The sequence below is a fragment of the Streptomyces similanensis genome, assembly GCF_039543625.1.
In the GTDB taxonomy this organism is placed as follows: Bacteria; Actinomycetota; Actinomycetes; order Streptomycetales; family Streptomycetaceae; genus Streptomyces; species Streptomyces similanensis.
On record NZ_BAABKC010000037.1, the window covers coordinates 55,719 to 111,140 of the forward strand.

Genomic DNA, 55,422 nt, shown 5'->3' on the forward strand with positions numbered 1-55,422 from the left:
GGCGCACCCTGGCCCAGGCCGACCGGGCGCTGAGCGTGGCCCGGCGGTCGGTCAGCGGCGAGATCGGCGCGGTGCGGATCGGCTTCACCGGCGTCGCCGTGCTGGAAGGCGTCCTCACCGCGGATCTGCGCCGCTTCCACCGGGCCCGCCCCGAGGTGGAACTGAGCCTGACCGAGCTGCCGCCCGCCGCGCAGGTCGAGGGCGTGCGCGAGGGCGCCCTCGACATCGGTTACAGCCCCGGCGTCGGTCTCGACGGCGTGCGCGACCTCACGGTGATCCGCCGCGCGCGGACCTCGCTGTCGGTCGCCGTCCGCCACGACCATCCGCTGGCCGCCCGCGCGGCGGTGACGGAGGACGATCTCGCGGACGAGGACCTCATCGTGTTCGCCGCCGACGAGGACGACGAGACTGTCCTCGCCCGGCTCCGGGCGGCCCCCGGCGTGCGCCGGGCGCGCCTTCGCCCGGTGGCCGGCACCCTCGGTGTCCTCGCCCTCGCCGCGGCCGGGGCGGGGGTGGCCGTCGTGCCCACCGCCACGGAACGCGTCACGCTGCCGGACCTCGCCTACCGGCCGCTGCGCGGCACGCTCGCCGGAGTCGACGTCGTGACCATCAGCAGACCCGACGAACTGTCCGGTCCGGTCCGCGCGTTCCTCGCCCGTCCCGCGTGAGCGACGCGGCCGGACAGCGACGCCGGGCGCGGCTGAACCGGTCGCCGCGTCTCCGGCCCCCCGTCAGGTGGCCTGCTGTTGCCCGCCGCCGTGGCCGCGCAGGCGCTCGTTGATGCGCTGCGCCTCTTCGAGCTGGTCCTCCAGGACCACGATGCGACAGGCCGCCTCGACGGAGGTGCCCCGGTCGACGAGCTCGCGGGCGCGGGCGGCGATGCGCAACTGGTAGCGGGAGTAGCGGCGGTGGCCGCCTTCGGAGCGCAAGGGGGTGATCAGGCGGTGCTCGCCGAGGGCGCGGAGGAAGGCCGGGGTGGTGCCGATCATCTCGGCGGCGCGGCCCATGGTGTAGGCGGGATAGTCGTCGTCATCGAGCGGGTCTACGGGGCGGGTACTGCGAGAGGGCATAGACCTCTTCTTCCGGGGCGGACGCGTCGGGGGGCCCGGGCGCCGTACCGGCACCCGGGCCCCGAGCCTGCAACACCATCTACCGGCCGATGCCGGTCTTCTTCGTCCGCGGACTCCGCCCGGACGGGCGGGGCTGCGGGGATCGCGGATGCGTGACCGGGGACCACCTTCCAATCCGGGGTCTGCGGTACCCGGGCGGACTCGTCCTCGCCCGGGCGATCCTGATGGCGTTCCGCTCCTTACCTCGTTCGCTTCGTCTTCCTGAGTACGAGAGAAAGGCTAACCCCAACTCGGGGAAATATCTACTCCTGGCGAGACAGTTTTTCTCCCGGGCGGGCGAGGGACTTCTGCCGTGGCGGCACGCGGGGGCCGCGGGGTGAGGGTGATCACGTGCACGTCTATGCCCGGAAGCGAGCCGGGCGCTGAATAGGATGACCCCATGACCACAGTGCTGCTGAACACCTCCGCCGGTGACATCACCCTCGAACTCGACGAGACCAAGGCCCCCAAGACGGTGGCCAACTTCGTGGACTACGTGAGGGCCGGCCACTACACCGACACCGTCTTCCACCGGGTGATCCCGAACTTCATGATCCAGGGGGGCGGTCTGACCGCGGACATGTCCCAGAAGCCGGCGCCGAACCGGGTGGAGAACGAGGCCAAGAACGGTCTGCGCAACGAGAAGTACACGGTGGCCATGGCGCGCACCAGCGACCCCCACTCGGCGAGCGCGCAGTTCTTCATCAACACGAGCGACAACGGTTTCCTGAACTACCCGGGCCAGGACGGCTGGGGTTACGCGGTGTTCGGGAAGGTCGTGGCGGGCGCCGACGTGGTGGACGCCATCGGGGCCGTGCCCACCACGTCCCGGGGCGGTCACCGCGACGTGCCGAAGGAGGCCGTGACGATCCTGTCCGCCCAGGTCGTCTGAGGCGGCTTCGCCCTCCACCCGGCGTCCGCGGAGGCGGCGGGGAGCCAGTGCTCCCCGCCGCCTCGGCCGTTCCGGGGCTGAGGACGGGTACTCCTGCGCGGCCGCGCCGACCGCGACACGCTGCCCCCATGACGGACACCCCCGCCGCCACCGAGACCCCGCCGTCCCTGGGCGCACCGCATCCCCCGCGGCGCCGATCTCGCCCCCGCGATCCCGCTGTTCCTGCGGACGGCCCTGCCGGCGGGCGCGGCGCTGGTGGCCGCGCAGCATGACTGGGACCAGGCCCACACCCCGCGGCCGGGATGCGTCCGCTACAGCGCGAACTGCTGAGACCGCCCGGCGAGGCGCGCAAGACCGCTCGGCGAGGTGCACAAGGCTGCCCGGCGAGGCGCGCAAGACCGCCCGGCGAGGCGCGCACGGCCTCGTGATCCGGTCTCCGAGGCGGTGCGGAGGCGTTCCATAGCTGGCGGAATGATCTGTTCCGGTGCCGATGTGATCATGAGTGCTCGTTTTCGGTCAGGATGGCTTCGGTCGCTCCGGGTGTGCGGTGGGCACTCCTCCCGGCCGCCCCCTCTCCCGTGCCCCCGCGCCCGCGCCCGTCCGGCGGCGCCCGGCGAGAGGCAGTCATTCATGCGGACGTACCGCAGATATGCCGGAGGTTTTCCTGACTTGGCCTCACTCGGGCGTAAGAATCGACCGAAAGTGACTGGAGTGCTTTGACTCCCGATCGGTCGGTCGGTGAGGGTCGTTCACATGTCCGTCACATCCCGAGCCGCCTCCGGTGGCCCGCTGCGCCTGCGCGACTTCCGGCTGCTGCTCGCGGGAGCCGCCGCCGGGCAGCTCGGCGCCCAGGTCACGCTGGTGGCCCTGCCCCTCGTGGCCGTCCTCGAACTCGACGCCTCCGCCTTCCAGGTGGGCCTGCTCACCGCCGCCGAGACCGCCGCCTTCCTGCTGGTCGGACTGCCCGCCGGCGCGCTCACCGACCGGATGCGCAAACGCCCCCTGATGATCCGCGCGGACCTGGTGCGCGCCGTCGCCATGGCGAGCATCCCCGCCGCCGCGCTCGCCGACGCCCTGACGATGACCCAGCTCTACGCCGTCGCGCTCGTCACCGGCGTGGCGACCGTGTTCTTCGACGTCGCCCACCAGAGCTACCTGCCGCAGATCCTGCCCCGCGACCAACTGGTGGCCGGCAACGGAGCGCTGGAGACGGTCCGTTCCACCGCCCAGGTGACCGGCCCCGGGCTCGGCGGCGGACTCGTCCAGCTCGTCGGCGCCCACCTCGCCGTCGTCACGGACGCGTTCGGCTACGCCCTCTCCGCGCTCTTCCTCCTGCGCGTCCGACAGCCCGAGCCGGTGCCCGAGCCCAGCGCGGGCGCCTCCCTGCGCAAGGAGATCGGCGAGGGCGTCCGCTTCGTCGTCGGCCACCCGCTGCTGCGCGTCATCGCCCTCACCACCGCCCTCGCCAACCTCTGCGCCGCCGTCCTCATGGCGACGCAGACCGTCCACCTCGTCCGCGTCGTCGGACTGAAGCCCGGCGCGCTCGGACTCGTGCTGTCGGCGTCGGCCGTCGGAGGACTCCTGGGCGCCCTGTGCGCCGGACGGCTCGCCGCCCGCCTGGGCCAGGCCCGCGTCATCCTCCTGTCCGTCCTGGTGACCGGCCCGTTCGCCGTACTGTGGCCGCTGTCCGGACACGGCGCCCTCGGCGCGGTCCTGTTCGCCACCGGCTCGGCGGTCCTCGCCTTCGGCGGCGTCGTCTACAACGTCGCCCAGGTCAGCTTCCGCCAGGGGCTGTGCCCGCCACGGCTGCTCGGCCGGATGAACGCCACCCTGCGCTTCCTCATGTGGGGCACCCTGCCGCTCGGCGCGCTCCTCGGCGGCGCCCTCGCCGAGACCTACGGGCCGCGCACCGCCCTCGCCTGGTGCGCCGCCGGCTTCCTCGCCGTACCCGTGCCCCTGCTGCTGTCGCCGCTGCGCCGGATGCGCGACCTGCCGCAGCCGCCGGAGCGCCCGGCGGACGCCGCCCACGACGCACCGCGGCCGGACGCCGCCGCCGACGACGGCGAACCCGCCGCGCCCGCGACCGCCGGCTGAACCCCCGCACGGCCGCGCCGGCCCGGACCCGGCGCGCGTCCCGCCCACCGCGGCCACGAACGACAGAGAGGCCCCCGTGCCCAGCATCACGAGCCAGTACCTGGACCGCTACCGGCGGCTGACCGCCGACGACGGCGCCGACGCCCTGCTGCCGGTCACCGGCGCACAGCGCCGCTTCGTACTGGTGCGGGCCCTGGACCCGTCCGGACGCCCCGACCTGGTGCCGATGTTCTTCGCCTTCCCGTACGGCACCGTCGACCTCGCCCGCCTGCGGGCGGCGGCCCGCCGGCTCGCCGCCCGGCACACCGCCCTGCGCTCCCGGCCCACCGTCGTCCGCGGCGCCCCCGTCCTGCGCGTCGGCGACCCGGACGTTCCCGTCACCCGCCCGGCCGCCGCACCGGGCGAGCGGCCCGCCGACACGCTCCGCCGCGCGCTGGCCTCCTGGGACCCGCAGGGCCCGCCGCTGCGGCTGTTCCTCGTCCGCGACGACGCCGCCCGGACGGAGGACGTCCTCGCCGTCGTCCTCGACCACGCCGTGTGCGACGGCCGCTCGCTGGCCCGGATCGTCGAGGAACTCGGCGCCGCCTACGCCGAGGACGTCACCGACGGCGCGGCCGACGCCGAGGAGACGGCGGCCGAACTCGCCGCCTACCGGCACGCTGTCCTCGGCCAACTCGCCGCCGAGGAACGGGCGGACACCTCCGACGCGGCCGCCTACTGGGCGCACCGGCTGCGCGCCGTACGGACGCGGGCCCCGTCGCCGCGTCCGGACCGCACCCCCGCCGGCGCCCTCCCGACCGGCGCGGCCGAGGCCCGGCTGCCCGCACACCAGGACGGCGTCCCCTTCCCCGCCCTGCTCGACGCCTGCCGCTCGGCGGCCCGCGCGCTGCACGGACCGGGCCACACCGTCCCGCTCGGCTACCCCTGGGGCGGCCGTCCCGCCGACGCCGAGCCGGTCGTCGGCTGCTTCCTCAACACCGTCGTCTTCCCGGCCGACACCGGCCGGGAGCAGCCGGACCCCGAGGCGACCGCCGACGCCTGGTGGGACGACCTCGACCGGGCCGACACCCCCTTCGACGCGGTCGTGACCGCCGTACGCGCCACCGGCTCCGGCTGGACCGGCGGCCTGGACGGACTGCTGACCGTGGACGACGACAGCCGCCGCCCGGTCCTCGGGCTGGCCGGCGTCGAGGGCCGGGAGGTCCACGTCGACGGCAGAGCGGTCCGCGCGCCCTTCGCCGTCTCCGTCACCCAGGGCGCGGACATCCGGCTGCGGATGGTGTGGGACCGCGCGGTCCACGACGACGACACCGCGCACCACGCCTTCGACGCGCTCACCCGCGCCCTGCACCCGCCCCGCCCGTAACCCGCAATCCGCGACCCGCACCGCCCGTGATCCACATCCGCGGGCCCGGACCACCGCACCCACCCGCCACCCGGACCACCGCACCGCGTCCCCGCGTGACCCGCGGCGCCGCACCGCAGACCACCGCCGGACACCACCGTGACCGGCGCCGGACCACCGACCCGACGACCTCAGGGATCGCCCATGCTTCCGCTCTCCTCCTCGCAGGAGATCGTCTGGCTGCACGAGCAGATGCAGCCCGGCAGCCGCGCCTACAACTTCACCGCCGCACTGGACCTCTGGGGCGACCTCGACCCCGAGGCGCTGCGCGCGGGACTCACCGCCACCCTGGCCCGCCACCCCGGCCTGCGGCTCGAACTCGTCGCCCGCGAGAGCTCGGTGCCGGGACAGCGGGTCGCGCCGCACTGCCTTCCCAGGCTGTGCACCGCCGACCTCAGCGGGGAGGAGGACCCCGAGGCGGCCTACGCCCGGCTGCTGCGCACCGAGGCCGAGACACCGCTCGACACCTTCGAGGCGCCGCTGATCCGCTGGACGCTCGTGCGGCTCGCCGAGCGCCACCACCGGCTGGTCCACGTGGAGCACCACCTCATCCACGACGGGCACTCCTTCGCGATCCTGCTCGACGACGTCTTCCGCGTCTACCGCGCCCACGTCCTCGGCGAAGACCTCCGGCTCCCGCCCGCCCCGTCCTACGCCGACCACGTGCGGGCCCGCGCCGAAGCCGCGTACACACCCGAGTCCCTCGACTTCTGGCACACCGAACTGCGCGACCAGCCCCACGACCTGCCGCTGCCCGGCCTCGCCCGGCCCGGCGCCCACCGCAGGCACCACGGCGGCCAGTTGCGGCAGACGATCGGCGCCGACCTCGCCGAACGGCTGCGCGCCCACACCCGCGCCCGCGGCCTCACCCCCTTCGCCACCCTCCTCGGCCTGTTCGCCGAACTGCTGCGCCGGCACAGCGGCCGCTCCCGGATGACCATCGGCACCGCCGTCGGCAACCGGCCCCGCGGCTACGAGGACGCCGTCGGCATGTTCGTCAACACGATCCCGCTGCCGCTCGCCCTGGACGCCGCCGCCCCCGCCCAGGACGCCATGGACGAGGTCACCGACACCCTCATCCGCGCCCTGCCGCACCAGGACGTGCCGGTCCAGGAGCTGACCCGGGCCCTGGGCGCGCACACCTCCGGCGCCGACAACCCGCTGTTCTCCGTCATGTTCAGCGCCCACGACGCACCGCTGCCCGAGATCGACGTACCCGGCCTCGACATCACCCTGTTCGAGGGGTTCAACACCGGCACCACCCGCTTCGACCTGGACGTGGTGCTGCTGCCGGACGACCGGCGCGGCGTCACCCCGCGCCACGGCGCGCCCGGCATGACCCTGGTCTGGGACTACGACGCCGACCTCTTCGGCGAGGACGTGGCCCGGCTGCTCGCCGGCCGCTTCCTCGACCTGCTGCGCGCCTACCTCGACGCCCCCGAGACCGCACTCGCCGACCTGGCGCCCGCCGCCGCGCAACCGGCCGCCGTCCAGCCCGCCGCCGAACCGGCGCCCCTCCCGGCCGACCGCGATCCGCTGGACCCGGTGGCCGCCCACCACCCGTCGCTGCCCGCCCTGCTGCACGGCGCGCGCCGCCTCACCTACGGCGAACTCGACCAGCGCGTCGGCGCGTTGGCGCAGCGGCTGCGCGCCGCGGGGGTGTCCGCCGGGCAGCCGGTGGCCGTCGTCCTGCCCCGGGGGACGGACTCGGTCGTCGCCCTGCTGGCCTGCCTGCGCACCGGCGCCGTCTACTGCCCGCTGTCCCCGTCCGACCCGCCCGCCCGGCTCGCCCTGCTGCTGGAACGGCTCGCCCCGGCCCTCGTCCTGACCGGCGACGGCGCCCCGGACCTGCCGGACACCCTGCCGACCGCCCGCGCCGACGCCCCCGAGCTGCCCCGCGCCCGCGCCGCCGCCGTACTGCCCGGCGCCACCTACGTCATCCACACCTCCGGCTCCACCGGCACACCCAAGCCGGTCGCCGTGGGCCGTGCGGCGCTGGAGCACCATCTGACCGCGACCGCCGACCGGTTCGGGCTCACCACCGCCGACCGGGTCCTGATGTTCGCCCAGCCGTCCTTCGACGTGGCCCTGGAGGAGGTGCTGCCCACCCTCCACTCCGGCGCGTGCCTCGTCCTGCCCGAGCACGAGGTGCCCACCGGCCGGGAACTGGCCGTTCTGCTCGCCGCCGCCCGGGTCACCGTCGCCAACCTGCCCACCAGTTACCTCCTCGCCACCCGCGAGGACCTGCGGCCCGCCCTGCGCGACGGGAGCTGGACGCCGAGACTGCTGGTCCTGGGCGGCGAACGCCTGCCCGCCGAGGCCCTGCGCGGCCTCCTCGCCGACACCGACGCCACCGTCCTCAACGTGTACGGCGTCACCGAGGCGGCCATCAGCTCCACCGTCCACGAGATCTCCCGCGCCGCCCTCGCCGACGGCGCCGAGATCCCGCTCGGCACCGAACTGCCCGGCGAGCGCGTCCACGTCTTGGACGACCACCGCCGGCCGCTGCCCGACGGCGCCGTGGGCGAACTCGCCCTCGCCGGGCCCGGACTCGCCGAGGGGTACGCGGGCAACGCGGGGGCGACGGCCGCCCGGTTCGTCACGGTGGACGCGCTCGGCGGCGAGCGCGTCTACCTCACCGGCGACCTCGGCTACCGCGGCCTGGACGGCCTGCTGTACTTCCTGGGGCGGCGTGACCACCAGATCAAGCTGCGCGGTCACCGCATCGAGCTGGAGGAGATCGAGGCGGCGGCGTCCGCGGCGCTCGGCGGCCGGTCCTGCGCCGTCGTACTGGACCGGGAGGGCCCCGGCGGGCCCCGGCTCGTCGGCTTCACCGAGGAGGACGGCGACCGGCCCGAGCGGCTCGACGAGCGGGCGCTGCACGCCGAGTTGAGCCGCCGTCTGCCCGGCCCGCTGGTGCCCGCCCGGTGGGCGCGGCTGGACGCCATGCCGACCCTGCCCGGCGGCAAACCCGACCGTGCGGCGCTGACCCGCCGCGCCGCCGCGCTCGACCCCGTGACCGACCCCGTGACCGACCCCGTGACCGACACGGTGAACGAGAGCACGGCCGCGTCCGAGGGCGAGCACGCCCCAGAGCCGCAGGCCGCGCCCGGCGCCGACGACCCGATGGCGGCGCTGCTCGCGGAGGGCTGGCGCACGGTCCTCGGCCACAGCCGCTTCGACGCCCGTTCGCACTTCTTCCGCAGCGGCGGCCACTCCCTGCTCGCCGCCGAGCTCGCGGCCTGGCTGGAACCCCGGCTGGGCGCCCGCCCGCCGCTGAAGGTCCTCTTCCGCAACCCCGTGCTCGCCGACCAGGCCGGCGCCCTCGCCGCCACCGCCACCCCGACGACGGAGTCGTGATGACCGCCCAGTCCCCGCCCCTGCCCGACACCGCCGCCGACACGCCGAGCGTCGCCCACGGCCCCGCCGCCGCGCCGACCGCCGTCCTCGCCCGCTTCGAGGAGTGGGTCCGGCGCACCCCCGACGCCCCCGCCGTGCTCGACGGAGCGCGGACCTGGACGTACCGGGACCTCGACACCGCCGCCACGGACCTGGCCGCCGCCCTCGGCGACCGGGTACGGCCCGGGGACCTGGTCGGCGTCTGCCTGGACCGCTCCGCCGCCCTCGTGGTCACCGCCGTCGCACTGGCCCGGACCGGCGCCGTCTACCTGCCGCTCGGCCCCCGCCCCGGCGAGCGCCGCACCCAGGCCGTCACCGAGGACCTCGACGTCGCCTGCCTGATCGGCGACCCCGCCGTCCTGCCCGCGAGCCACCGGACGGGGGAGCGGCTGCCGCTGCCCCTGCCCACCGAAGGGGTCAACGCCCCCGCCGCCGCGGTCGCGGCCTTCGCCGCCGGCCGCGGGACGCGCCGCGCGCCCGAGGGCGCCCTGTACGCCGTCCTCACCTCCGGGTCCACCGGACGGCCCAAGGCGGTCGCGGTGGCCGAGGCGTCGCTGTCCGTCGCCCTCGACTGGTACCGGGCGGCGACCGGCCTGGCGCCCGGCGACCGCCAGTCGCTGCTCATCGGGGTCGCCTTCGATCCGCACCTGCTGGAGCTGTGGGCCGGACTGACCTCCGGCGCCGCTCTCGTCCCGGCCCCCGACGACGTCCGCTGGGACGCGCACGTGCTCACCGACTGGTGGCGGGAGGCCGCGGTCACCGTGTCGGTGGCGGCCACCCCCACCGTGGAACCGCTCCTGGACCGGCCCTGGCCGCCCGGCCTGCGCCTGCGGCACCTCGTCGTCGGCGGCGACCGGATGCGCCGCCGCCCCGGGCCCGACGTCACCGCCACCGTCCACAACGCCTACGGCCCCGCCGAGGCCACCGTCCTCGCCACCGCGTACGCCATGCGCGGCGACGACGCGCGGGCGGGCGAGACGGCCCCGCCGCCCATCGGCGACCCGCTGCCCGGCGTCACCGTCGTCGTCACGGACGAGGACGGCCGGCCCGTCGCTCGCGGCCAGGACGGCGAACTGCGCGTCGGCGGCCACTGCCTGGCCCTCGGCTACCTCGACCCCGAGCTGACCGCGCGCCGGTTCACCGCTCCGCCCGAGGACGCGGCGCCGCCCGGCGTCGACCGCCTCTACCGCACCGGCGACCGGGTGCGGATGAACGCCGACGGCACCCTGGAGTTCCTGGGCCGGCTGGACGACCAGGTCAAGATCAGCGGGGTGCGGATCGAACCGGCCGAGGTGGAGGCCGCGTTCGAGCAGGACGACCGGGTGCGCAGCGCCGTCGTCACCGTGCTGCGCGACGCCTCCGGCCACGCCCGCCTCGTCGCCCACGTGCGGCCCGCCGACGGCGCCCGGCCCGAGACCGGTGACCTGCTGGCCGCGGTCCGCGCCTGGCTGCCCGAGCAGGCCGTCCCCGGCGCCGTACGGCTGGTCGACGGCTACCCCCTCGACGCCAACGGCAAGGTCGACCGCGCCGCCCTCGCGGACCAGGCCACCGCCTCCGTCGCCCCAGGAGACGCCACCGCCGCCACCGGGGACGACCTCGCCGACGCCACGCCCACCCAGCGGCTCGTCCTGACGGCCGCCCGCGACCTCCTCGGCCGGTCGGCCACCGCCCTCGGCGACAACTTCACCGACGCGGGCGGCACCTCCGTGGTCGCCGCCCGGCTGCTGGCGGCCGTCGAACGCGAGACGGGCGTACGCCCGCGCGCCCACCACCTCCTGCGCAGCACCGACCTGCGGGCCTTCGCCGCCCTCCTGGACACCCTCCTCGAACAGCGCCGGACCCCGCGACCGGAAGGAGCCTGACATGACACCGACGACCCCGCAGCCCGCCGGGACCGCCCCGGCGACGGCGCTGCCCGCCCTCGTCCTGCGGCACGCCGCACGCACCCCCGACGCCCTGGCCGTCGTGGACGGCGACACCGCCCTCACCTACGGCCGGCTCGCCCGGGAGAGCCGCGCCCTCGCCGCGCATCTGCGCGCGAACCACGCGTACCGGGTGGCCCCCGGCGACCGGGTGGCGCTGCTGACCAGCCGGTCGGCGCGTACGGTCGTCGCGCAGCTCGCCCTGTGGCTGGCCGGAGCCGTGTGCGTGCCGCTCGACCCCGCCCAGCCCCGGCCGCGCACCGAGGCGATGAGCGCCGACGCGGAGGTCTCGCTCACCGTCGGCGACGCGAAGCTGCTGGACGCCGCCGCGCTCACCGGCCCCGTCCTCGCCCTGCCCGAGGAACCGCTGACCGGCGGCGGACACCTGGCCGCCGCCGACGAGGCGGACACGGCCTGCGCGGCGGACGAGCCGGACACGGCGAACGAGGCGGACGCGGCGTACGCGAGGGACGAGGCGTACGCGATGGACGCGGCGTACGCGAGGGAGCCGGTGGACGCGTCCGACCCGGACCGGGCGGCGTTCATCATGTTCACCTCCGGCTCCACCGGCCGCCCCAAGGGCGTCGCCGTCCCGCACCGCGCCGTCGCCGAGCTGGTCACCGCACCCGACTACGTCACCGTCACCTCCCGCGACCGGGTCCTGTTCCACTCGCCCATGACGTTCGACGCCTCGACCTTCGAGGTGTGGGCGGCGCTCGCCAACGGCGCCGCGGTCGTCGTCTGCACCGAGCAGCGGCCCTCGCTCGAAGACCTGGCCCGGCACGTCGAACGCCACGGCGTGACGGTCGCGTTCTTCACCACGGCCCTCTTCCACCAGCTCGCCGCCCGCCGCTCCCGGATCTTCGCCCAGCTCCGTTCGGTCGTCGTGGGCGGTGAGGCCATGGCCGCCGCCCCGGCCCGCGCGGTGCTGACCGCCTTCCCCTGGCTTGAGCTGGTCAACGGCTACGGGCCGACCGAGGCGACCACCTTCGCCACCGCCCACCGCGTCACCGCGCGCGACGGCGACGCGCCGGTACCGATCGGCAGGCCCATCGCCGGGGCCACCGCACACGTCCTGGACGCCGGGGGCCGCCCGGTCCCGGACGGCGAGCGGGGCGAACTGTGGATCGGCGGCAGCCGGCTCGCCCACGGCTACACGGGCCTGCCCGACCTCACCGCCGAGCGCTTCGTCGACCACCCCGCCGCGGGCCGCCTCTACCGCACCGGCGACCTCGTCTCCGTCCGGCCCGACGGCGCCCTCGACTACCACGGCCGCAACGACGACCAGGTCAAGGTGCGCGGCTTCCGCATCGAGCCCGGCGAGGTCGAACACGCGCTGCGCGCGCGGCCGGACGTGGCCGACGCCGCCGTCACCGTCGACCGCCCGGGCACGCCCGAGGCGCGGCTGGTCGCCTTCGTCGTCCCCGCGCCGGGACCGGTGACCCCCGCCGCCGCGCTGCGCGAGCGGCTGACCGCCGTCCTGCCCGCCCACCTGGTGCCGGACGCGATCAGCACGGTGGAGCGCCTTCCCCTCACCCCGTCCGGCAAGGTCGACCGGCGCGCGCTCACCGACCGCGCCCCCACGGCGGGCGACGACCGCGCCGACCCGCCCCCGGCCGCGATGACACCGCTGGAACAGGCCGTGGCCGAGGTGTGGAGCCGGGCCCTGGGCAGCGAGGTCGCCCGCGCCGACGCCGACTTCCTCGCCCTCGGCGGCCACTCCCTGCTCGCCCTCGCCGTCACCGACGACCTGCGCGAGGAGCTCGGCGTCGAACTCGCCCTCGCCGACTTCTTCGCCGCCCCGACCGTCGCCGCCCAGGCCGCGCTGGTCGAACACGCCCTGCTCGCCGCCCACAGCGACCTGCACCCCGAGACCCCGGAGCACAGCGATGTCCACTGACGCCGACCCCACGGCGCCGGACCGACAGCGGCGGCTCCAGCGGGACCTGCTGCTCCGGGCCCGCTCCGCCGCCGCCCGGCGGACCCCGGCCGCTCCCGTCGGCGCCGCTTCGGCCGGCCCCGGCGCCGCCCCGCGCGGCGTCCGCCTCCCGCTCTCCCGCGCCCAGCGCCGCCTGTGGCTGCTGGAACGGCTCGGCGGCGCGGGCGACTCCTACCACGTGCCGTTCGCCACCCGGGTGCGCGGTCCGTTCGACCCGGCCGCGTTCACCACCGCCCTCACCGCGCTGGTGGCCCGGCACGGCATCCTGCGCACCCGCTACGCGGAGCACGACGGCGAGCCCTACCAGGAAGTCCTCCCCGCGCCCGACGCCGTCCCCGTGCCGGTGGTCGACACGCCGGCGGCGGCCGCCCCGGGACCGCTGCGCCGGGAGACGGCCCGGCCGTTCGACCTCGCGGCGGGCGAGGCGGTACGGGCCCTGGTGCTGCGCCACGGCCCGCAGGACCACACGGTGCTGCTGACGTTCCATCACATAGCCATTGACGGTGGCTCGTTGGAGACGGCGGCCGCCGAACTGGCCGCCCTGTACGCGGCGGCCGTGGACGGAACCGGCCGGCTCGCGCTTCCGGCCGCGCCGCAGTACGCCGACCACGCGTGCCGCGAACACGAGGGCGTCCCCGGACTCCGGCCGGCGCTGGAGCGCTGGAGCGCCCTCCTGGCCGACGCCGCCCCGCCCCGCCTGCCCCGGCCGTCGGCGGACCCGTCGCGCACCCCGGCCGGATCGCCGGACGGCGGCGCGCCGCACTCCGCCGCCGTGCGCGCCGTGCCCCTCGCGGCGACGCTGCCCGAGGCGCTGCGGGCGTCGGGGGCCGAGCGGCGCGCCACGCTCTTCGCGGTGTCGCTCACCGCGGCCTTCGCCGCGCTGCACCGCCTCACCGGCGACGACGACCTCGTGATCGGCGTGGCGGGCACCCACCGCGGCGGCACCGCCATGCGCGGCCTGGTCGGCCTGTGCGTCAACACGCTGCCCGTACGGGTCAGCGCCACCGGCGACCCGTCCTTCGCCGAGCTGCTGCGGCGGGTGCGCGACGCGCTCCTGGAGGCGCAGCGGCACCGGCACATCCCGTTCGACCTCGTCCTGGAACGCCTCGGCGAGCGGGCGCGGGGCGCCGACGGCACGGCACTGGTCCGGGTCACCGCCGACGTCCTCGGCGAGCCCACGGTGCTCCGGCTGCCCGGCGCCTCGGCCGCGTACGTCGACGTCCCTGCCGGCCACGCGAAGTTCGCCCTGTCCTACGGCCTCGACCTGGGCGATCCCGCGCGGCCCGCGGCGCTCGTCCAGTACGACCGCGACGCGCTGGACGAAGCCGTGGCAGAGGCGACCGCGCGGGACTACGCCGCCCTGCTCACCGCGGCGGCGACCGACCCGGATCGCCCGCTGAGCGACCTGCCCGTCGCCGAGGCCGCCTCGGGCCCCGAAGCCGCCTCCGGCTCCGACGCGGAGGCCGATCCGGACGGGCAGTCCGTGCCGGAGGTGAAGGAGACGCCCGATGCCCGCCATCCGGCGGAAGCGGCCCTGCGCGCCCACTCCCAGGTCGCCGACGCCGTGGTGGTGCGGCCCGCCGAGGGCCCGGCCGTGGCCTACGCCGTCCTGCGCGACAGCGTGGGTCCGTCCCGGCACGAACTGCTGGGCCTGCTGCGCCGTTCGCTCGCGCCCGAGGCCGTACCCGCCACGGTCACACCGCTCGACGCGCTGCCCCGCACGGCCGCGGGCACGCTCGACCGCTCCCGGCTGCCGGGAGCGCCCGCACCAAAGGACCCGGCCGGACCCCGGGCCGCGGCCGTCACCGGGGCCTTCACCGCGCTCCTCGGCGTCGCCGCCTCGCCCGACGACGACTTCTTCGCCCTCGGCGGTCACTCGCTGGTCGCCGTGCGCCTGGCCGAACGCCTGCGCACCGCACTGGGGTTGCCGCTCACCGGACTCGACGTCCTCCAGGCCCGTACGCCCCGGGCGCTCACCGCGCTGCTGGACGAACGCGCGGCGCGGCAGAGCGCCGCGCGGGCCGCGCGCGGGCCGGCCCGGTCCCGGACCGTCCGCCCGGGCACGGTGCTGGTCACCGGCGCGACCGGCGGCGTCGGCGCGTTCGTGCTGCGGGAGCTGGCCGCCCGCGGCCGACCCGTGCTGGCGCTGGCCCGGCCCGAGTCCGCGCACCTGATCGCGGCCGAGGGCGTGGACGTGGTCGAGGGCGACCTCTCCGACCCGGCCGGACTGCGGGCCGCCGTCGCGGACGCGGACGCGATCGTGCACGCCGCCTGCACCTTCACCCGGCACGAGGTGGACGTGGCGGCCACGGCGGCGATGGTCGACGCCTGGCGGCGGGGGCCGTTCGTCTTCGTCAGCAGCGTCGACGCCTACGGCCACCCCGAAGTGGACCGGGTCGGCGAGGAGTTGCCGCCGCACGAGCCCGTCAGCCCGTACGGGAGGGCCAAGCTCGACTGCGAGGAGCTGGTGCTGCGCGCCGCGGGCACCGAGGGGCGCGGGGGCGCGAGCGCCGTGCGCTCCCCGCTCGTCTGGGGCGCGCACGACCGGCTGCGCGAGCAGCTGCGCTGGGGCGCCGTCGGCGGCCTCTACCAGGCTGCCCGGCAGGGCGGACCGATCGAGCTGCCGCGTCCCGGCGCCGCCGGACACCCCTGGTACGGGGTCGCCTGGGTGCACGCGGCGGCCCTCGCCCGAGCGGTGGTGGAGTGCCTGGACCGGCCCGTGCACGGCGTCGCCAACGCCGTGAGCGGCCACGTGTCCTGGCACGACCTGGCCCAGGACCTGACCCGGCTGATGGGCACCGGGGCCGGCGTCCGCGAGAGCGACGACGTCCCCCGGGACCTCGACCACCGCTGGCACTACGACAGCGCACGTCTGGCCGGACCGCTGCGGCCGCTGCCGGGGGAGGACCGCGGGACCGTGCTGGCCGAGATGATCGACGGCAGGACGCACGGCGAGGGCTGACGCGCGGGCGGTGTTCTCGGACTGCCGCAGGGGCCGTGGACGGGTGATGCCGGGGACGGTCACCGTGGTCGTGAGGCAGCGGAACATCGGATGTCACGGTACGGCGCTCGGGCTGCTCCCCGTCCCCGTCCCCGGCCCGTCGCCGCCGTCTCCGGCGGTGGCCGCGGGAGAGGACGCGGTGGGCAGGGGGGACGGCACGGCGGGGGTCTGGGCGGGGACGGGTGTGGCGGTCGCCGTGGAGGCGGCGGTGGAAGCGGGGGCGGTGGCCGGGGGAGCGAGCGGGGGCAGGGGCGCCGGGCGGGTGGCCGCCGTGGTGGGCCACAGCAGGGCCGCGGCGGCGATCACCGCCGTGGTCGCGCCCCCCGCGGCCACCGCGCGCAGCCCGCGACGCCGGGCCGCTCGGCGGCGGATCCCCTCGAAGGCGCCGGGCGGCGGCGCCAGCACCGCCGGGTCCCGGCGCAGCAGCGTGGCCAGCTCCTCGTCGCCGCCTTCGTCCCAGGGCTCAATGGGTGTGATCAAGTCGTCCTCCGAGACGGGCGCGCAGGTACTCGCGGGCGGCGTGCAGGTCGGCCTTGACGGTGCCTTCTCTTCGCTCCGTCAGCCGGGCGATCTCCCGGACCGGCAGGTCGGCGTAGTAGTACAACAGGACGACGGTGCGCAGCCGTTCGGGAAGCGACTGCACCAACATCCGTACCGGCACCGACGTTTCCGCACCCTCTTGCGGGCGGGCGAGTGCGGCCTCGGTGCCGACGCGCCGCACCGCCCGGCGTTCGCGCTCCAGTTTGCGCCAGTGGTCGCGGACCAGGTTGGCCGCGGTGACGTAGAGGAAGCCGCGCGGTTCCTCGACGGCGGTCCAGCGCGTCCACAGGCGGGTGAACGCCTCGGAGGCGATCTCGTGGGCGGTGCCGTCGTCGTCCACCAGACGGCGGCACCAGCCGGCGAGACGGGGGTAGAGGTCGGCGAACAGCTCGGCGGCTGCCCTGTCCTTGGACCGGCTCAACTCTCTCCAAGGGGCGGATCGGCGGTGGGGCGGGGCGGGGGCGGGATCATGGCGTGTGCGTCACGGCGGTCAGGGTCGCGAACACGATCACGTTGTCCGCATAGCCGTCTCCTGCTCGCGGGCCGCCGCAGGTGATGAGGCGCAGTTCCGGGCGGTCGGTGTCGCCGTAGACCTCACGGGTGGGGAAGCGGTCCTTGGCGACGGTACGCACCGAGTCCACCGTGAAGGTCGCCGAGGTCCCGTCCGCGAGCCGGACGACGGCGTGCGCGCCCGGCCGCAGCCGCGACAGACGCAGGAACACGCCGTCCCCGTAGCGGCCGACGGTCACATGACCGAGGATCACCGAGGGCCCGAGCCGGCCGGGTACGGGCGAGCCTTGGTACCAGCCGGCCGGGGCATGCGCCGCGACCGGCGGCACCTGCACCGTCCGGTCGGGCGCCAGGCCGAGCCGCATGAGCGGGGTGTCGACCCCGATGTCCGGGATGCGCAGGCGTACCGGTGTCGACCGCGCGATCGGGGTGGACGCGGCCTCGGGTGAGGTCTCCGGAGGTTCGGCGGCGGTCGTGCTCCGCGCCGCGCTCCCCGTCGTGCTCGCCGCCGCGCTGCCCGCCGGGGGTGACGCCGCGGGGGAGGCCTGGCAGCCGGTGACCGCACAGGCCGTCAGGCAGAGCGTGGCGAGGATCGCCGGCAGCGTGGTCGTCCGGTACGCCCGCACGGGTCAGCCCCGGGCCTTGAGCCTGCGGCGCAGCACCAGCGTGCCGGCGCCGAGGACCAGGGCCGCCGCGCCTGCCGACGCCGTCACCGTCGCCCCCGTCGTCCCGGACGCCTCGGACGCCTCGGACGGCACCCCGGTGTCCGGGGCGCCCGAGGGCACCGCGCTGACCTGGCCCGCGCCGCTCGACGAGGCGGGAGCGGGGACCGGCGTGGCGGTGGCGGAACCCTTGCCGGCCGGCGACTGCGCGGCTGCGGGAGTGCTGCCGTTCCCGGGGACGGGACGGGCGGAACCGCCGCTGTCGGCCAGGGCCGTTCCGGCTCCGGCCGTGGCCAGCACCACGGCGCAGCCGAGGGCTGCCAAGTAGGACCGTACGCGCATGAGGAGTCTCCCTCGATCGGCCCGGCCGCCCCTTCACGGGGCGCCGGGCGGCTTTCCGGTGCGGAATCGGGGGGAGAGACGACGCAGCACCGGCCGGGGTTGTAAAGGGATGGCAAAGAGCGGAGGCCGTCGACGCGGGCGAGGATGAGGACGCCGGGAGTCGCCGTCCCGGGTGCGGAACGTTCCGCTTCGCAGGCGCCGCGGGCCGCGCCCTCACCGTCCGGGCCGCCGAGGGCCGCGAGGCGCCGAGCCTGCGCCGAGCCCCGGGCTCCGGGGGCGTCACGCGGGAGAGGCCGCCGCGCCCTTGAGGGCGGGGATCAGCTCCGCGATCCGTTCCAGCCGGTCGCGCTGGGAGCGCGGTCCCACGGCGCCGAGGCGGACGACGACGTGCCGGGCGCCGGCGGCGGCGTACCGGCCCGGGTGCGCGAGCACACGGTCCGGGCCGCCGGAGACGACGGCCCGGATCTGCTCCAGTTCCGCCAGCGGTATGCCGTACGTGACGCGCGCGTAGGAGTCTGGCGCCCGCCGGCCGCTCTCGGCGTCGTCGTCGATCCGCGCCGAGACGAACAGCGCGGGGGTGACGTCCCCGGCCGCGAGGTGGTGGCCGCCCTCGACGCCGTCGGCCCGCCCACCGTCTGGGACGGCACCCCGGAGCGGGCCGTCGGGCCGTCTGGCCGTCTGCGTCACTCCGCTGGACTGGCGCCGGCGGCTGGTCGGCTGACGGACCCGCCGGGCGCCGCCGCGCCCCGGGGAAGCCGGCGGGTCAGCCGGGTCAGCCGGGTCAGCCGACCTTCAGGCGGGCCGCCAGGCGCAGCGCGCCCGGTGCGAGGCGGCTGACCAGGCGGGCCGCCTTCGCCTCCACGGTGACCGGCACCACGGCCCGCCCGGTGCGCACCGCGTCGAGGATCTCGGCGGCGACCTTCTCCGGCGGGAAGCCGCGCCGGGCGTACAGACCGGAGAACTTCTTCTGCCGGCGCTCCTGTTCGGCCGCGTCCACCCCGGAGAAGGTGGTGGTGCGGGTGATGTTGGTGTTCACGATGCCGGGGCAGATCGTGCTCACGCCGATCCGGTCCCGGGCCAGTTCGGCGCGCAGGCAGTCGGAGAGCATGAACACCGCGGCCTTGCTGGTGGCGTACGCGGCGAGCATCTTGGAGGGCAGGTAGGCGGCGGCCGAGGAGAGGTTGACGATGTGCCCGCCCGCGCCCCGCTCCTTCATCAGCGCGCCGAAGGCGCGGCAGCCGTGGATGACGCCCCACAGGTTCACGTCGAGGACGCGCCGCCACTCCTCCTCGGTGGTCTCCAGGAACGTGCCGGAGTGGCCGATGCCCGCGTTGTTCACCACGACGTCGGGCACGCCCTGGGTGTCGGCGACTGCCGTAGCGAACGCCTGCACGGCGGCGGCGTCGGAGACGTCGACGCGGTGCGTCTCGGCCTTCGCGCCGAGCAGCCGGGCGAGTTCGGCGGTGCGGTCCAGGCCGTCCCGGTCCAGGTCGCACAGGGCGAGGTCGGCGCCCCGCTCGGCGAAGGCGAGCGCGGTGGCCCGGCCGATGCCGCTGCCGGCACCGGTGATCACCACCAGCTTGCCCGCGAACTCGGCGGCCTCCCCGGCCGGGCCCTGCGCCCGGCCGGTCCGCGCCTTGGCGAGGGCGTCAGCGGCGGGCGCGCCCTCCTGGTGTGCGGTGAACTCGCGGATCATCCGTGCCACGGTGGTTCCCTTCTCCAGCAGCGCCGACCAGTGGGTGGCGGGCAGCTCCCGCCGCCACAGGTGCGGCGCCCATTCCTCCAGGCCCTCGGAGAGCGCCGGGCTGACGTAGTGGTCGTCGGTGAGGGTGATGACCTGCACCGGTACGGCGGTGGGCCGGGGCGTGGGGTGCAGCAGCCGGGGCAGCATGTTGGCCCGGTAGAGCCGTACCCCGCGCGCGGCGTCCCCGGCGAGCGTGCGCTGCGGATGGTCCGCGCGGGGCGTGACGCGCTCCAGGTCGCGCAGCACCCGCGGCCACGCCCGGGCGAGCCCGAGCCGCCAGGCGGCCGGTGCGAGCACCGGCAGGTGGAAGAGGTAGATGTACCAGGAGTGCACGCTCTGCGCGGCGAGCTGCTTGAGGTGCCGGGGCGTGGGCCGCCGCACGCGCCGGCGCAGCCAGAACCCCATGTGGTCCAGGCACGGCCCGGACAAGGTGGTGTACGAGGCGACGCGCTCGGCGGAGCGGGGGTCCGTGACGGCCTCCCAGGCCTGGATGGAGCCCCAGTCGTGCGCCACGACGTGCACCGGCCGGTCCGGGGAGGTGGCGTCGGCCACCGCGAACAGGTCCCGCGCCAGCAGTTCGAGGCGGTACTCCTCGGTGGTCCGCGGTGAGTTGGAGGCGCCGGCGCCGCGTACGTCGTAGCGCACCACGTGGTGGTCCACGGCGAGGTCGGCGGCCACGTCGTCCCACACGGCGTGGGTGTCGGGATACCCGTGGACCAGCAGGACCGTCGGACGGGTCGGGTCGCCCTGCTCGTACACGGCCAGGGAGAGCGCGCCGGAGCGCACCCGGCGTCCGCGCACCGCGCCCGCTCCGGTGTCCGCCGGACCGTCCTGCCGCTCGTTCGCACCGCTCTCGCGCACGTCACTCCTCTTGTTCCGCTTGTTCCGCTCGGTCGCCATCCGGTCGCCGCCGTTCACCGGGCGGCCGCGAGCGCGCGGCCGCGGTGGACGTGCGGGAGGTCGTCGTCGAGCCAGTAGGCGTCGTCCTCGGTGACCACCAGCAGCTCCTCGAACTTCAGGCCCACGTCGCGGAAGCCGACGTGCGGCTCGACCGCCCACAGGCCCGGGGTCGGGGCGTGCCGGGAGGCGCGGCCGTCGGCCCACAGCGGGGAGCGGCCGTGCAGCCGCTCGCTGATCAGCTCCCGGCCCAGGGTCTGGAGGGTGCGCACGCCGAAGCCGAACAGGTTGACCCCGGCCGGCAGCCGCTGCTCGCGCATCCGGGTCACCTGGTGGCCGATGACCCGGCCCGGGTAGACCTGGTGCCGGTTGTCGTAGCCGTGCTGGGCGATCTTCGCGTCGACCGCCGCGTACACCTCGTTCAGGGTCCGCCGCTCGCGCACCAGCCGCACGATCAACTCCCGGTACTCCAGGAGGTCTTCGGCGATCCGGTCCCAGATGGGGTTGTCGCCGACCTTGCCCGCGTAGCCGATGTCGGCGGTGTAGCCGTCGACCACGGGCGCGCAGTCCAGGACGTACGACATGCCCTCGGTGAGCCGGCGGCCGGTGGCGAAGAACTGGAGCGGGGTGCGGAAGTGGCGGAAGGCGGTGCGGTCGCCGAACCAGGCGAACGGCACGTGGAAGAAGTCCTGCACGCCCTCGGCGACCAGTTCCCGGCGCAGCCGCCGGGCGGCCTCGCGCTCGGTGACGCCCGGCTCCAGCCAGGCGGCGGTCCGTTCGGCGCACCGGTAGGCGAGCTGCTGGAGTTCGCGGAAGCGGTCGAGGTCGTGGGCGTCGAAGGGGAAGGCGGGCGGCTTGCCCGCGCCGGCGCGGACGCCGGTGCGGTGGTGGGTGCGCGGGTCGCTCATGAGGGCTCGTCTCGCCTTCGTCTGCGGTGGTCGGGCGGCGGGGGCGGGTGGTGCGGCGGGTGCGGCGGTGACGTCAGGGGCGTCAGCTGTGCCACAAGGCCGGGTGCGCCGGGTGGGCCGGGCGCGCCGGGAAGCCGGGCGGGCGCCGGGGCGGCCGGGCGGGGCGGCGGCGCGGGGCGGGGGCGGGTCACACGTCCAGTTCGAGACACGTGCCTGCGGCGGCGCGCGAGACGCACACCAGCATCTCGCCGTCCGCCCGCTGGCGCGGGGTCAGCTTGCGGTCGCGGTGCTGCACGGCGCCGGAGCGCACCCGCAGCTTGCACACACCGCAGAAACCCTGCCGGCAGGAGTACGGGGTGGCCGGGTTGTCGGCCCGCAGCACGTCCAGCGCGCTCCGGTCCGCCGGTACGGCCAGCTCCCGGCCGTCGCGCAGCCGCAGCGTGAACGGCTCGCCGTCCACGATCGGCGGCGCGCCGAACCGTTCGAAGTGCAGCGCCCCCGACCCGTTGTCCTCGAAGGCGCCGCGCACCGCGTCCAGCATCGGCGCCGGACCGCAGCAGTAGACGGCGGCGCCCTCGGGAGCGCGGGCCAGCAGAGCGGCGGCGTCCGGGACGCCGTGCTCGTCGTCGGCCAGGATCTCCACCCGGCCCGGATGGCGCCGGGCGAGCCGGTCGAGTTCGTCGGCGAAGGGCAGCGAGGCGCGGGTGCGGCCGCTGTGCACCAGCCGCCAGTCCAGGCCGCGCCAGGCCGCCTCGCGCGCCATCGGCAGGATCGGCGTGATGCCGATGCCGCCCGCCAGCAGCAGCACCGCGCGGTCGCCCGCGAACGGGAACGCGTTGCGCGGACCGCGCACCGTCACCCGGTCGCCCTCGCCCAGCTCCCGGTGCACCTCGGCCGATCCGCCCGCGCCGTCCGGGATCAGCCGCACCGCGATCGTGTACGCGTACCGGTCGGCCGGGTCGCCCACCAGCGAGTACTGCCGCTGCCGTCCCGAGGGCAGGTGCAGGTCCAGGTGCGCCCCGGGCTGCCACGGCGGCAGCAGCCGCCCCTCCGGCGTCGTCAGCCGCAGCGAGACGACGTCCTCGGCCACCATCCGGCGCCGCGCCACGGTGAGCCGGTGCGGACGCTCCTCGGCGGCGGGACGCCGGCCGTAGCCGTCCCGGGCGGTGGTGAGCGGGAGGTACACCCCCATCATCCGCTCCATGAAGCGGAAGTAGCGGTCGGCGCGGGGACGGCCGTACAGGTCCGGCGGGGTCGGGGCGGGGTGCGGGCGGCTCATGACGCGGTCCTCGGTGTCGGCGGGCGGCGGAGGTCTCAGTGCGCGGCGGCGCGGGCCGCGGGGGAGGCGCCGAGATAGGCGATCGCCTGCCGCGTCGAACCCTCCTGGGTGGGGTGGTAGCGGCGGCTGAAGTAGCGGGAGGCGGACCGCAGCGCCTTGCCGGGGCTGGGCAGCAGACCGCGCCGCGAGGCCCGGTACGCCTCGCGCCAGCCGGGCCGGAGCGAGCCGCCGAGTTCGGGGTCGACGCTCAGCAGGAAGCGGGTGCCGCGGACCCACAGGTGGGTCAGGGCGGAGGCGGCCAGCACCATGGTGCGGGCCCGGCGCAGATAGCTCGGGTCGAGGTGGCACAGCAGGTCGTAGGCGACGCTGCGGTGCTCGACCTCCTCGGCGCCGTGCCAGCGCAGCAGGTCCAGCATGACCTCGTCGGCGCCGACCCGGTCGAGGGCCTCGGCGTTGAGGATCCAGTCGCCGAGGAACGCGGTGAAGTGCTCGATCCCGGCGATGATCGCGACCCGCTCGATCAGGTACTCGCGCTCCCGGCGCGGGGACAGACCGCTCTTGTCGCCCAGCAGTTCGTGGAAGAGGTACTCGACCTGGCTGACGTAGGGGGAGATGTCCAGGCCCTTGGCCTGGAAGTGGTCCAGCACGCCCTGGTGGGCCTCGGCGTGCATGGCCTCCTGGCCGGTGAAGCCGAGCACCCGCTCGCGCAGCTCCTCGTCGGTGATCAGCGGCATCGTCTGCTGGAACACCCGCACGAACCAGCGCTCGCCCTCGGGCAGCAGCAGGTGCAGCACGTTGATGACGTGGGTGGCGGTGGGCTCGTCCGGCACCCAGTGCATGGGCAGCCGGGCCCAGTCGAAGCGCACGTCGCGAGGGGTGAGGACCAGGTCGTCGTGCTCGTCCGGCTTCTTGCGCACGGCGGCTTTCTTGCTCACGGCGGCTCCTTCGGGGCGAAGGCTGAGGGGCGGGTCGAGCGGGCCGGGGGACCCGGGGGCGGGGTCACGGCCCGGAGGAGAGCGACCGGGCGGACGCGACCCCCCTTATTGAGGATTACTCAACAGTAGGACTTGTTGAGTTTCTGTCAATAGACTGGACCCCATGACCCGCGACTCCGCCGCCCGCTCCCGGATGCTGCCGACCGACCGCAGGACCCAGATCCTCGCGGCGGCCCGGCGCATGCTGGAGCACCGGAACATCGACGAGATCTCGGTCGAGGCGGTGGCCGGCGAGGCCGGGGTCTCGCCGGGTCTGCTCTTCCACTACTTCGGCTCCCAGCGCAAGTTCCGCTACGCCGTGCTCCAGATGGCCGCCGACGAACTGCTGTCCCACGTCCGCCCGGACCCGGCGCTCAGCATCGCCGAGCAACTGCGCGCCGGTGTGGAGACGTTCGTGGACTACGTCTCGCGCTTCCCGACCATCTACCTCGCCGTCACCCGCCTCAGCCGCGGCACCGACGTGCGCGAACTGCACAGCAGCGCCCGCGGCGCCATCGGCGGCTGGATCACCGACGGCATCGAGAGCGTCGGCGTGGACCTCACCCCGCCCCTGCGGCTGACGGTGAACGCCTGGCTCGCCTTCATGGAGGAGGCGGTGCTCGGCTGGCTGGCCCGCCCGGAACTCACCAAGGCGGAGCTGATCGACATGTGCGAGCGCAGCTTCTACCACCTGGCCAGGGGCGCGCTGGACGACGAGCGGCGCTGGCAGGAGATCCTGGTCCTGCTCAACCGGCGCTGACGGCGCGGCCGGCTCTCATCCGGCCAACGCCCGCCCGAACGCGCCCTGTTCCTGGGTCACCCCGCTGCACTCGGTCGCCGCGTCGTCCTGGGCCCGCTCGCCCTTGGCGCACCGCCGGTCCCGGAAGGCGGACCACATCGACACCCAGGCGATCTCCTTCTCCTCGGCGAAGGCGCGCACCCGCGTCGCGTCGGCGAGGGTGAAGGTCTCGCCCGCGATGTCGTTGACGCCGATCATCGAGGTGAGCGCCATGCCCCGCCAGGCCGCCGCGTCCGAGAGCCCGAAGACCTTCTTCAGCTGGCCGTGCGCGGAGGTGGCCGCGGTGACGGCGTAGCCGGCCATGTCGCCGGTGTACGACTCGCCGTAGTTCATGGTCATCAGGTTGACCGCGGCGACCTGGACGTCATACGTGTTCGCGGACTCCAGCAGCGCCAGCCCGTCGGCGTCCAGCCCGTCCGGCATGACCGGGAGCGTGTAGGTGACCTTCAACCGCGGGCGTTCCTTCTGCAACCGCTCGATCGCCCGCGAACGCCGGGTGACGGAGGCGGAGTCGCCGAGTGCGTCGCCCTCGATGTCGAAGTCGGCCTGGTCGGAGCCGGCCGCGTCCAGCGCCCGCCCGTACGCCTCGGCGAGCGCGGAGACGCCGGCGCAGACCGCGGCCAGCTCCTTGCCCGAGGCCCCGCCGAAGGAGACGCGCACCGTGGCCCCGGACTTCTTCAGCGCCGCGATCCGGGACGTCACCGCCGGGTCGCCGATGGCCAGGTCGCCGTTCCACCTGGGCGTGCAGCCGCTTCCGCCGGAAATGACGAAGGCGAGGTTGTACGTCGCCGGCGAGCCCGCGGAGTCGGTGGCGTACGCCGTCGTGGCGCTGACGTAGGGGGCGTACGACGTGCTCGACCCGGCCGCGGCGGCGGTGGGCGCCGGGGCGGCCGCCGCGGAGGTCGCGGGAGCGGCGGACGCCGCGTCCGGGGCCGTGCCGGAGCCCGGGGAGCAGCCCGTGACGGCCAGGGCGAGCAGGCAGGTCAACCCGGTCGCCGACTTCGGGAAACTCCTCATCGCGCACGCACCAGCTCTCGTGATCTCCGTCCTGGAATCGCAACGGAACGGGATTCCGGACTCGGAACCTCTCACACCCGCCCGGGCGTTCGGGACAAGTGAACGGCACGGATCACAGCTGGTCGAACATGCCCATTGCCTGTCAACTACTGTGCGGGCTGCGGAGCTTGTACAGGTCGAAGGGGTGGGTCAGAACCGCTGCCGGAGCCAGTCGAAGACGACCTCGCAGTGCGTCTGCGGGGCCATCGGAGAACAGTGCAGCTGCGCGCCCTCGGCGGCGGTGAGCTTCACGTAGTCCTTGGGGGAGCGCAGCGCGTCGTACAGCTCGCGCGGCTGGCCGGGATAGAACTGCTCGCCCTCGTAGTCCAGGACCAGCATCGGTGTGCTGATCCGGCTCACCACGTCGGTGACCGTGAGCGCCTGGACGGCCCTGGCCGGGGTGTAGAAGTCGGTGAACGTCTCGCCCCGGCGGGCGGCGAGCATCGCCGGGACGGAGAACGGCTCGAAGCGCTTCCGGAGGGTCGCCGCGTCGGCGGCGGGGAGGTGCGGGACGACGTCCTTGTTCCAGATCGCGTTCGTCTCCGCCCGGCTCGGCCGCAGGATCTCCCTGATCTCGGCCGGGAAGGCCCGCCACGGCTCCACACACCCGGGCATCGCGACCGCCGCCGCGAGACGGTGCTCGAACGCGGCCGCCCGCGGCACCAGGTCGCCCGCCATGCTCAGACCGGTGAGGGCGATCTTCCCGGCGTCCACGTCGGGCCGCCGCGACAGCCAGTCGATCAGCGGGCCGACCACCTTCTCCCAGGCAGGCGTGAAGGTCACCTGATCGACGAAGAGCAACTGCCCCTGCCCGGGGCCGTCGTACACGAGGGCGTTCCAGCCGCGGTCCAGCGCGGCGGGCACCCCGTACGTCCACATGTCGACGTTCTGTCCGTCGCTGCCGTTGGTGAGGATCACGGTGGGGCGGCGCCGGTCCGAGCGGTCGGGCCGGAAGAACCAGACCGGCAGGGGCGTGGTCCCGTACGGGACGCGCGCGGTCACCGGCGGCGGGTCGCACAGCCCGCAGAACGTGTCCCAGGCGTCGCGCCCCGCCTGGTACAGGCGCTTCTCGTCGCCCGGCCGGTCGGAGCCCAGGACGAAGAAGAGCGCCTGGCCGTAGTACTGCGCCGCCCGCAGGGCCCGCCACCGCCGGGTCTCGTCGTCGGCCGCGCTGTCCCGGGGCGCCGCCATGAGCTGGTCGCCCAGCCGCCGGAAGGTCCGCACGTAGCTCTGCGAGGAGAGGCCGGCCGCGTTGACGGCGTTGACCGCGGTGAGCACCTCGCCGACCTCGGCCGCGCCCCGGCCGCAGGCGCCGAGCGCGAGCAGCCCGTTGAAGTTGAACGCGGAGTCCTTGAACAGCGTCATCGCCCCGGGCGTCTGCCCCGCGTCCGGCGCGGCCGGCCCGGAGGCCGAGGGCCGGTCCGGGTCGGCCGGCCCGGGCGCCGCGCGACTGCACCCCGCCGCCGCCAGAACCGTGCCGGCGGCGAGCAGGGCGCGGCGCGCGGGGCCGGCGGACGGGCTGATCGAACCGTGGGTCACAGCAGCCGACGGTAGGGCCACCGGCGCGGCCGCCCCGCCCGCGACACCCGCCGGACCCCCGGACGGACCCCCGCGCCGGTCGCCGGGAAGCCGGTCACCGGGGACGGGAGGTTCATCCGGCCGCCTTCGTGCAGAGGCCCCCCGGTAGAGGGAATCGGCCGCGGGCGCCTTCTCCGGGCCGTGTCCGCCGGCCGGGTGGCCGTGTCCGTCCGGCCGGCGGAACCGTGGTGCGGGGCCCGTGGGCCGGGGGACCGGTGAGGGTGTGACGAATGACCACGACGGCCCGGACAGCGCGCACCGGCGGCCTCCGGGCGTCTCGGACACCACCGTCCGGGCACTGGGGGCGCTGTCGAAGGCACTGGAGACGACCGAGCGCGCCCGCGGTCACCTCTACGCCTTCCACCAGCTCACCGGCGGCGCGGACTTCGAACTGGACCGGGCCGTGGAACTGCTGCGGGAGGCCGGGCATCGGGAGTGGGCCGACCGGGTGCGGCGGGAGATCCTGGGCCGCAACGTGATCCCCGGCCACTGGACGTTCCAGATCGTCGAGGCCTACAACGCCACCTACTACGAGCCGTTCAAGGACGTCGAGGAAGGGGCCCGCCGGGAGCTGGCCGACGGCAAGGACCACCTGTTCGAGGCGGAGCTGAAGGAACAGCGCCGCACCGCGGGGCACCCCGATCACACCGCCCGCCCGCACACCGCCCCCTCGGCACCCGCAGAGGGCGAGCCGGCGGACGAGAGAGATCCCCGCTGAGCACCGCGGATTCATCGGGGCCGTGACCGCGAGCCCTTCGCCCGACCGCCCCTGCGCAGGGCCTTGCGGCTGCCGCTGTGGCCGCGCTACGCGGCCCTACCCGTCGCCCTGCCCGCGCTCACCGACGCCCTGCGAGCACTGGCCCAAGTGCGCTGCGCCGCCGCCCCGTTGAGCGCCCCCTACGGCCGTATCCTGCTCGTCGAACCCGAGTACCGCCGTCATCTCCTCGGTCGACGTCCCCGCCACCGGCCCGGGACGGCGACACTGACCCTCGTCGCCGGCGAGACCGGGCAGTGCGGCGACCCGTTCACCCACCGGGTCCTGCGCGCCGCGCCCCGCCGGCCGGCCCGACCAAGAGAGGAGACCCCATGGCCAGCTACGAGTCCGTGCTCGACTCCATCGGAGCGACCCCCCTGCTGCGGCTGACCCGGGCGGCGCAGGGCCTGCGCCCGCGCGTCTACGTCAAACCGGAGTGGCAGAACCCGGGCGGCAGCGTCAAGGACCGGGCCGCCCTGGCGATGCTGCGCCGGGCCGAGGCGGAGGGAGCGCTCCGTCCGGGCGGCACCGTCGTGGAGGTGACCAGCGGCAACACCGGGATCGGCCTGGCGCTGGCGGCGGCCCACCTCGGCTACCGGGCGGTGATCTTCACCAGCTCCACGATCGCGCGGGAGAAGCGGGCCCAGCTCACGGCCTACGGCGCCGAACTGCGCCTGGTCGACGCGTTCGTCCCCAAGGACCACCCCGACAGTGTGCACGCGCAGGGGCAGCGGTTCGCCGAGGAGACCCCCGGGGCCTGGCTCGCCCACCAGTACGACAACCCGGCCAACCCGGCGGCGCACTACGCCACCACCGGCCCCGAGATCTGGGCCGACACCGACGGCGCGGTCACCCACTTCGTCGCCACCGTCGGCACCGGCGGGACGATCTCCGGCACCGGCCGCTACCTCAAGGAGGTCAGCGGCGGCCGGGTCCGGGTGACCGGCGCGGACCCGCTCACCTCCGCCTACTCCGGCGGCGACGGCAGCCAGAAGTACATCGAGGGCGCCGGTCACTTCGTCCACCCCGAGGCCGCCCGGGACCTGTGGCCGCGGTCGCTCGACACCGGCGTGATCGACGACTACGCCCCCGTCGACGACCAGAGCGCGATCGACGCCATACGGCGGCTGGCCCGCACCGAGGGCATCCTCGCGGGCGGTTCCTCGGGGGTCGCGCTGGCGGCGGCCCTGCGGCTCGCCGAGCACCTCACCGAGGAGGACACCGTCGTCGTCCTGCTGCCGGACTCCGGCCGGGCCTACCTCTCGACGTACTTCGACGACGACTGGCTGGCGGCCAACGGGTTCACCGCGCCGACCGCCGAAGGCGGGCCCGGGGAGCCGACCGTCGGCGCGCACGCGACCGCGACCCCCGACGTCGAGGCGGACGAGAGCGCCGCCGACGCCGTACGACGGCTGACGGCCGCCGGCGTCGCGGACGACGACGTGGTGCTCGTGGTGCACCGGCGGGCCGGACGCGTGCTGGCCCCGCACCCCTCCGACGTCATCGGCTGGACCACACCCGCCCGGCTGCGCGGCGCCGCGACCGTCGCCGGGGCCGCCCGGCGCCTCGGACCGCGCCTGGGCGGCCGGCTCGCCCTCACCGCGCCCGCCGTGACCGCCTGGGCCGCCACCGACGGCGAGGTGGCGCTGGTGCTCGACCGGGGCCGGGTCGCCGGAACGGTGACCCGGCGGCGACTGCGCCGCGACCCCGCGCACCGGACCGCCGGGCACGCCGGATGACCACCGCCCCGCTCGGACACCGCGGCCCGGCGCCACGGGCGCGGCCGGCGCGGGGACCTCCGGAACCCGCACCGGGGCCGTTCGGCCTCAGCGCGACGGGAGTGCGTGCGCTGGACTGGGGGCGTCGGCGGAGCGCGCACGGCCCGTGGGGAGCCGTACGGTGACATCAGCGGGCGCGCCGGGACACCGGGTCCCGGCGCGCCCGCGAGCCGATGCCGGGCCGAGCGGAGAGTTGAGCGATGAGGCAACGCTGTGTGGGCGATCTGATGACGCCCACCGCCGTGAGCGTGCGACCGGGCACGCCGTTCAAGGAGATCGCACGCGTCCTGGACGAGTACGACATCACCGCCGTGGTCGTCGCCGACGACCAGGACCGGCCGCTCGGCGTGGTCTCCGAGGCCGACCTGCTGCGCCGCCACACGTCCGGCGGCGGCGGGAACACCGCGCGGGAGCTGATGACGAGCCCCGCCGTGGTCGCCGAACCCGGCTGGCAGGCGGTGCGGGCCGCGCGGACGATGGAGGAGCACCGGGTCAAACGCCTGCCCGTGGTGGACGGCGAGGGCCGGCTGGTCGGCGTGATCAGCCGCAGCGACCTGGTGCGGCTGTTCCTGCGCCGGGACCGCGCCATTCAGGAGGAGATCCTGGAGGACGTCATCGTCCGCACGCTGGGGCTGCCGCCCTCGGCGCTGACGGTCGAGGTCGCCGAGGGGCGGGTGACGCTCAGCGGCACGGTGGCGGCCAAGAGCCTGATCCCGGTCGCCGTGCGCTGGTGCGGCCGCGTCGACGGCGTGGTGGACGTGGTGAACCGGCTCGCCTTCGAGCGGGACGACCCCGACGACCCCGACGACCCCGACGACCCTGACGACCCCGACGGCCCCGACGGCCCCGACGGCCCTGACGACCCCGGCGCACCGCCCGGCGGCCACCGGGCGTGACCCGGCCGGGGAGTGAACGGCGCCGGGCCACGGGCCGGTCCCCCCGCCCGGCGGTCCGGCCCCGGGGTGCCGGCGCCCCGGGGTGTCGGCAGGGACACCTCCCCTTCGGTGTCCAGGCCCAGCGACGGGGAGCGCGGTGCGCGGCAGGGTGGACGTCACCGCACCGACGCGGAACCCAGCAGCCGGAACTCCGGGGCGGCGCACGCGACTCCGGGCCGGCACCCGCACCTTCGGGGGAGAGCCATGAACGAAACCGCCGCCCGGCGCCTGACGGGCCTCGCCGGCATCGCCGCCGCGGTCGCCCTCATCGTCGAAGTACCCCTGTACTTCCTGTACTCCGGGCCGCCGCCGGACGCGAACGTCCTCGCCAGACTGCTGATCGGCATCCTCGGCCTTGCGCTGCTGCTCGTCTTCGTGACGGCCTTCCGCGAACTGCTCAAGGCGGCGGCCCCCGCCTGCGAGTGGATCGGCACGACGGCCTTCGCGACCGGACTCGTCTACGTGACGGTCACCCTGGTCTCCAGCGGGCTGGAAGCGGGCGCGGTCATCGCCGCCGACGACCCGATCGACCCGACCATCGCGGTCAGCGGCACCTACATCCTCTACGGGTCGATCGGCCGCCTCCTGCTCGCGATGTTCCTGACCGCCGTGGGCCACGGCATCACCCGCGCCCGCCTGCTGCCGCGCTGGACCGGCCGCTCCGCCTACGTCCTGGCGGCGGCCAACCTGCTCTTCGTGCCGTCCCTGTTCTTCGGCAACACCCCCGCGCACTTCTACGCGGCCAACGGCTGGGCCACCACCGCGCTGATGGGCGCGATCCTCAGCTACTGGCTGCTCGCCCTCGGCGTCTCCACCTATCGCAGCGCGACGCGCCACACGCCGTCCGGCTCACCGGCGCCGCGCCACTGACACGGCCCCGGCCCCGGACCCGATCCCGGCGGACCGTACGCCGCCGTCCGCGCCGTCGCCGACCGGCGCGGGCGGCGCACTGAGGGGGTGCGCACGGCACGGCGCCCGCCCGCCGGGAGCCCGCGCGCTCTACCGACGGCCGAGAGCCCTGGTGATGATGAGCTGACCGCGAGCGATCGCGGCGGGCGTGCATCCCCGTCTCCCGGCGGACGGACACGCGGCGGAAGGAGTCCACGTTGTTGCTTCTCATCTCCCCGGACAGCGTCGAAGAGGCCCTCGAATGCGCGAAGGCGGCGCAGCACCTGGACATCGTCGACGTCAAGAAGCCCGACGAGGGATCGCTGGGTGCGAACTACCCGTGGGTCATCAGGGCGATCCGGGACGCGGTCCCGGCGGACAAACCGGTGTCCGCCACCGTAGGAGACGTGCCCTACAAGCCCGGCACGGTCGCCCAGGCGGCGCTCGGCGCGGCGGTGTCCGGAGCCACGTACATCAAGGTCGGCCTCTACGGCTGCACGACGCCCGATCAGGCCGTCGAGGTCATGCGGGGCGTGGTCCGGGCGGTGAAGGACTTCCGGCCGGACGCGCTGGTCGTCGCCTCCGGGTACGCGGACGCCCACCGGATCGGCTGCGTCAACCCGCTCGCCCTGCCCGACATCGCCCGCCGCTCCGGCTCCGACGGGGCGATGCTCGACACCGCGATCAAGGACGGAAGCCGGCTGTTCGACCACACCCCGCCGGACGTCTGCGCCCAGTTTGTGCGGCTCGCCCACGAGGGCGGTCTGCTCGCCGCGCTCGCGGGCAGCGTCAAGGCCGGCGACCTGGACGAGCTGGCCCGGATCGGCACGGACATCGTGGGCGTGCGCGGCGCGGTCTGCGAGGGCGGCGACCGCAACGCCGGCCGGATCCAGCCGGAGCTGGTGGCCGCCTTCCGGGCGGAGATGGACCGCCGCGTCCGGCAGCACGCCGGGCAGGCCGCCGCCGTCGCCACCGCGAGCTGACCGCCGGCATGCCGACGACGCACCCGCTTCCCGCCCCCGTGGCCCGCCGCGGGCACTTCGCCGTCGTCGATCCGGCGACCGGCGAGGCATTCGACGAGGCTCCCGACCGCAGGCCGGACGAGCTGGACGCCGTCGTCGGCCGCGCCCACGCCGCCTGGCGCGGCTGGCGGTCCGACCCGGCCGCCCGTACGGCGGCGCTGCGCGCCGCGGCCGACGCCGTGGAGGCGGCCGGGGGCGACCTCGCCCCGCTGCTCACCCGCGAGCAGGGCAAACCCCTGGCCGAGTCGCACGCGGAGGTCGCCCGCACGGCCGCCCGGCTGCGCTACTTCGCCGAGCTGGAGCCCGGCTCCCAGCCGATCGCGGACGGCCGGCCGGTGCGCGGCGAGATCCGCTGGCGGCCGATCGGACCCGTCGCCGCGATCGTCCCGTGGAACTTCCCGCTCCAGCTGGCGTCGGCCAAGTTCGCGCCCGCGCTCGCCGCGGGCAACACGGTGGTGCTCAAACCCTCTCCGCACACGCCCTTGGCCACCCGGTTGCTGGGTTCCGTCGTCGCCGCGGCCCTCCCCGAGGACGTACTGACCGTCGTCACCGGCCGCGAACCCCTCGGCGCCCGTCTCGCCGCCCACCCGGGGATCCGCCACGTCACCTTCACCGGCTCCGTCCCCACCGGGCGCGCCGTCGCCGAGCGGGCGGCGGCCTCGCTGGCCCGGATCACCCTGGAACTGGGCGGCAACGACGCCGCGATCCTCCTGGACGACGTGGACGTGGAGGCCGTCGCGGACCGGCTGTTCTGGGCGGCCTTCCGCAACTGCGGCCAGGTCTGCATGGCGGTCAAACGCGTCTACGTACCGGCCCGGCTGCACCCGGCCGTGGTCGAGGCGCTGGCCGAGCGCGCGCGCAGCGCCGTCGTCGGCCCCGGCCTGGAACCCGGCACCCGGATCGGGCCGGTCAACAACGCCGAACAGCTGGCCCGCGTCCGGCGCTACACCGACCGGGCCCTGGCGGACGGCGCCCGGGCCGCGGCCGGCGGCCACCGGCTGGACGGGCCGGGCTACTTCTTCGCCCCGACGATCCTCACCGACGTGCCCGCCGACAGCCCGGTGGTGACCGAGGAGCAGTTCGGCCCGGTCCTGCCCGTCCTGCCGTACGGGAGCGTCGACGAAGCCGTGGAAGCCGCCAACGGCACCGGGTTCGGGCTCGGCGGCTCGGTCTGGGGCACCGATCTCGACCGGGCCGAGGCGGTGGCGGACCGGCTGGAGTGCGGGACGGCGTGGCTGAACCACCACGCCGAACTCTCCCTCGCCCAGCCCTTCGCCGGCGTCAAGGACAGCGGCGTCGGCGTCGCGGGCGGGCCGTGGGGCCTGTACGGCAATCTCCAGCCGTTCGTCGTGCACCGGCCGCGGGAGGCGTGACCATGAAGTTCGGCGCGGCGGTACTGCGCTCCTACGACGGTCCCTTCGCCGTCGAGGAGGTCGCCCTGACGTCGGGGCCGGACGACGGCGAGGTCCTGGTCCGCGTCGCGGGCTGCGGCATGTGCCGGACCGATCTCGCGGTCCGGCGCTCGCGGGGCCGCTCACCGCTGCCCGCGGTGCTCGGCCACGAGGGGGCCGGCGTCGTGGCGGAGACCGGCGGCCCCGGCACGGGCCTGGCGGTCGGCGACCACGTCGTGCTGAGCTTCGACTCCTGCGGCCGCTGCCCCAACTGCCTGGCCGCGGCCCCCGCCTACTGCGACTCCTTCGCCTCGCTCAACCTGTTCGGCGGACGGGAGGAGAACGCGGCCCGGTTCACCGACACGGCCGGGCACGCGCTGGCGCCCCGGTGGTTCGGCCAGTCCTCGTTCGCCGAGTACGCGCTGGTCCCGGCCCGCAACACGGTCCGGGTCGCTCCGTCGCTGCCCCTGGAACTGCTCGGACCGCTCGGCTGCGGCTTCCTGACCGGCGCCGGGGCGGTGCTGAACTCCTTCGGCGCCGGCCCCGGGGACACCGTCGTGGTCCTCGGCGCGGGAGCGGTGGGCCTGGCCGCCGTGATGGCCGCGGCGGCCGCCGGGGCGACGGCCGTCGCCGTGGACCGCTTCCCGGAGCGGCTGGCCCTCGCCGAGCGCTTCGGCGCGCTCCCGCTGTACGCCTCCTCGCCCGACCTCCCCGGCCGGATTCGGCGGCTGACCGACGGCGGCGCCCGGTACGCGCTGGACACCACGGCCTCCGCCCGGCTGATCAACGACGCGCTGCACGCCCTGCGTCCCACCGGCCGGCTCGGCCTGGTGGCACGGCTGCCCACCACGCTGCCGCTGGAGGTCGGCGCACTGGACCGGGGCCGGACGATCTCCCACATCTGTGAGGGAGACGCCGTCCCCGGTCTGCTGATCCCGCGGCTGACCGCGCTGTGGCAGGCCGGACGGTTCCCCTTCGACCAGCTGATCCGCACCTACCCGCTCACCGACGTCAACGAGGCCGAACGCGACTGCGAGGCGGGCCGGGTGGTCAAGCCCGTCCTGATCCCGGAGGGCCGGGCCTGACACCGGACGTGACGGGCCCGACCAGGGGACGCGCCGCGCGTCGCCGCGTCAGAGCGCGGGTTTGTCGGCGAACACCCACCGGTTGCCCGCCAGCGCGTCGTTCTGCTCGGGCAGCGGCCCGCGCCCGTGGCTGCGGGAGAAGTCGAAGGGGGTGCGGACCGAGGTCGACCAGCCCCGGCCGGCCAGGTTCCCCGCGGAGTCGGGCCGCTCCCGCCGGTCGAACAGGTCGAGCAGGTCGATGCCGATCTGCTCCCGCGTCGCGACGTACAGTGGGCTGTCGCGGTACTCCAGCAGGTCCGGCTCCAACTTGACCTCGAAGGCCAGGGCGCTGCCGCCCGTGCTCAACCGGTCCACCGTACCGATCAGCGCGGTCTCGGCGGCGGGCGGCAGATAGAACAGCAGCCCCTCGGCCAGCCACGCCGTCGGCGCGGTCGCGTCGAAACCGGCCTCGGTCAGCGCTCCCGCCCAGTCGCCGCCGAGATCGACCGGCACCGGCACGCGCCGCGCCCTCGGCAGGGCGGACAGGCCGCCGAGCACCTCGTGCTTGAACCCCAGCACGCCTTCCCTGTCGAGCTCGAAGAGCACGCAGCCCTCCGGCCAGTCGAGCCGGTACGCCCGGGAGTCGAGACCGGCGCCGAAGAGCACCACCTGCCGTGCGCCCGCCCGCACCGACCGCAGCAGGAAGTCGTCGAGGACCCGGGTGCGCAGACCGAAGTAGCGCGCGAAGCGCCCCCACAGGGGGTTGGCATCCCCGTCCGGGACCTGCTGCATCCGCACCGGCCAGCCCGCGGACGCGGACGCGGCGCGGACGAAGTGCTCCGCGTACTCGTCCCGGGCCAGGCTGTCGTCGCGATGCGTCTCCAGGGCCCGCGCCGCGGCGACCAGCAGCGCCGTCACGCCGACCCCGCCGTCCACGCCTCCCGTACCGGGGTCCTGCCGCACCGTACCGACCATGTGTCCTCCCCAGGGAGCGTGATCCGACCACAGCCTCCCCACTGTCCGGCCGCCACCGGCCCGCCGTCCGGCGAGCCGGCACAGTCCACCCGAGCGAGTGAAGGAACGCGCACGCGTTCCCAGCGGCTGTGTTCCGAGGGGCGACGCCCGTGTCCTGCCCGGCGGGAGGGCGGGCTCAGGCGCGTCGGCGGGCGCGGAACACGAGGTCGTCGGTGTGGTGCGCGCCGGCGCCGCCTTCGGGCGCCACGCGCGGGCGCACCTCGTCCACCTCCACCTCCCAGTCGTCGGTGAGCAGCGAGGCGACCATGGCGGGCCAGACGTAGTCGGCCGGGTCGAAGCCGCTGTCGTGCGCGTGCCGGGTGTCCATCCCCGCGTGGTGCACGAGCAGCAGCACGCCGCCGGGCGCGACGGCCGTGAGCAGTGCCCGCTCGGCCGCGGCGTCGGGGGTGCGCGGCAGGGCCGGGTACTGCGCGGAGACCAGGTCGAAGGAGCCGGCCGGGAGCGCGGCCTCCACCAGTCCGGCGTGGACCCAGCGCACGGTGACGCCGGCGTCGCGGGCGTGTCCGGCCGCGCGGTCGAGCGCCACGCCCGACACGTCGAGCGCGGTCACGTCCCAGCCGCCGCGCGCGAGCCAGACGGCGTCCGCGCCCTCGCCGCAGCCGACGTCGAGCACCCGTCCGGGCGCGAGTGCGGCGACCTCGGTGACGAGGGCGCCGTTGGGCCGGCCGCTCCACAGTTGCCGCCGGTCGTTGTAGCGGTCGTCCCATTCCGCGCGGGCCCCGGGGTCCCCCAGGTAGCCGGCGGAGGCGTGTGCGTGTGCTGTCTTGTCGTCGGTCACGGACCCACGGTGGGCCGTGGCGCCCCGCTCGGGCCAGTTCTGTTGCCGGTTCGGCAAAGCGGGCGGAGTCCGGCCCGGGGGAGGGCGGGCGTACGGGCGTCAGACGGTGCCGTCCTGCCACCACCAGGCCCGGCCGAGGTCGGCGCGGCTGTCGACGTGCTGGTGATCGGCGGTGTAGGTCTCCAGTCCGGAGAAGCCGCAGGTCTCGGCCTTCTGGTAGACGGTCCGGTTGGACACGCCGGGTACGTCGAGGTCGGCCGCGGTGCCGTACAGGTGCATGCTGTCGCTCGCGCCGCCGACCTCGGCGTTGTGGGCGATGCTGCGGAAGCCGGAGTTCACGGTGATGGGCGCGTCGCCCAGCTTCTTGCGCAGGGCTTCGAGTCTGTACATCGCCCGCCGGACGTTCTCCTTGGTGGCGGCGCTGCTCAGCTTGCCGCCGGCGAAGGTGCCGCTGACCCGGTCGGTGAACTCGCCGAAGTCGAAGTGCGCGGTCGAGCCGTCGGCCTGTTCGAGGGCGTTGAGCTTCGCCTGGGTCGCGGGGCCCACGACCGCGTCGGCGCCGAGCCCGTAGGCCGTCTGGAACCGGCGCACCGCGGCGGCGGTGGCCGGGCCGAAGCTCCCGTCGACGCCGACGAGGCTGTGGCTCGGGCTGTCCGCGGCCCAGCCCGCGACCCTGATCTGGAGTTCGGTCACGTCCGCGCCGGTGGCTCCCTGGCTGAGCGTGCGCGACCAGCTGTACGCCCGGGCGGAGCCCGACAGCAGCGTCGGGACGAGCACGGCGCCGGCGCCGGCGGCCAGCGCGCCGCGCAGGAGGGTACGGCGGTGGAAGGGGCGGGAGGGGTCCATCTTCGTCCTCTCGGGGCATGCCGTCACGCCGGTGAACGGAGCGTGGTCCGGCGGTACTTGAGGACACGACAGTGTCATGGACACGGCGTATGGGGAAAGAGGGGGCGGAGCGCCCGGGCGCGCGGGGCGTATGACGGGCGGGAGCGGACCGGGAGTTGTCCCGTCATGGCTCCCGCGGTCACCTCTCGTGCGTCATTGACCCGCGCCCGGGCGGCCGGTTCGCCCGGCGCGGCGCCCGCCGCATCCGGCCTTTGACGGCTCGGTGACGGAGCCGCTACGTTCGGGTGATGGACATCCTGCGCTACGTGGCCTTCAGCACCGATCCCCTGGGCGGCAACCCGGCGGGCGTCGTGCTGGACGCCGCGGGCCTCGACGAGGCCACCATGGGCGCCGTCGCGGCGGAGGTCGGTTACTCGGAGACGGCCTTCGCCGTGGCCCGCCCGGACGGGGCGCTCGACATCCGCTACTTCAGCCCGAAGGCCGAAGTGCCCTTCTGCGGCCACGCCACCATCGCCACCGCCGTCGCCCACGCCCACCGGCACGGCGTCGGCGAGCTGCTGCTGCACACCCGGGCCGGCCAGGTCCCGGTGACCACCTCGACGCGCCCGGACGGGTCGATCGCCGCCACCCTGGTGAGCGTCGAGCCGCGCACGGCGGAGATCGACGACGCCGATCTCGCCGAACTCCTCGCCGCTCTGCGCTGGTCCGCCGCCGACCTCGACCCCGCCCTGCCGCCCCGGCTCGCCTACGCCGGCGCCTGGCACCCGGTCGTCGCCGCCGGCAGCCGCGCGCGCCTGGCCGGCCTCGACTACGACATGGCCGCGCTGGACGCCCTGATGGCGCGCCGCGAGTGGACCACCATCGCCCTGGTGCAGCGCGAGAAGGACACCGTCTTCCACGTCCGCAACCCCTTCCCGCCCGGCGGCGTGGTCGAGGACCCGGCCACCGGCGCGGCGGCGGCCGCCTTCGGCGGCTACCTCCGCACCCTCGGCCTCGTCGACACCCCCGCGGTGCTGACGATCCACCAGGGAGTGGACATGGGCCGCCCGAGTCTCCTGACCGTGGGCGTCCCGGCCGACCCGTCCAGCGGCATCGAGGTGACCGGCACGGCGGTCTCCATCGACTGAGCGGGACCGGCGGCTACCGGCCGCCGCCCCCGGACACCTCCAGGACGACCCCGATCTCCACCGGCGCGTCGAGCGGCAGGATGTTCATGCCGACCGCGCCGCACGCGGGGCGGACCGCCGCCCCGAAGAGACCGGCGAGCAGCTCGCCGGCGCCGGCCACCACCCCCGTCCGTCCGGCGCAACCGGGCGCGGAGGGCACGTAGCCCACCACCTTCACCGCCCGCGACGTAGACATGTGCGCCGCTGCGCACGGCGGGCGCGTAGGCGCCCTTGGGGGCGCTCACCTCCGGCAGCCGCAGACCGAGCGCGGCGAGCCGCCGGCGGACGTCAGTGGCCATGGCCCCTCCTGATGACCCGGACGACGAGGCCCATCGTCCGCCGGGCACCGCGCAGGCGCCGAGCGCGCCGCACCCCGATCAGTCGTCAAGAGCGCGCGGATCGATCAGGAATCGAGAAGCGCCGTCGCCGGAGCCGCCCCTAACCTGCTGTTATGGACATCACCATTCGCACGACCGCCCTCCCGCACGACGACCCGGACGCCTCCCTCGCCTTCTACCGCGACGTGCTCGGCTTCGAGGTCCGCAGCGACGTCGGACAGGGCAGGATGCGCTGGATCACGGTCGGACCGGCCGGTCAGCCCGACATGTCGATCCTCCTCGCACCGCCGGCCGCCGACCCGGGCATCACCGAGGACGAGCGCCGCACCATCACCGAGATGATGGCCAAGGGCACCTACGGCTGGATCCTGCTGGCCACCCCGGACCTCGACGCCACGTTCGAGAAGGTGCAGGCCGGGGACACCGAGGTCGTACAGGAACCGACCGAGCAGCCCTACGGCATCCGCGACTGCGCCCTGCGCGACCCCGCGGGCAACCTGATCCGCATCCAGGAACTCCGCTGAGCCGGGCGACGGAGCCGTCCGCAAAAACCGCGCGAAAGAGCCGTGCGTGATGGGGGAGGGTGCTCTCATGTGCCAGTCCGAGTGGCGGCGGGCCCGCGTCGAGGCCCAGCGCCTGGCCGATCTCGCGCGGCTGCGCCGTGTCCGCGACCGCATCGACCGGGAGTACGCGCGGCCGCTGAACGTGGAGGCGCTGGCCCGCGACGTGAACATGTCCGCCGGGCACCTGAGCCGGCAGTTCCGGGCGGCCTACGGGGAATCGCCGTACTCGTACCTGATGACCCGGCGCATCGAGCGCGCGACGGCGCTGCTGCGGCGCGGCGACCTCAGCGTCACCGAGGTCTGCTTCGCGGTGGGCTGCGCGTCGCTGGGCACCTTCACCACCCGCTTCACCGAGCTGGTCGGCATGCCGCCCGGAGCGTTCCGGCGCCAGGCGGCGGCGACGGCGGCGGCAGAGCCCGCCGGTGCCGCGGGCCCGGCCCCGCAGCGCGAGGCGGGCGCCGCGATCACGGTGGACACGGTGGAGGGCATGCCGGCGTGTGTGGCGAAGCAGGTGACGAGACCGGTCAGGAATCGAGAAGCCCCGGCCGCGGGGCAGCCCCTAGCGTGAGAACCATGACAGCCACCACTCCCAGCCCGGCAGCGACCTCCCTCACCACCGTCACCCTGGAGGCGGCGGACCCGGAGGCGGCCCACCGCTTCCACACCGCCTTCGGCGTGGCCGAGCACGTACGGGTGCGCCCGTCCACCGCCGACTCCACCGGTTTCCGCGGCTTCACCCTGGCCCTCACGGTGTCCGGGCCGGCCACCGTCGACGGCTTCCTGGACGCCGCGGTCAGCGCCGGCGCCACGGTGCTGAAGCCCGCCGCGAAGTCGCTCTGGGGCTACGGCGGCGTCGTCCAGGCCCCGGACGGGACGATCTGGAAGGTCGCGACCTCGGCGAAGAAGGACACCGGGCCGGCCACCGGACGGATCGACGAGCTCGTCGTCCTGCTCGGCGTCGAGGACGTCAAGGCGGTCCGGCGCTGCTACGTCGAGCGGGGCCTGACCGTGGCCAAGAGCTTCGGCGGCACGTACGCCGAGTTCGCCTCCGCCGGATCCGGCCCGCTCAGGCTGGCGCTGTACAAGCGCCGCGCCCTGGCCAAGGACCTCGGTGTCCCCGCCGAGGGCGCCGGCTCGCACCGCGTCGTCCTCGGCGGCGCCGCCGGCCCCTTCACCGACCCCGACGGCTTCGTCTGGGAGACCGCGCCCCCGCTCACCGCCACGCCGTCCTGACGTCCCGCCCCGCCCCTCCCCGCCCCCTCACCCCAGCACCGTACGAGAGGAAAGCCGCCATGCCCACGAAGCCCTCCGCCCAGACCCCCGACACCGCCGCCGAGCGGCACGAGGCGTTCACCGCCGAGGAACGGGCCGCGATGAAGGCCCACGCGCAGGAGCAGCGCAAGACGGCCGCGCGGCGCGGTCTGTCCCGGGCGGAGAAGGAGGCGGCGGCGGAGCGCGACGTGCTCGCCAAGATCGCCGAGTTGCCGGAGGCGGACCGGGTCCTCGCCGAGCGGGTCCACGACATCGTCAGGGCCGCCGCCCCGGACCTCAGGGCCAAGCTCTGGTACGGGATGCCCGCGTACGCCCGGGACGGCAAGGTCGTCTGCCACTTCCAGAGCGCCGAGAAGTTCGGGACGCGGTACGCCACGCTCGGCTTCAGCGACCAGGCGGCGCTCGACGACGGCGCCGTGTGGCCGACCGCGTACGCCCTGAAGGAGCTGACGGAGGCCGGGGAGCAGCGCATCGGCGCGCTCGTCAGGAAGGCCGCCGGCTGAGGCCGCCGGGGCGGACCGGCGGCGGAGGCGGCCGGGCCGTCAGCGCCACAGGTCCCGGCTCGCGCAGACGTGCGCGCCCATGTTCCGCTCCATCATGAGCAGGGCCGCCTCAGCGAGGTCCTGGTGGATGTGCGCCACGGCGTCCCTGGGGACGATCACCTCGAAGTGGCGGATGTGGGCGTCGAGGGCCGAGTAGAGCACGCACTGCTCGGTCACCTGGCCGCACAGGACGAGCCGCCGGATCCCCTGCTCGTGGAGCAGATACGTCAACGGCGTCTCGAAGAAGATCGAGTGGCGTGCCTTGAGCACGAAGAGCGAGCGCGCGTCGGGCCGCACCGGGTCGACCAGGTCCGCGTGCGGCCCCGCCAATGCCCGGTCCAGCAGTTCGCCGTGGTGCGAGCGCCACTCGCCGAAGTTGTCGTTGACGTAGACGACCGGCGCCCCGCGCTCCCGCGCACGCCCCAGCAGGGTGGTCAGCACCGGCACGACCGCTGTCGCCGAGGGGAGCAGCAGCTCCGCGTCCTTGTGGTCGTACGTGTTGATCATGTCGATGACGATCAGCGCGGTCTTGTCCATACCACCACCGTGCCACCTCCAGCCCCCCGCTCACCGGTCGTGCCGTTGGCGGCGCAGGCCCGTCTCGATCGCGTGCGTCAGCACGCGCGCGGCCACGCCCACGAGCAGCAGACCGCCCGCCATCTGGAGCATGGTCAGGATCCGCCCCGCCTGCGAGCGGGGGACGATGTCGCCGAAGCCGACGGTGGCGAACGTGGTGAGGGCGAAGTACAGGGCGTCCGTCCTGGTCAGCGGCTCGTTGAACGAACCGGGCACGGAGCGGTCCAGGAGGAAGTAGGCGACGGCGAAGAGCAGCAGGAAGAGCGGCAGCGTGACCGCCAGCGCCTCGACCGCCCTGAGCCGGGGGTAGGGGGAGCGCGCGATGACCGCCACCTCCCACCCGAACAGCGTCACCGCGGCCAGCAGGCCGAGCACGAGCGCGACCGACGTCAGGTCCGTGCCGCGGTCCTCCAGGGGCAGCAGGTAGTACGCGGCGACGAGCCCGGACGCGACGAACACGGCACGGGAGACGACCGTGACGGCCACCCGCCGGGACCGCCGCCGGTGCCAGTCCTCCCGCGGCGGACGCCCCGGCCCGGCCGGGTCCGGGGCGTCGGGAGGCACTGAGCCGCTCATCGGTCTTCCTTTCGCTCCGGCGGGCGACGTGCCCCGGTCCGAGGCCGCGCGCAGGCCCGGCGCCGTCCGTGACGCCGGGTAGGGACGCCGGGTACGCGTGGTTCGGCAGTGTACGAGCGACCCGGGGCGGATTCCGGCAGGCGGGCGTGGAGCCGGGCGCCGTCCCGCGTGCCGCGCGTGCGAGCCCCCGGCCGGGTGCTGCAATGGCCGAGGTGGTCGGCCACCGATTCCCCCGGCCGCCCGACGGCTGCTCGCCGACGAGGAGTCCCACGTCCCCGGGCCGTGCGCGGCCGCCATCTGGCCGACAGTGAGGAAGGACGCCGTGACGGAGCCGGGCCCGTCCGCCGCACCCGCCCCGGCCGCGCGGCCGGAGGAGGCGGACCGGCTGCGGGAGCTGTTGCGCACCCCCGCGTACCGGCGGACCCTCGCGCTCTGCGCGGTCATCGGCGTCCCGGTGTCCCTGGCGGCCTTCTGGTTCCTCGCCGGACTCCATGAGCTGGAGCACGCGCTGTGGTCCGCGCTGCCGGGCGCACTGGGGTGGCGCCCGCCCCCGTGGTGGTGGCCGCTGCCGCTGCTGGCGGTGGCGGGCGTCGCCGTGGGCCTCGTCGTGCGGCGCCTGCCGGGGGCGGGCGGACACGTTCCCGCCGCCGGGCTCCAGGCGTCCGGGTCCGCCGCCGACCGGGCGGGAAGGCTTACGCATCCGTGACGTCGTGGCGTCGCGGAGCCCGCGGACGGGGTCGCGGCCGTACGGTCGGGGCATGCAGATCCTGGTCACCGGAGGCGCGGGCTTCATCGGCTCGCACGTCGTGAACACCTTCACCGCCGCCGGGCACGGAGTGCGCGTGCTCGACTCGCTGGCGCCCGCCGCGCACGGCACGGCTCCGCCGGTCCCCGCCGGGACGGACTTCCGGCGCGGGGACGTCCGTGACGCGGCGGCCGTGCGCGAGGCGCTGCGCGGCGTGGACGCGGTCTGCCACCAGGCGGCGATGGTGGGCCTTGGCAAGGAGTTCGGCGACGCCCCCGGCTACGTGGGCTGCAACGATCTCGGGACCGCGGTGCTGCTGGCCGGCATGGCCGAGGCCCGGGTGCGGCGGCTGTTGCTGGCGAGCTCCATGGTCGTCTACGGGGAGGGGCGCTACGCGTGCCCGTCCCACGGCGTCGTACGGCCGGGGCCGCGCCGGGTGGCCGACCTGGAGGCGGGGCGCTTCGAGCCGCCCTGCCCGCACTGCGGCGAGCCGCTCGCGGCCGGTCCGGTGACCGAGGACGCGCCGCTCGATCCGCGCAACGTCTACGCCGCCACCAAGGTCGCGCAGGAGCACCTCGCCGCCGCGTGGGCGCGTGCGGCGGGCGGGCGGGCGGCCGCGCTGCGCTACCACAACGTGTACGGGCCCGGCATGCCGCGCGACACCCCCTACGCGGGCGTCGCCTCGCTGTTCCGGTCGGCGCTGGAGCGCGGTGAGGCGCCGTCGGTGTTCGAGGACGGGGGTCAGCGGCGGGACTTCGTGCACGTGGGGGACGTGGCCGAGGCCAACCTCGCGGCCCTGCACGGGCTGGGCGAGGCGAGGGAGGGAAGCGCGCGGGCGTACAACGTCGGCAGCGGCGAGCCCCACACCGTGGGCGAGATGGCCGCCGCCCTGGCCCGGGCGCACGGCGGGCGGGCGCCCGTCGTCACGGGGCGCTACCGGCTCGGCGACGTCCGCCACATCACCGCCTCCTCGCGCAGACTGCGCGAGGAACTGGGCTGGGAGCCGCGGGTCAGCTTCGCCGAGGGGATGGCGGGGTTCGCGACGGCCGCGCTGCGAGCCGGCTGAGCCGGCTGAGCCGGGTCGGTGCGGGTCGCCCGCCGACGCTGCTCCCGGCCGGCGGGTCGCCCGGACGGCGGCGGGGAGCCGGACCCTCGATATCAGGCGGCGGCCGGCAGGCGGATCCGCGGTGTCAGGCGGCGGCGGGCGGCCGGATCCGCGGTGTCAGGCGGCGGCGGGCGGACCCTCGGTATCAGGCTGCGGCGGGCAGGCGGACCTCGAAGCGGCAGCCGCCGGGGACGTTGGAGACGGCGGCGCGGCCCTGATGGGCCTCGACGATCCCCCGGACGATCGCCAGGCCCAGACCCGCGCCGGCCGGCGGTGTCCGCGCGTCGGTGCCGCGCCAGCCGGTGTCGAAGACGCGGGGCAGGTCCTCCGGGGGGATGCCGCCGCAGCCGTCGGTCACCGACACGACGACGCTGTCCGCCTCCCGGCGTGCGGAGACGGCGACCGTGCCGTCGGACGGCGTCCGGCGGATGGCGTTGACGAGCAGATTGGCCAGGACCCGGGACATCTCGCGGCCGTCCACCTCGACGGGCACCGGCTCGACCCGGTCGCCGACGATCGACACGCCGTGCTCCCTGGCGAGGGCGTCGGCGCCGGCGAGCGCGTCGCCGACGAGGTCGTAGACCGAGACCCGGGTGATGTTCAGGGCGAGGACGCCGGCCTGGATGCGGGAGAGCTCGAAGAGGTCGCCGACCATGCCGCTCATGCGTTCCACCTCCGCGCGGATGCGGGCGTGGTACACGCGCGGATCGCCGGCCACCCCGTCCTCCAGGGCCTCCGCCATGGCCTGGAGCCCGGCGAGCGGGGTGCGCAGGTCGTGCGAGATCCAGGCGACCAGTTCGCGCCGGGAGGTCTCCAGGGCCCGCTCCCGTTCACGGGACGCGGCGAGCTTCGCGCCGGTGGCGGCGAGTTCGCGGCTCAGCTCGGCGAGTTCGGCGGTGGGCGCCGCGGCGGGCGGGGTGAACAACCCGTCGTCCCCCAGGGAGCGGGTGGCCTCGGCCAGCGCCCGGCTGCCGCTCACGACCCGCCGGCCGAGCGTGAGCGCCACCGCGAGGGAGACGACCGCCGCCATCAGGCAGACCATCGTCACGACCCACAGATCGTGGTCGGACAGCAGCATCGCCCAGGACACCAGCAGGGTTCCGGCGAGCATGGCCGCGACCGTGACGGCGGCCACCGCGGCTAGGGACAACGCGACGGAGCGGTCGCGCAGCAGCCGCAGCAGGCCCAGGCCGAGGAGGCCGGCTCCGGCCGCGCCGGCGGCCGCGTAGAGCGCGATGAGGAGGGTGTCACGGACCATCGACGGCCTCCGTCGGTCGCGGCGGCGGGTCGAAGCGGTAGCCCACGCCCCATACGGTGCTGATCAGACGGGGGTGCGCCGGGTCGTCCTCGACCTTCTCGCGCAGGCGGCGGACGTGGACGGTGACGGTCGACAGGTCGCCGAACTCCCAGCCCCACACCTCGTGCATCAGCTCCTCCCGGCTCGTCGCCCGGCCCGGATGCCGCAGGAAGTATTCCAGCAGGTCGAACTCCCGCGTGGTCAGGCGGAGTTCCGCTCCGTGGCGGGCGGCGCGGCGCGCCTGGGGGTCCAGGGTGAGCGGGCCGGCGCCGAGCGGGGCCGCGGCCGGTCCCGGGCGGCCGGAGCCGGCCGCCCCGGTGCGGCGGAGCACCGACCGCACCCTGAGCACCAGTTCACGGGGGCTGAAAGGTTTGGTGATGTAGTCGTCGGCGCCGACCTCCAGGCCGAGGATGCGGTCCTCCTCGTCGCCCCGCGCCGTCAGCATGATCACGGGGAGCGGACCGTGCTCGCGCAGGAGCCGGCAGACCTCAAGGCCGTCCATGCCGGGCAGCATCAGGTCCAGCACCACCAGATCGGGCGGCCGGGCGGCCGCCCGGGCCACGGCGGAGGGCCCGTCGGCGGCCACGTCGACGGCGAATCCCGCCCGGTCCAGATAGCCGGTGACCACCTCGGAGACGGTGGGGTCGTCGTCCACGACGAGTACGCGTTCCACACCGCCGAGTCTCGCACCGGCGTCCGGCCGCCGGCCCGGGCGGCGCGTGACGTCAGCACTCCGTAAGATCGCCGAATCCCTTATGTCGCTCTTGTCCCCGTAGGGTGACTGGAGTGATCGAGACCTCCCCCTGTGCACCCGCCCCCGTGGACGTGGTGCTGCCCTGCCTCGACGAGGCCGAGGCCCTGCCGTGGGTGCTTGACCGCATCCCCGCCGGATGGCGCGCGATCGTCGTCGACAACGGTTCGACCGACGGCTCGGCGGACATCGCCCGCGCCCGCGGAGCGCACGTGGTGCACGAACCGCGCCGCGGCTTCGGCGCCGCCTGCCACGCGGGCCTGACCGCCGCCACCGCGGACGTCGTCTGCTTCTGCGACTGCGACGCCAGCCTCGACCCGGCGCTCCTGCCGGCCGTGGCCGGGCCCGTCCTCGACGGCTCGGCCGATCTCGTCCTGGGCCGTCGCAGGCCCGTCACGCGCCGCGCCTGGCCCCCGCACGCCCGCCTGGCCAACCTGGAGCTGGCCCGGCTGATCCGCCGGCGCACCGGACTGCGCCTGCACGACCTCGGCCCGATGCGCGCCGCCCGCCGCGAGCCGCTGCTCGCCCTCGACCTGACCGACCGCCGTTCCGGCTACCCGCTGCAGACCGTCGTGCGGGCGGCCGACGCCGGCTGGCGGGTGACGGAGACCGACGTGCCCTACCGCCCGCGGGCGGGCCGCTCGAAGGTCACCGGAACCTGGCGCGGCACCTGGCAGGCGGTACGCGACATGCGCGCCGTCCTCGCCGAGCGGCCCCCCGCCCCCGCGGTCCCCGGGACCGCCGCCGGAGCCCGCCGATGAGCGTCCCGCTGCTGGCCACCGTGCTGGTCATCGCCAAGGAACCCGTGCCCGGCCGGGCCAAGACCCGCCTCACCCCGCCCTACACGGCCCGGGAAGCGGCCGCACTGGCCGAGGCGGCCCTCGCCGACACCCTGCACATGGTGCGCCACGTGCCGGCCCGACGCCGCCTCCTGGTGCTCGACGGCGCTCCCGGCCCCTGGCTGCCGCCCGGCTTCGACGTCGCCGCCCAGTCGGCCGGCGGCCTGGACGAGCGGATCGCGGCCGCGTTCGGTCTCTGCGGCCCCGGACCGGCGCTCCTCGTCGGCATGGACACCCCCCAGCTCACCACGGACCTCTTCGAGGGCGTCGGCCGCGCGGACCACGACGCCTGGTTCGGGCCGGCCGCCGACGGCGGGTTCTGGGCCCTGGGCGCCGCCGAGCCGGAGCGCGCCGCGACCCTCGTGCGAGGCGTGCCGATGTCCACCGGCCGCACCGGCGCCGTCCAGCGCCGCCGGCTCACCGAGGCGGGGCTCAGGGTGAGCGACCTGCCGGTGCTGCGCGACGTGGACACCGCAGCCGACGCCGCCGAGGTCGCCGCCCGCTGCCCGGCCGGCTCGCGGTTCGCCGCCGCCCTGGCCGCGCTGACGGAGACCGGCCGGTGAGCGGGATGCCGTACGACACGGACCCCGCCCCCGCCCGCCGCCCCACGGACCCCGCCCCCGCCCGCCGCCCCACGGACCCCGCCCCCGCCCGCCGGAGCACGAGCGCCGCCGTCCGGCGCCGTCCGCGCACCGCGGCCGCGGGGCCCGCGGGGCGGCAGGAGCCGGACGGGCCCGTCGCCGGGCCGTGGATCGACGACCCCTACGCCCACGCCCTGGGCACCGGGCGCGGCCCGCTCTATCTGCGCCGCCTGTTCCCGCCGGCCCCTCCGCACGCGGCGGCGGGGGAGGGGAGACTCCTGCCGCTGGACGTCGAACGCTGGTGCGCCGCCCCCGACGCCGTCGACACCGGCGTCCTGGACCGCTGCACCGGGCCGGTCCTCGACGTCGGCTGCGGACCGGGACGCCTGGTCGCGGCACTGGCCGCCCGGGGCGTACGGGCGCTCGGCGTCGACGTCAGCCCGGCCGCGGTGGCCCGCACCCGGCGCCGCGGCGGCACGGCACTGCGCCGGTCGGTCTTCGACCGCCTGCCCGGCGAAGGCCGTTGGGGCACCGTCCTGCTGATGGACGGAAACGTCGGGATCGGCGGCGACCCGGTCGCCCTCCTCGCCCGGCTGCGCACCGTGGCCGCGCCCGGCAGCCGGCTGCTGGCGGAGGCCGCCCGGGGCGACGTGGACGAACACCTCACCGTCCGCGTCGAGGACGCCCACGGCCGGCACGGCCGTCCCTTCCCCTGGGCCCGCCTCGGCGCCACCGCACTGCGCCGGGCCGCCGAGACCGCCGGCTGGAGCGTCACCGACCGGTGGACCGCACAGGAGCGCCCGTTCCTCGAACTGCGCCGTCCTCCGCCTCCAGGCCGCCCCACGGCCGCCGGGAGGCACGGACACCCATGAGCGCCACCGCCTCCCAAGAGCCCCGCCGCCCGGCCCCCGTACGGCGCACGGCCCGCGTCCCCACCGCCGTCACCGCGCTGCTCCTCGCCGCGCTCACCGCCGTCGTCGCCGACACCGTCCGGGCGGGCGACAACGAGAGTGACCCCGGCCGCCTGCTGGCCGGATACGCCGTCGCCTGGGCGCTGTTCGCCGCCGCGGCGTGGACCGTGCGCAAGGTGCCGGAGCGCGCCGCGGCCGTCCTCGTCCTCGCCGGCGCCGCCGCCGTCGCGGTGGCCGCGCTCGCCGCGCCGCCCCGCACCAGCACCGACATGTACCGCTACGCCTGGGACGGCCGGGTCCAGGCCGCCGGCCTCTCCCCCTACGCCCACCCGCCCGCCGCACCCGAACTCGCCCCACTGCGCGACGACTGGCTCTTCCCCACCGGCGCCTCGTGCCGGGGCTGGGGACTGACCCGCACGCGCGAGGGCCTGTGCACCCGCATCAACCGTCCCACCGTCCCCACGATCTACCCGCCCGTCGCCGAGGGCTGGTTCTTCGCCGTCCACCTCCTGTCACCGCCGGGAAGCCGTCACAAGCCGCTCCAGGCCGGCGGCGCCGTCCTGGCGTTCGGCACCACCGCCGCACTGCTGGCCGTGGGACGCCGCCGTGGCGACCCGCACCGGGCCCCGGCCCGCGCCGCCCTGTGGGGATGGTGTCCGGCCGTCCCGTTCGAAGCGGTCGACAACGCCCACGTCGACACCCTCGGCGTCCTGCTCACCGTGCTGGCCCTCGGCACGGCCACCGCCGGCGCCCGGCGCGGCGCCCTCCTCGGCGCCGCCGTCGCCGTGAAACTGCTCCCCGTGCTGGCACTGCCCGGCGCCCTGTCCGGGCAGCGCGGCCCGGCGCGGACGGCGCGCACGGTGGCGGCCCTGCTCGCCGTGGTCGCCCTCGCCTACCTGCCCTACGTCATCGCCTCCGGCGCCGGCGTGCTGGGCTACCTGCCCGGCTATCTGGCGGAGGAGGGCTACCAACCCGGTGACGTGCACCGCTTCGCCCTGCTCCGGCTGCTGCTGCCGGACGCCGCGGCCGAGGCGACCGCGGTGGTGCTGATCGTCCTGACGGCCTTGTACGTGTGGTGGCGCGGCGACCCGGACCGCCCCTGGCGCGGCGCCCTCCTGCTGACCGGAACCGCCTTGCTGCTGATGTCGCCCGCCTACTCCTGGTACGCGCTGCTCGTCGTCGGCCTCGTCGCCCTCGACGGCCGCTGGGAGTGGCTCACCGTCGCCCTCGCCGGCGCCGTCCTCTACCTCGGCGGCCGGCTCCTGCCCGGCTTCCCCCTGCAGTCGTGGGCGTACGGCACGGCCGCCGTGTGCGTCGGCCTCGGCGCCTGCCTGCGCGCCCGCCCGGCACGGCCGCCGTCCGGCTCCGCCCCCGGCCCGCGCGGGTCCGCCCGGGCGCCGACTCGGCCGTCCGGCTGACGGCGTACGACCGCACCCGTGCCGGAGGGGGCCCGCCGTCCGGGCCCGTGGCAGCGTGTGAGCGCCCGCCGTGCCGGACCCCGTTGTCAAGAGCCCGCCGTGTGCCGGACCGCGCCCCGCCGGAGGGCCGTGGTGCCCGGGGCACGCCCACAGAGGAGGAGACGGCCGGTGGACCGTGACGGACGGCAGCACCCGAACCCGCCCGCCGGGCGGACCGGGACACGGCGCAAGCGTCTGCGACAGCACCTCCGGCAGGCGCGCGCGGCCACGGCGCGCCTGGCCGGCCGGGCCGCCGCGAGTGCCCGGGCCGTCGCACTCCGGGTGCGCCGGACCCCACCGCCGCCGGGCCCGTTCCGCCCCGGCTTCTGGCGCAGCCCCCTGCGCGGGCCCTGGCTCACCTCCGTCTTCGGCCTGGTTCTGCTGGCCGGCCTCCCGCTGATCTTCGTCACCGGCCTGCTCTCGTACGCCGCCTACAACCCGGGGCTCGGCCCGCTCAAACGACCAGACCCCCGACAAGGGGATCCTGGGCTTCTACCTCTTCGACTGGCCCACGCACCCCTACTGGCTCTACCGGCTCACCCAGGGCGTCCACGTCACACTCGGCGTGGCCCTCGTGCCGGTGCTGCTGGCCAAACTGTGGTCCGTCATCCCCCGACTCTTCGCGTGGCCCCCGGTGCGCGGCGTCGCCCACGGCCTGGAACGCCTCTCCCTGCTCCTGCTGGTGGGCGGGGCCGGCCTGGAGTTCGTCACGGGCATCCTCAACATCCAGCTCCTCTACGTCTTCCCGGGCTCCTTCTACACCCTGCACTTCTACGGCGCCTGGGTCTTCATCGCCGCCTTCGCCGTCCACGTCGCCCTCAAGCTCGGCCGGATGACACGCGCCCTGCGCTCGCGCGCCCCGGCCGCCGAACTGCGCACCGGTCTCGCCGCCACCCGGCCCGAACCCCCCGACCCCGATCACCTGGTGGCGGCCGCCCCCCGGCCGCCGACCATGACCCGGCGCGGCGCGGTCGGCATGGTGGGGGCGGGATCACTGCTCCTGCTCGTGGTCACGGCCGGACAGAGCATCGGCGGCCGACTGCGCGCGAGCGCCCTGCTCGCGCCGCACGGCCGCGACCCGGGCAGCGGCCCCGACGGCTTCCAGATCAACAAGACGGCGGCCGCCGTCGGCATCACCCGCGCGCAGCTGGGTCCCAGCTGGCGGCTGGAGGTCCGCAGCCACGGCCCCTCCCTGATCCTCACCCGCGCGCAGCTCCTCGCCCTGCCCCAGCACGCGGCCGCGCTGCCCATCGCCTGCGTCGAGGGCTGGTCCACCGCCGACCAGCACTGGAGCGGCCCGCGCCTGACGGATCTGGCCGCCCTGGCCGGGCTGCCCCACAGCGGCAGCGTCCTGGTGGAATCCGTCCAGCCGCCGGGTCCCTACAGCTCGGTGGTGCTGCGCGGCAACCAGATCCACGACCACCGCGCGCTGCTGGCCCTGCGCGTCAACGGCGCGGACCTCTCCATCGACCACGGCTTCCCCGCCCGCGTCATCGTCCCGGCCAACCCCGGGGTGAACAACACCAAGTGGGTGCACCGGCTCACCTTCAGGACGTGACCATGGTCCGCCGCGCGCGCTGGTACGGCGCCACCCCCCTGCACCTGCTGGTCCTGGTGTGCTCCCTCGCCCTCACCGGCTACGCCATGGTGCGCCTGTTCGCTGTCCGGCCCCTCGCCGTCGCCCTCTGGTTCGTCGGCGCGGCCGTCGTCCACGACCTGATCCTGCTGCCGCTGTACTCGCTGGCCGACCTGACGGCCCTCGCCGTGCTGCGGCACCGCACCCCGGGCGTGCCGCGGCTGCCGTGGATCAACCACCTGCGCGTGCCCGCCTTCCTCTCCGGTGTGCTGCTGCTCGTCTGGTTCCCCCTGATCTTCGCCCTGCCCTCGCCCTACCCCGGCGCCACCGGGCTGTCCGCCGACGTCTACCTGGGACGATGGCTGGCCATCACCGGTGCGCTGTTCGGCGTGTCCGCCGTGTCCTTCGCGCTCGGCGTGCGCCGGGCCCGCCGACGGGACTAGCCCGTCAGCGGCAGGAAGATCGTCGACACGATCGTCAGCCGGTTGATCACGCCGTTCTGCTCGCCGGACGCGAGCGAGGAGTAGCTCGCGAAGGCCCGCCGGGCCGCGTCCTGGAGGGCCTCCACATCGGTGAGGACCAGTCGGCCGGCGTGCTGGAACTCCCGGGCGAGACGCTGGCGCTCCTCGGGGAAGGCGCGGTTCAGCATCCTGCGCGTGAAGGTCTCGTCCGTCACTTGCAGATAGGGCAGGAGGGTGCGGTGCAGCAGCGCGGCGCGCCGGCGCAGCCGCGCCGGCCGGTAGACCTGCTCCGGACGGCGCTTGTCGAACATCTCGTCCTCCAGGTCCTCCACCAGGATGAGGTCCGCCACGGCGGCACGGCGGAAGGTCTCCAGGGCCTCCTGGAGCAGCAGGAAGAGCAGCGCCGCGGTGTCCGGCGGCGCCTCGTGCCGCAGCCGTGCGAGGAGACTGTCCACGGGGCCGGCCGGCTCCGCGTGGAGCGTGACCAGGTGCCGTTCGGTCACCAGGGCGTGCACGTGCGGCCGCGATCCGGGTGCCGGCCCTGGGCAGGCGCCAGGCGCGCTCGCAGACCCGGGCCATGGCGCGGCTGAAGCTGGTCGCGGAGAGCAGGGTCACCAGCAGGCCGACCACACCGGTCGTCTCGCGCAGGCTCTTGCCGGCGGGATCGGCCAGCACCTGCCGCAGCTCCTCGTCCGTCGGCGCGGTGAGGCCGAACATGGCGCTCAACGACTTCAGGAGATCGTCGCGCACGCTCTGCGGGGCGAAGGCGGCGACGGCGAACAGCAGGGGCACCGAGGCCAGGAACGCCTGGGCGGCCAGCCGGGTGCCCGCGTCCAGTAGGTTCGCGGAGAGCAGGCGGTTCGTCAGCTCGGTGACGATGGGGAAGCGCCGGCCGGCGGACAGCCGCAGACGCGTCAGTCGTCCCGCCACCGTCACCCGCCCCTCGTCGTCGCGTTCCGTGCCCTGCCGTCGAGGGCCAGTCAACGAGCCCGGCCCGGCGGGAGCGAGAGATGCCGGCCCGATCGGGCGCACGGCCGCGCGGCCGGGGGTCAGAGGCCGGCTCCGCGTCCGGAGCGCCGCCCCTGGGCGTGGGGGCCGAACCAGTCCAGGCAGAGCACGGTCGCGTCGTCCTCCAGGTGCTCGCCGCAGACGTCCGTGACCGCGGTGGTCAGGGCCCGTACGACCTCGCGGGGGTGCTCGCTCGCGGTCTCGCGGATCAGGGCCGACAGGTCGACGGCCTCCGCCTCGCGTTCCTGCATGCCGTCGGTGTAGAGCACCAGGCGGTCGCCCGGGCGCAGGTCGGCGTCCTGCTCCTGGTGAGGTCCGTGGCCGGCCACGCCGAAGGGCAGATCGATGTCCAGGTGGAGTTCTTCGACCGTGTCGCCGCGCAGCCGCAGGGGCCAGAGGTGGCCGGCGTTGACGAGCCGGGCGCCGCTGCCGTCCAGGGCGATGCGCAGCAGCTGCCCGGTGGCGAAGGTGCGGCGGCCGTGGTCGAGCAGGGCCTGGTGCATCTGACGGGCCTGTTCGGCGAGGCCGCGGCCGGCCCGGCGGGCGCCGCGTGAGGCGTTGATGAGGAGGGTGGCCATCAGCGCGGCGTCGACGTCGTGGCCCATGGCGTCGGTGATGGACAGGTGCAGGGTGTCGTGGTCGAGGGTGTAGTCGTAGGTGTCGCCGGCGATGCTGTCGGCGGGGACCAGGGCGCCGGCGAGGGAGAACTCGGGCGCGTCGCAGGAGGGGGCGGAGGGCAGGAGCTGGCGCTGGATCTCGGCGGCGAGGCTGACCGGGGTGGTGCGCTGTCCCCACTGGTAGAGGTCGGTGAAGCGGCGGTCGGCGACGATGATGTACGCCAGCGCGTGCGCGGCCTCCTCGACCTGCTTCAGCATCTCCTCCGTCACCCGGGGGAGGAACAGCTCCAGGACGCCGATGGCGTCGCCGCGGTTGGTGACCGGCGCCAGGACCCGTTCCCCGGAACCGCTGTCGGGCGCCCGTACCAGCTTCTGGCCGCGCAGGACCTGGTCGTAGACGCTGCCGGCCAGCGGGATCTGGTCGGCCCGCAGCCCCTGCTGGGTGACCGTGCTCTCGTCGACCCGCACCACCTTCCGGCCGGCGACGTCGACGAAGAGGAACGACACGTACCGTGCCCCGAAGCGGTCGCGCAGATTGCGCGCCACCACGTCCAGGGAGGCCACCGGCGCGGCGTTCTCCGCCGCGGCCAGAACCTCGGCCAGTCCGATGCGACCCTGCCTCATGCCGACCTCCGCGTGTCGACCCACCCCTTCCCCCCGGTCTCCCGGACATCACGGACGCGCGGCACGTGTCACACGCCCAGGCCGCACCCGCGGGTCCGCCGACGCACCGTCGCCGGACCCGCGGGAGGGCGGGTTCATCGTCTGCGCGGGGACCAGCCGGCGCCGACTCCGGACAGGTGCAGGGCCAGAGCGGTCAGCCCCAGCAGCATGACGTTCGTCGAAGTGAACACGTCGTTGGTGCCGAGGTCCGCCGCGTTGATCAGGAACGACACGAAGAACAGCACCGCCGCGATGATGCCGAGCATGAACGAGCTCCTTTCCGTAAGGGTGAAGCCCGTATGCCCGGCCTGCGGCCCCGCAGACACGGGAGCGGGAAAGCGGGGCGGACGGTCGCGGCGGGAAGTCCGCCTCGGCGGCGGCCGGTTCGGCCTCAGAGCCGCCAGGCCCGCAGCACCTCGGCGACGGCGTACACGCTCAGGCGGGCGTCCCGGACCTTGCGGATGAGGTCGGACAGGGCGCCGTACGGCGGGTCGATGCCCTCGCCCGACTGCTCCATGTACTGCGCGGCGACGAAGGCGGCGAACAGGCTGTTGCGGTGCGGCAGCGGCTCCAGGCGGGCGAGGGTGTGCAGGAGCGCCGCGGCGCGCCAGGCGGCGTCCGGATCGGCCGTCTCCAGCGTCGGCATCCTGGTCCTGTGCCGTGCGATGGCCGCGACCAGCGCCGAGTAGTCGGTCACCGTCACGTCCTCCTGCCCGAGGGCGGCCTCCTGGACGTCGAGCAGCCAGGAGACGTCGATGTGCAGGACCATCAGGCGGCCACGGCCCCGTCGTCACCGCGCTGGGCGGGCGGCACCTCGTCCGGGAACGCCTCGTCGAA

Annotated in this window: 53 protein-coding genes and 1 pseudogene (2 of these 54 running past the window's edge); 29 read left to right on the forward strand and 25 right to left on the reverse strand. The window is 75.6% G+C overall.

The genetic code is table 11. The features are described from left to right. Nucleotides 1-668, forward strand: partial view of a LysR substrate-binding domain-containing protein gene (locus ABEB07_RS11630; RefSeq protein ID WP_345668244.1) — the 3' portion only. 205 nt of this gene lie to the left of the window's left edge; only the last 668 of its 873 coding nucleotides appear in the window; its start codon lies off the left edge, out of view; it ends in the stop codon at nucleotides 666-668. Between the two features lie 63 nt (nucleotides 669-731). On the opposite strand, the gene ABEB07_RS11635 is transcribed toward ABEB07_RS11630, so the two are convergent. After that, nucleotides 732-1,070 carry a helix-turn-helix domain-containing protein gene (locus tag ABEB07_RS11635; protein WP_345668246.1) on the reverse strand — a complete coding sequence of 113 codons (339 nt, stop codon included), beginning with the start codon at nucleotides 1,068-1,070 and terminating at the stop codon, nucleotides 732-734. 439 nt (nucleotides 1,071-1,509) lie between these two features. Here ABEB07_RS11635 and ABEB07_RS11640 point away from each other — a divergent pair, with 439 nt between their 5' ends. The 7 genes from ABEB07_RS11640 to ABEB07_RS11670 all read left to right on the forward strand — a co-directional run bounded on the left by ABEB07_RS11640 (nucleotide 1,510) and on the right by ABEB07_RS11670 (nucleotide 15,722). Then, a complete protein-coding gene (locus ABEB07_RS11640) occupies nucleotides 1,510-2,001 on the forward strand; it encodes a peptidylprolyl isomerase (RefSeq protein ID WP_164588832.1) in 492 nt (163 codons plus the stop codon). Nucleotides 2,002-2,754: 753 nt separating this feature from the next. Beyond that, entirely contained in the window at nucleotides 2,755-4,095 is a 1,341-nt protein-coding gene (locus ABEB07_RS11645) for an MFS transporter (RefSeq protein WP_345668249.1), read from the forward strand. A gap of 76 nt (nucleotides 4,096-4,171) precedes the next feature. Beyond that, entirely contained in the window at nucleotides 4,172-5,461 is a 1,290-nt protein-coding gene (locus tag ABEB07_RS11650; protein ID WP_345668251.1) for a non-ribosomal peptide synthetase, read from the forward strand. Nucleotides 5,462-5,644: 183 nt separating this feature from the next. Then, nucleotides 5,645-8,860 carry a non-ribosomal peptide synthetase gene (locus tag ABEB07_RS11655; RefSeq protein ID WP_345668253.1) on the forward strand — a complete coding sequence of 1,072 codons (3,216 nt, stop codon included), beginning with the start codon at nucleotides 5,645-5,647 and terminating at the stop codon, nucleotides 8,858-8,860. Next, complete coding sequence (locus ABEB07_RS11660; RefSeq protein ID WP_345668255.1) at nucleotides 8,860-10,761, forward strand: non-ribosomal peptide synthetase; 1,902 nt, start codon at nucleotides 8,860-8,862, stop codon at nucleotides 10,759-10,761. Before ABEB07_RS11655 ends, ABEB07_RS11660 begins: the two co-directional genes overlap by 1 nt. Nucleotide 10,762: 1 nt before the next feature. After that, nucleotides 10,763-12,721 (forward strand): non-ribosomal peptide synthetase, encoded by a 1,959-nt coding sequence (locus ABEB07_RS11665; RefSeq protein ID WP_345668257.1) that lies wholly within the window; start codon nucleotides 10,763-10,765, stop codon nucleotides 12,719-12,721. After that, on the forward strand, nucleotides 12,711-15,722 hold the full coding sequence (locus ABEB07_RS11670) for a condensation domain-containing protein (protein WP_345668259.1): 3,012 nt from the start codon (nucleotides 12,711-12,713) through the stop codon (nucleotides 15,720-15,722). Before ABEB07_RS11665 ends, ABEB07_RS11670 begins: the two co-directional genes overlap by 11 nt. A 93-nt stretch (nucleotides 15,723-15,815) precedes the next feature. On the opposite strand, the gene ABEB07_RS11675 is transcribed toward ABEB07_RS11670, so the two are convergent. From ABEB07_RS11675 to ABEB07_RS11715, 9 genes are all read right to left on the reverse strand, one after another. Continuing rightward, on the reverse strand, nucleotides 15,816-16,241 hold the full coding sequence (locus ABEB07_RS11675; RefSeq protein WP_345668261.1) for a hypothetical protein: 426 nt from the start codon (nucleotides 16,239-16,241) through the stop codon (nucleotides 15,816-15,818). Further along, nucleotides 16,225-16,722 (reverse strand): RNA polymerase sigma factor, encoded by a 498-nt coding sequence (locus tag ABEB07_RS11680; RefSeq protein WP_345668263.1) that lies wholly within the window; start codon nucleotides 16,720-16,722, stop codon nucleotides 16,225-16,227. The genes ABEB07_RS11675 and ABEB07_RS11680 overlap by 17 nt, the downstream gene beginning before the upstream one ends. A gap of 46 nt (nucleotides 16,723-16,768) precedes the next feature. After that, complete coding sequence (locus tag ABEB07_RS11685; RefSeq protein WP_345668265.1) at nucleotides 16,769-17,437, reverse strand: class F sortase; 669 nt, start codon at nucleotides 17,435-17,437, stop codon at nucleotides 16,769-16,771. Between the two features lie 3 nt (nucleotides 17,438-17,440). Further along, nucleotides 17,441-17,815: a RodZ family helix-turn-helix domain-containing protein gene (locus ABEB07_RS11690; RefSeq protein ID WP_345668267.1), complete on the reverse strand. Its 375-nt coding sequence runs from the start codon at nucleotides 17,813-17,815 to the stop codon at nucleotides 17,441-17,443. A gap of 279 nt (nucleotides 17,816-18,094) precedes the next feature. Next, nucleotides 18,095-18,502 (reverse strand): hypothetical protein, encoded by a 408-nt coding sequence (locus tag ABEB07_RS11695; protein WP_345668269.1) that lies wholly within the window; start codon nucleotides 18,500-18,502, stop codon nucleotides 18,095-18,097. Nucleotides 18,503-18,596: 94 nt separating this feature from the next. Next, on the reverse strand, nucleotides 18,597-20,459 hold the full coding sequence (locus tag ABEB07_RS11700; RefSeq protein ID WP_425588988.1) for an SDR family oxidoreductase: 1,863 nt from the start codon (nucleotides 20,457-20,459) through the stop codon (nucleotides 18,597-18,599). Nucleotides 20,460-20,473: 14 nt separating this feature from the next. Continuing rightward, a complete protein-coding gene (locus ABEB07_RS11705; protein ID WP_345668270.1) occupies nucleotides 20,474-21,364 on the reverse strand; it encodes a M24 family metallopeptidase in 891 nt (296 codons plus the stop codon). Nucleotides 21,365-21,551: 187 nt separating this feature from the next. Further along, on the reverse strand, nucleotides 21,552-22,643 hold the full coding sequence (locus ABEB07_RS11710) for a PDR/VanB family oxidoreductase (RefSeq protein ID WP_345668271.1): 1,092 nt from the start codon (nucleotides 22,641-22,643) through the stop codon (nucleotides 21,552-21,554). Between the two features lie 35 nt (nucleotides 22,644-22,678). Then, nucleotides 22,679-23,578 (reverse strand): metal-dependent hydrolase, encoded by a 900-nt coding sequence (locus ABEB07_RS11715; RefSeq protein ID WP_343235885.1) that lies wholly within the window; start codon nucleotides 23,576-23,578, stop codon nucleotides 22,679-22,681. Nucleotides 23,579-23,741: 163 nt separating this feature from the next. Between ABEB07_RS11715 and ABEB07_RS11720 the strand changes: the two genes are divergently transcribed. After that, nucleotides 23,742-24,377, forward strand: coding sequence for a TetR/AcrR family transcriptional regulator (locus tag ABEB07_RS11720; protein ID WP_164587600.1), 636 nt, complete (start codon nucleotides 23,742-23,744; stop codon nucleotides 24,375-24,377). Between the two features lie 15 nt (nucleotides 24,378-24,392). Here the strand turns inward: ABEB07_RS11720 and ABEB07_RS11725 are convergent, their stop codons facing one another. Beyond that, on the reverse strand, nucleotides 24,393-25,433 hold the full coding sequence (locus ABEB07_RS11725) for a chitinase (RefSeq protein WP_345668272.1): 1,041 nt from the start codon (nucleotides 25,431-25,433) through the stop codon (nucleotides 24,393-24,395). 189 nt (nucleotides 25,434-25,622) lie between these two features. Beyond that, nucleotides 25,623-27,011 (reverse strand): alpha/beta hydrolase family protein, encoded by a 1,389-nt coding sequence (locus ABEB07_RS11730; RefSeq protein ID WP_345668273.1) that lies wholly within the window; start codon nucleotides 27,009-27,011, stop codon nucleotides 25,623-25,625. A gap of 262 nt (nucleotides 27,012-27,273) precedes the next feature. Here ABEB07_RS11730 and ABEB07_RS11735 point away from each other — a divergent pair, with 262 nt between their 5' ends. The 7 genes from ABEB07_RS11735 (at nucleotide 27,274) to ABEB07_RS11765 (ending at nucleotide 34,903) form a co-directional block, all read left to right on the forward strand. Next, entirely contained in the window at nucleotides 27,274-27,768 is a 495-nt protein-coding gene (locus ABEB07_RS11735) for a hypothetical protein (protein ID WP_345668274.1), read from the forward strand. A gap of 368 nt (nucleotides 27,769-28,136) precedes the next feature. Continuing rightward, entirely contained in the window at nucleotides 28,137-29,543 is a 1,407-nt protein-coding gene (locus ABEB07_RS11740; RefSeq protein WP_345668275.1) for a PLP-dependent cysteine synthase family protein, read from the forward strand. A 239-nt stretch (nucleotides 29,544-29,782) separates the two neighbouring features. Next, entirely contained in the window at nucleotides 29,783-30,478 is a 696-nt protein-coding gene (locus tag ABEB07_RS11745) for a CBS domain-containing protein (RefSeq protein WP_345668276.1), read from the forward strand. A gap of 243 nt (nucleotides 30,479-30,721) precedes the next feature. Then, nucleotides 30,722-31,387, forward strand: a complete 666-nt coding sequence (locus ABEB07_RS11750) for a hypothetical protein (protein ID WP_176147436.1) — start codon at nucleotides 30,722-30,724, stop codon at nucleotides 31,385-31,387. 236 nt (nucleotides 31,388-31,623) lie between these two features. Further along, complete coding sequence (locus ABEB07_RS11755; RefSeq protein ID WP_345668277.1) at nucleotides 31,624-32,388, forward strand: (5-formylfuran-3-yl)methyl phosphate synthase; 765 nt, start codon at nucleotides 31,624-31,626, stop codon at nucleotides 32,386-32,388. A gap of 8 nt (nucleotides 32,389-32,396) precedes the next feature. Further along, nucleotides 32,397-33,800 (forward strand): aldehyde dehydrogenase family protein, encoded by a 1,404-nt coding sequence (locus ABEB07_RS11760; protein ID WP_345668278.1) that lies wholly within the window; start codon nucleotides 32,397-32,399, stop codon nucleotides 33,798-33,800. A 2-nt stretch (nucleotides 33,801-33,802) separates the two neighbouring features. After that, a complete protein-coding gene (locus ABEB07_RS11765) occupies nucleotides 33,803-34,903 on the forward strand; it encodes an alcohol dehydrogenase catalytic domain-containing protein (protein ID WP_345668406.1) in 1,101 nt (366 codons plus the stop codon). Between the two features lie 48 nt (nucleotides 34,904-34,951). On the opposite strand, the gene ABEB07_RS11770 is transcribed toward ABEB07_RS11765, so the two are convergent. The 3 genes from ABEB07_RS11770 to ABEB07_RS11780 form a co-directional block, all read right to left on the reverse strand. Next, nucleotides 34,952-35,857 (reverse strand): class I SAM-dependent methyltransferase, encoded by a 906-nt coding sequence (locus ABEB07_RS11770; protein WP_345668279.1) that lies wholly within the window; start codon nucleotides 35,855-35,857, stop codon nucleotides 34,952-34,954. A 175-nt stretch (nucleotides 35,858-36,032) separates the two neighbouring features. Further along, nucleotides 36,033-36,695, reverse strand: a complete 663-nt coding sequence (locus tag ABEB07_RS11775; RefSeq protein ID WP_345668280.1) for a class I SAM-dependent methyltransferase — start codon at nucleotides 36,693-36,695, stop codon at nucleotides 36,033-36,035. A 99-nt stretch (nucleotides 36,696-36,794) separates the two neighbouring features. Beyond that, nucleotides 36,795-37,541 carry a D-Ala-D-Ala carboxypeptidase family metallohydrolase gene (locus tag ABEB07_RS11780; RefSeq protein ID WP_345668281.1) on the reverse strand — a complete coding sequence of 249 codons (747 nt, stop codon included), beginning with the start codon at nucleotides 37,539-37,541 and terminating at the stop codon, nucleotides 36,795-36,797. 287 nt (nucleotides 37,542-37,828) lie between these two features. On the opposite strand from ABEB07_RS11780, the gene ABEB07_RS11785 reads away from it, so the two are divergent. After that, a complete protein-coding gene (locus ABEB07_RS11785; protein ID WP_176147442.1) occupies nucleotides 37,829-38,668 on the forward strand; it encodes a PhzF family phenazine biosynthesis protein in 840 nt (279 codons plus the stop codon). A gap of 13 nt (nucleotides 38,669-38,681) precedes the next feature. Here ABEB07_RS11785 and ABEB07_RS11790 read toward each other — a convergent pair whose 3' ends face one another. Beyond that, nucleotides 38,682-38,903 carry a RidA family protein gene (locus tag ABEB07_RS11790; protein ID WP_425588989.1) on the reverse strand — a complete coding sequence of 74 codons (222 nt, stop codon included), beginning with the start codon at nucleotides 38,901-38,903 and terminating at the stop codon, nucleotides 38,682-38,684. A 255-nt stretch (nucleotides 38,904-39,158) separates the two neighbouring features. Between ABEB07_RS11790 and ABEB07_RS11795 the strand changes: the two genes are divergently transcribed. From ABEB07_RS11795 to ABEB07_RS11810, 4 genes are all read left to right on the forward strand, one after another. Beyond that, complete coding sequence (locus tag ABEB07_RS11795; protein WP_345668282.1) at nucleotides 39,159-39,569, forward strand: VOC family protein; 411 nt, start codon at nucleotides 39,159-39,161, stop codon at nucleotides 39,567-39,569. Between the two features lie 67 nt (nucleotides 39,570-39,636). Continuing rightward, nucleotides 39,637-40,176: a helix-turn-helix transcriptional regulator gene (locus tag ABEB07_RS11800; protein WP_345668283.1), complete on the forward strand. Its 540-nt coding sequence runs from the start codon at nucleotides 39,637-39,639 to the stop codon at nucleotides 40,174-40,176. Nucleotides 40,177-40,181: 5 nt separating this feature from the next. Further along, nucleotides 40,182-40,841: a glyoxalase gene (locus ABEB07_RS11805; RefSeq protein WP_345668284.1), complete on the forward strand. Its 660-nt coding sequence runs from the start codon at nucleotides 40,182-40,184 to the stop codon at nucleotides 40,839-40,841. Between the two features lie 59 nt (nucleotides 40,842-40,900). Then, a complete protein-coding gene (locus tag ABEB07_RS11810) occupies nucleotides 40,901-41,383 on the forward strand; it encodes an iron chaperone (protein ID WP_345668285.1) in 483 nt (160 codons plus the stop codon). 39 nt (nucleotides 41,384-41,422) lie between these two features. Here ABEB07_RS11810 and ABEB07_RS11815 read toward each other — a convergent pair whose 3' ends face one another. Continuing rightward, nucleotides 41,423-41,959, reverse strand: a complete 537-nt coding sequence (locus tag ABEB07_RS11815; RefSeq protein WP_176147447.1) for a cysteine hydrolase family protein — start codon at nucleotides 41,957-41,959, stop codon at nucleotides 41,423-41,425. 30 nt (nucleotides 41,960-41,989) lie between these two features. Beyond that, on the reverse strand, nucleotides 41,990-42,574 hold the full coding sequence (locus ABEB07_RS11820) for a potassium channel family protein (protein WP_345668286.1): 585 nt from the start codon (nucleotides 42,572-42,574) through the stop codon (nucleotides 41,990-41,992). A 322-nt stretch (nucleotides 42,575-42,896) separates the two neighbouring features. On the opposite strand from ABEB07_RS11820, the gene ABEB07_RS11825 reads away from it, so the two are divergent. Continuing rightward, on the forward strand, nucleotides 42,897-43,280 hold the full coding sequence (locus ABEB07_RS11825; protein ID WP_345668287.1) for a hypothetical protein: 384 nt from the start codon (nucleotides 42,897-42,899) through the stop codon (nucleotides 43,278-43,280). Between the two features lie 52 nt (nucleotides 43,281-43,332). Continuing rightward, on the forward strand, nucleotides 43,333-44,385 hold the full coding sequence (locus ABEB07_RS11830) for an NAD-dependent epimerase/dehydratase family protein (protein ID WP_345668288.1): 1,053 nt from the start codon (nucleotides 43,333-43,335) through the stop codon (nucleotides 44,383-44,385). A 184-nt stretch (nucleotides 44,386-44,569) separates the two neighbouring features. On the opposite strand, the gene ABEB07_RS11835 is transcribed toward ABEB07_RS11830, so the two are convergent. Continuing rightward, a complete protein-coding gene (locus ABEB07_RS11835) occupies nucleotides 44,570-45,682 on the reverse strand; it encodes a sensor histidine kinase (RefSeq protein WP_345668289.1) in 1,113 nt (370 codons plus the stop codon). Further along, entirely contained in the window at nucleotides 45,672-46,394 is a 723-nt protein-coding gene (locus tag ABEB07_RS11840) for a response regulator transcription factor (protein ID WP_345668290.1), read from the reverse strand. Before ABEB07_RS11840 ends, ABEB07_RS11835 begins: the two co-directional genes overlap by 11 nt. A gap of 113 nt (nucleotides 46,395-46,507) precedes the next feature. Between ABEB07_RS11840 and ABEB07_RS11845 the strand changes: the two genes are divergently transcribed. The 6 genes and pseudogenes from ABEB07_RS11845 to ABEB07_RS11870 all read left to right on the forward strand — a co-directional run bounded on the left by ABEB07_RS11845 (nucleotide 46,508) and on the right by ABEB07_RS11870 (nucleotide 52,279). After that, on the forward strand, nucleotides 46,508-47,233 hold the full coding sequence (locus ABEB07_RS11845; RefSeq protein WP_345668291.1) for a glycosyltransferase family 2 protein: 726 nt from the start codon (nucleotides 46,508-46,510) through the stop codon (nucleotides 47,231-47,233). Continuing rightward, on the forward strand, nucleotides 47,230-47,874 hold the full coding sequence (locus ABEB07_RS11850; RefSeq protein ID WP_345668292.1) for a TIGR04282 family arsenosugar biosynthesis glycosyltransferase: 645 nt from the start codon (nucleotides 47,230-47,232) through the stop codon (nucleotides 47,872-47,874). The genes ABEB07_RS11845 and ABEB07_RS11850 overlap by 4 nt, the downstream gene beginning before the upstream one ends. Before the next feature lie 5 nt (nucleotides 47,875-47,879). Then, nucleotides 47,880-48,764 (forward strand): methyltransferase domain-containing protein, encoded by an 885-nt coding sequence (locus ABEB07_RS11855; RefSeq protein WP_425588993.1) that lies wholly within the window; start codon nucleotides 47,880-47,882, stop codon nucleotides 48,762-48,764. After that, a complete protein-coding gene (locus ABEB07_RS11860) occupies nucleotides 48,761-50,221 on the forward strand; it encodes a glycosyltransferase family 87 protein (RefSeq protein WP_345668294.1) in 1,461 nt (486 codons plus the stop codon). The genes ABEB07_RS11855 and ABEB07_RS11860 overlap by 4 nt, the downstream gene beginning before the upstream one ends. A 321-nt stretch (nucleotides 50,222-50,542) precedes the next feature. After that, nucleotides 50,543-51,818 (forward strand): annotated as a pseudogene (locus ABEB07_RS11865) (molybdopterin-dependent oxidoreductase). A 2-nt stretch (nucleotides 51,819-51,820) separates the two neighbouring features. Then, nucleotides 51,821-52,279 (forward strand): hypothetical protein, encoded by a 459-nt coding sequence (locus tag ABEB07_RS11870; protein ID WP_345668407.1) that lies wholly within the window; start codon nucleotides 51,821-51,823, stop codon nucleotides 52,277-52,279. On the opposite strand, the gene ABEB07_RS11875 is transcribed toward ABEB07_RS11870, so the two are convergent. The 5 genes from ABEB07_RS11875 to ABEB07_RS11895 form a co-directional block, all read right to left on the reverse strand. Continuing rightward, nucleotides 52,276-52,812 carry a CorA family divalent cation transporter gene (locus ABEB07_RS11875; protein WP_345668295.1) on the reverse strand — a complete coding sequence of 179 codons (537 nt, stop codon included), beginning with the start codon at nucleotides 52,810-52,812 and terminating at the stop codon, nucleotides 52,276-52,278. The genes ABEB07_RS11870 and ABEB07_RS11875 overlap by 4 nt on opposite strands. 534 nt (nucleotides 52,813-53,346) lie before the next feature. Beyond that, nucleotides 53,347-54,546 carry a PP2C family protein-serine/threonine phosphatase gene (locus ABEB07_RS11880; RefSeq protein WP_345668296.1) on the reverse strand — a complete coding sequence of 400 codons (1,200 nt, stop codon included), beginning with the start codon at nucleotides 54,544-54,546 and terminating at the stop codon, nucleotides 53,347-53,349. Between the two features lie 134 nt (nucleotides 54,547-54,680). Beyond that, a complete protein-coding gene (locus ABEB07_RS11885; RefSeq protein WP_176147456.1) occupies nucleotides 54,681-54,851 on the reverse strand; it encodes a hypothetical protein in 171 nt (56 codons plus the stop codon). A gap of 125 nt (nucleotides 54,852-54,976) precedes the next feature. Next, on the reverse strand, nucleotides 54,977-55,354 hold the full coding sequence (locus ABEB07_RS11890; protein ID WP_345668297.1) for a toxin Doc: 378 nt from the start codon (nucleotides 55,352-55,354) through the stop codon (nucleotides 54,977-54,979). Beyond that, on the reverse strand, nucleotides 55,354-55,422 hold the end of the coding sequence (locus tag ABEB07_RS11895) for a hypothetical protein (RefSeq protein WP_164585234.1). Its footprint extends 174 nt past the window's final position; the window shows 69 of its 243 coding nt (coding positions 175-243); the start codon falls outside the window, past its right edge; its stop codon occupies nucleotides 55,354-55,356. The genes ABEB07_RS11890 and ABEB07_RS11895 overlap by 1 nt, the downstream gene beginning before the upstream one ends.

Bases quoted from the DNA above. Each gene is read 5' to 3' on its own strand.
- ABEB07_RS11635 (WP_345668246.1), bottom strand. From the start codon at position 1,070: ATGCCCTCTCGCAGTACCCGCCCCGTAGACCCGCTCGATGACGACGAC.
- ABEB07_RS11640 (WP_164588832.1), top strand. From the start codon at position 1,510: ATGACCACAGTGCTGCTGAACACCTCCGCCGGTGACATCACCCTCGAA.
- ABEB07_RS11645 (WP_345668249.1), top strand. From the start codon at position 2,755: ATGTCCGTCACATCCCGAGCCGCCTCCGGTGGCCCGCTGCGCCTGCGC.
- ABEB07_RS11655 (WP_345668253.1), top strand. From the start codon at position 5,645: ATGCTTCCGCTCTCCTCCTCGCAGGAGATCGTCTGGCTGCACGAGCAG.
- ABEB07_RS11660 (WP_345668255.1), top strand. From the start codon at position 8,860: ATGACCGCCCAGTCCCCGCCCCTGCCCGACACCGCCGCCGACACGCCG.
- ABEB07_RS11665 (WP_345668257.1), top strand. From the start codon at position 10,763: ATGACACCGACGACCCCGCAGCCCGCCGGGACCGCCCCGGCGACGGCG.
- ABEB07_RS11670 (WP_345668259.1), top strand. From the start codon at position 12,711: ATGTCCACTGACGCCGACCCCACGGCGCCGGACCGACAGCGGCGGCTC.
- ABEB07_RS11690 (WP_345668267.1), bottom strand. From the start codon at position 17,815: ATGCGCGTACGGTCCTACTTGGCAGCCCTCGGCTGCGCCGTGGTGCTG.
- ABEB07_RS11700 (WP_425588988.1), bottom strand. From the start codon at position 20,459: ATGGCGACCGAGCGGAACAAGCGGAACAAGAGGAGTGACGTGCGCGAG.
- ABEB07_RS11705 (WP_345668270.1), bottom strand. From the start codon at position 21,364: ATGAGCGACCCGCGCACCCACCACCGCACCGGCGTCCGCGCCGGCGCG.
- ABEB07_RS11710 (WP_345668271.1), bottom strand. From the start codon at position 22,643: ATGAGCCGCCCGCACCCCGCCCCGACCCCGCCGGACCTGTACGGCCGT.
- ABEB07_RS11720 (WP_164587600.1), top strand. From the start codon at position 23,742: ATGACCCGCGACTCCGCCGCCCGCTCCCGGATGCTGCCGACCGACCGC.
- ABEB07_RS11725 (WP_345668272.1), bottom strand. From the start codon at position 25,433: ATGAGGAGTTTCCCGAAGTCGGCGACCGGGTTGACCTGCCTGCTCGCC.
- ABEB07_RS11740 (WP_345668275.1), top strand. From the start codon at position 28,137: ATGGCCAGCTACGAGTCCGTGCTCGACTCCATCGGAGCGACCCCCCTG.
- ABEB07_RS11745 (WP_345668276.1), top strand. From the start codon at position 29,783: ATGAGGCAACGCTGTGTGGGCGATCTGATGACGCCCACCGCCGTGAGC.
- ABEB07_RS11750 (WP_176147436.1), top strand. From the start codon at position 30,722: ATGAACGAAACCGCCGCCCGGCGCCTGACGGGCCTCGCCGGCATCGCC.
- ABEB07_RS11760 (WP_345668278.1), top strand. From the start codon at position 32,397: ATGCCGACGACGCACCCGCTTCCCGCCCCCGTGGCCCGCCGCGGGCAC.
- ABEB07_RS11765 (WP_345668406.1), top strand. From the start codon at position 33,803: ATGAAGTTCGGCGCGGCGGTACTGCGCTCCTACGACGGTCCCTTCGCC.
- ABEB07_RS11770 (WP_345668279.1), bottom strand. From the start codon at position 35,857: ATGGTCGGTACGGTGCGGCAGGACCCCGGTACGGGAGGCGTGGACGGC.
- ABEB07_RS11780 (WP_345668281.1), bottom strand. From the start codon at position 37,541: ATGGACCCCTCCCGCCCCTTCCACCGCCGTACCCTCCTGCGCGGCGCG.
- ABEB07_RS11785 (WP_176147442.1), top strand. From the start codon at position 37,829: ATGGACATCCTGCGCTACGTGGCCTTCAGCACCGATCCCCTGGGCGGC.
- ABEB07_RS11790 (WP_425588989.1), bottom strand. From the start codon at position 38,903: ATGTCTACGTCGCGGGCGGTGAAGGTGGTGGGCTACGTGCCCTCCGCG.
- ABEB07_RS11795 (WP_345668282.1), top strand. From the start codon at position 39,159: ATGGACATCACCATTCGCACGACCGCCCTCCCGCACGACGACCCGGAC.
- ABEB07_RS11800 (WP_345668283.1), top strand. From the start codon at position 39,637: ATGTGCCAGTCCGAGTGGCGGCGGGCCCGCGTCGAGGCCCAGCGCCTG.
- ABEB07_RS11805 (WP_345668284.1), top strand. From the start codon at position 40,182: ATGACAGCCACCACTCCCAGCCCGGCAGCGACCTCCCTCACCACCGTC.
- ABEB07_RS11810 (WP_345668285.1), top strand. From the start codon at position 40,901: ATGCCCACGAAGCCCTCCGCCCAGACCCCCGACACCGCCGCCGAGCGG.
- ABEB07_RS11815 (WP_176147447.1), bottom strand. From the start codon at position 41,959: ATGGACAAGACCGCGCTGATCGTCATCGACATGATCAACACGTACGAC.
- ABEB07_RS11820 (WP_345668286.1), bottom strand. From the start codon at position 42,574: ATGAGCGGCTCAGTGCCTCCCGACGCCCCGGACCCGGCCGGGCCGGGG.
- ABEB07_RS11830 (WP_345668288.1), top strand. From the start codon at position 43,333: ATGCAGATCCTGGTCACCGGAGGCGCGGGCTTCATCGGCTCGCACGTC.
- ABEB07_RS11835 (WP_345668289.1), bottom strand. From the start codon at position 45,682: ATGGTCCGTGACACCCTCCTCATCGCGCTCTACGCGGCCGCCGGCGCG.
- ABEB07_RS11850 (WP_345668292.1), top strand. From the start codon at position 47,230: ATGAGCGTCCCGCTGCTGGCCACCGTGCTGGTCATCGCCAAGGAACCC.
- ABEB07_RS11855 (WP_425588993.1), top strand. From the start codon at position 47,880: ATGCCGTACGACACGGACCCCGCCCCCGCCCGCCGCCCCACGGACCCC.
- ABEB07_RS11860 (WP_345668294.1), top strand. From the start codon at position 48,761: ATGAGCGCCACCGCCTCCCAAGAGCCCCGCCGCCCGGCCCCCGTACGG.
- ABEB07_RS11870 (WP_345668407.1), top strand. From the start codon at position 51,821: ATGGTCCGCCGCGCGCGCTGGTACGGCGCCACCCCCCTGCACCTGCTG.
- ABEB07_RS11880 (WP_345668296.1), bottom strand. From the start codon at position 54,546: ATGAGGCAGGGTCGCATCGGACTGGCCGAGGTTCTGGCCGCGGCGGAG.
- ABEB07_RS11885 (WP_176147456.1), bottom strand. From the start codon at position 54,851: ATGCTCGGCATCATCGCGGCGGTGCTGTTCTTCGTGTCGTTCCTGATC.
- ABEB07_RS11890 (WP_345668297.1), bottom strand. From the start codon at position 55,354: ATGGTCCTGCACATCGACGTCTCCTGGCTGCTCGACGTCCAGGAGGCC.